The 53,884-nt window shown below is 44.4% G+C and carries 51 protein-coding genes and 3 pseudogenes; 41 read left to right on the top strand and 13 right to left on the bottom strand.

Annotation, left to right across the window (positions count from 1 at the left end):
* Nucleotides 1–38: 38 nt before the first annotated feature.
* Together DWV53_RS08975 and DWV53_RS08970 are read left to right on the top strand one after the other, a co-directional pair.
* Nucleotides 39–278 (top strand): annotated as a pseudogene (locus DWV53_RS08975) (tyrosine-type recombinase/integrase); the annotation flags it as partial.
* Nucleotides 275–670: a hypothetical protein gene (locus tag DWV53_RS08970; RefSeq protein ID WP_229035388.1), complete on the top strand. Its 396-nt coding sequence runs from the start codon at nt 275–277 to the stop codon at nt 668–670. The pseudogene DWV53_RS08975 and the gene DWV53_RS08970, both read left to right, overlap by 4 nt.
* 103 nt (nt 671–773) lie before the next feature.
* Here DWV53_RS08970 and DWV53_RS08965 read toward each other — a convergent pair whose 3' ends face one another.
* Nucleotides 774–1,109, bottom strand: coding sequence for a helix-turn-helix domain-containing protein (locus DWV53_RS08965; protein ID WP_117695451.1), 336 nt, complete (start codon nt 1,107–1,109; stop codon nt 774–776).
* A gap of 93 nt (nt 1,110–1,202) precedes the next feature.
* Complete coding sequence (locus DWV53_RS08960) at nt 1,203–1,490, bottom strand: helix-turn-helix domain-containing protein (RefSeq protein ID WP_071122342.1); 288 nt, start codon at nt 1,488–1,490, stop codon at nt 1,203–1,205.
* A gap of 241 nt (nt 1,491–1,731) precedes the next feature.
* On the opposite strand from DWV53_RS08960, the gene DWV53_RS08955 reads away from it, so the two are divergent.
* The 7 genes from DWV53_RS08955 to DWV53_RS08925 all read left to right on the top strand — a co-directional run bounded on the left by DWV53_RS08955 (nt 1,732) and on the right by DWV53_RS08925 (nt 14,152).
* On the top strand, nt 1,732–2,031 hold the full coding sequence (locus DWV53_RS08955; protein WP_117695450.1) for a helix-turn-helix domain-containing protein: 300 nt from the start codon (nt 1,732–1,734) through the stop codon (nt 2,029–2,031).
* A 77-nt stretch (nt 2,032–2,108) separates the two neighbouring features.
* On the top strand, nt 2,109–2,387 hold the full coding sequence (locus DWV53_RS08950) for a helix-turn-helix domain-containing protein (protein WP_117695470.1): 279 nt from the start codon (nt 2,109–2,111) through the stop codon (nt 2,385–2,387).
* A gap of 31 nt (nt 2,388–2,418) precedes the next feature.
* Nucleotides 2,419–4,077: a DUF4099 domain-containing protein gene (locus DWV53_RS08945; RefSeq protein ID WP_117695449.1), complete on the top strand. Its 1,659-nt coding sequence runs from the start codon at nt 2,419–2,421 to the stop codon at nt 4,075–4,077.
* Between the two features lie 98 nt (nt 4,078–4,175).
* Nucleotides 4,176–6,332, top strand: a complete 2,157-nt coding sequence (locus tag DWV53_RS08940) for a type IA DNA topoisomerase (RefSeq protein ID WP_117695448.1) — start codon at nt 4,176–4,178, stop codon at nt 6,330–6,332.
* A gap of 179 nt (nt 6,333–6,511) precedes the next feature.
* Nucleotides 6,512–6,961, top strand: a complete 450-nt coding sequence (locus DWV53_RS08935) for a DUF1896 domain-containing protein (protein ID WP_117695447.1) — start codon at nt 6,512–6,514, stop codon at nt 6,959–6,961.
* On the top strand, nt 6,948–12,740 hold the full coding sequence (locus DWV53_RS08930; RefSeq protein ID WP_118153018.1) for a helicase-related protein: 5,793 nt from the start codon (nt 6,948–6,950) through the stop codon (nt 12,738–12,740). Before DWV53_RS08935 ends, DWV53_RS08930 begins: the two co-directional genes overlap by 14 nt.
* Nucleotides 12,741–13,420: 680 nt before the next feature.
* On the top strand, nt 13,421–14,152 hold the full coding sequence (locus DWV53_RS08925; protein ID WP_117695445.1) for a UpxY family transcription antiterminator: 732 nt from the start codon (nt 13,421–13,423) through the stop codon (nt 14,150–14,152).
* A 212-nt stretch (nt 14,153–14,364) separates the two neighbouring features.
* On the opposite strand, the gene DWV53_RS08920 is transcribed toward DWV53_RS08925, so the two are convergent.
* A complete protein-coding gene (locus DWV53_RS08920; protein ID WP_118153016.1) occupies nt 14,365–15,654 on the bottom strand; it encodes an IS1380-like element IS612 family transposase in 1,290 nt (429 codons plus the stop codon).
* A 140-nt stretch (nt 15,655–15,794) separates the two neighbouring features.
* Between DWV53_RS08920 and erm(G) the strand changes: the two genes are divergently transcribed.
* The 8 genes and pseudogenes from erm(G) to DWV53_RS08880 all read left to right on the top strand — a co-directional run.
* Nucleotides 15,795–16,529, top strand: coding sequence for a 23S rRNA (adenine(2058)-N(6))-methyltransferase Erm(G) (gene erm(G), locus DWV53_RS08915; protein ID WP_008144450.1), 735 nt, complete (start codon nt 15,795–15,797; stop codon nt 16,527–16,529).
* A gap of 533 nt (nt 16,530–17,062) precedes the next feature.
* Nucleotides 17,063–17,248, top strand: a complete 186-nt coding sequence (locus tag DWV53_RS08910) for a hypothetical protein (protein WP_007897431.1) — start codon at nt 17,063–17,065, stop codon at nt 17,246–17,248.
* Nucleotides 17,241–17,495 (top strand): DNA cytosine methyltransferase, encoded by a 255-nt coding sequence (locus tag DWV53_RS08905; RefSeq protein ID WP_007897429.1) that lies wholly within the window; start codon nt 17,241–17,243, stop codon nt 17,493–17,495. The genes DWV53_RS08910 and DWV53_RS08905 overlap by 8 nt, the downstream gene beginning before the upstream one ends.
* 22 nt (nt 17,496–17,517) lie before the next feature.
* Nucleotides 17,518–18,387 (top strand): nucleotidyltransferase domain-containing protein, encoded by an 870-nt coding sequence (locus DWV53_RS08900; RefSeq protein WP_117695717.1) that lies wholly within the window; start codon nt 17,518–17,520, stop codon nt 18,385–18,387.
* A complete protein-coding gene (locus DWV53_RS08895) occupies nt 18,368–19,108 on the top strand; it encodes a class I SAM-dependent methyltransferase (protein WP_117695716.1) in 741 nt (246 codons plus the stop codon). Before DWV53_RS08900 ends, DWV53_RS08895 begins: the two co-directional genes overlap by 20 nt.
* Nucleotides 19,109–19,145: 37 nt before the next feature.
* A complete protein-coding gene (locus tag DWV53_RS08890) occupies nt 19,146–19,640 on the top strand; it encodes an HD domain-containing protein (RefSeq protein WP_117695715.1) in 495 nt (164 codons plus the stop codon).
* Between the two features lie 197 nt (nt 19,641–19,837).
* Entirely contained in the window at nt 19,838–20,986 is a 1,149-nt protein-coding gene (locus DWV53_RS08885) for a transposase (RefSeq protein ID WP_117695714.1), read from the top strand.
* Nucleotides 20,987–21,163: 177 nt separating this feature from the next.
* Nucleotides 21,164–21,412 (top strand): annotated as a pseudogene (locus tag DWV53_RS08880) (DUF1016 N-terminal domain-containing protein); the annotation flags it as partial.
* Here DWV53_RS08880 and DWV53_RS08875 read toward each other — a convergent pair.
* Nucleotides 21,389–22,546: pseudogene (locus tag DWV53_RS08875) on the bottom strand (IS1380 family transposase); the annotation flags it as partial. The pseudogenes DWV53_RS08880 and DWV53_RS08875 overlap by 24 nt on opposite strands.
* A gap of 455 nt (nt 22,547–23,001) precedes the next feature.
* Here DWV53_RS08875 and DWV53_RS08870 point away from each other — a divergent pair.
* The 7 genes from DWV53_RS08870 (at nt 23,002) to DWV53_RS08840 (ending at nt 32,158) form a co-directional block, all read left to right on the top strand.
* On the top strand, nt 23,002–24,471 hold the full coding sequence (locus DWV53_RS08870) for a serine/threonine protein kinase (RefSeq protein WP_181976521.1): 1,470 nt from the start codon (nt 23,002–23,004) through the stop codon (nt 24,469–24,471).
* Between the two features lie 13 nt (nt 24,472–24,484).
* Nucleotides 24,485–26,269, top strand: a complete 1,785-nt coding sequence (locus tag DWV53_RS08865; protein WP_117695712.1) for a WG repeat-containing protein — start codon at nt 24,485–24,487, stop codon at nt 26,267–26,269.
* Nucleotides 26,270–26,279: 10 nt separating this feature from the next.
* Nucleotides 26,280–27,152, top strand: coding sequence for a PP2C family protein-serine/threonine phosphatase (locus DWV53_RS08860; RefSeq protein ID WP_117695711.1), 873 nt, complete (start codon nt 26,280–26,282; stop codon nt 27,150–27,152).
* A 532-nt stretch (nt 27,153–27,684) separates the two neighbouring features.
* Complete coding sequence (locus DWV53_RS15750; RefSeq protein WP_181992457.1) at nt 27,685–27,843, top strand: hypothetical protein; 159 nt, start codon at nt 27,685–27,687, stop codon at nt 27,841–27,843.
* Nucleotides 27,844–27,897: 54 nt separating this feature from the next.
* Nucleotides 27,898–29,985: a hybrid sensor histidine kinase/response regulator gene (locus DWV53_RS08850; RefSeq protein ID WP_118153013.1), complete on the top strand. Its 2,088-nt coding sequence runs from the start codon at nt 27,898–27,900 to the stop codon at nt 29,983–29,985.
* A complete protein-coding gene (locus tag DWV53_RS08845) occupies nt 29,982–31,298 on the top strand; it encodes a sigma-54-dependent transcriptional regulator (protein ID WP_117695625.1) in 1,317 nt (438 codons plus the stop codon). Before DWV53_RS08850 ends, DWV53_RS08845 begins: the two co-directional genes overlap by 4 nt.
* 230 nt (nt 31,299–31,528) lie before the next feature.
* The gene (locus DWV53_RS08840; RefSeq protein ID WP_117695626.1) at nt 31,529–32,158 is read left to right on the top strand and encodes an RteC domain-containing protein; all 630 of its coding nucleotides are present in this window, start codon (nt 31,529–31,531) and stop codon (nt 32,156–32,158) included.
* Between the two features lie 55 nt (nt 32,159–32,213).
* Here DWV53_RS08840 and DWV53_RS08835 read toward each other — a convergent pair whose 3' ends face one another.
* From DWV53_RS08835 to DWV53_RS16150, 6 genes are all read right to left on the bottom strand, one after another.
* Complete coding sequence (locus DWV53_RS08835; protein WP_117695627.1) at nt 32,214–33,329, bottom strand: HigA family addiction module antitoxin; 1,116 nt, start codon at nt 33,327–33,329, stop codon at nt 32,214–32,216.
* Complete coding sequence (locus DWV53_RS08830) at nt 33,322–33,642, bottom strand: type II toxin-antitoxin system RelE/ParE family toxin (RefSeq protein WP_025867317.1); 321 nt, start codon at nt 33,640–33,642, stop codon at nt 33,322–33,324. The genes DWV53_RS08835 and DWV53_RS08830 overlap by 8 nt, the downstream gene beginning before the upstream one ends.
* A gap of 176 nt (nt 33,643–33,818) precedes the next feature.
* Nucleotides 33,819–35,825, bottom strand: coding sequence for a conjugal transfer protein MobC (mobC, locus tag DWV53_RS08825; RefSeq protein WP_117695628.1), 2,007 nt, complete (start codon nt 35,823–35,825; stop codon nt 33,819–33,821).
* A gap of 37 nt (nt 35,826–35,862) precedes the next feature.
* Nucleotides 35,863–37,116: a conjugal transfer protein MobB gene (gene mobB, locus DWV53_RS08820; RefSeq protein ID WP_117695629.1), complete on the bottom strand. Its 1,254-nt coding sequence runs from the start codon at nt 37,114–37,116 to the stop codon at nt 35,863–35,865.
* Complete coding sequence (gene mobA / locus DWV53_RS08815; RefSeq protein ID WP_032856281.1) at nt 37,101–37,520, bottom strand: conjugal transfer protein MobA; 420 nt, start codon at nt 37,518–37,520, stop codon at nt 37,101–37,103. Before mobA ends, mobB begins: the two co-directional genes overlap by 16 nt.
* 189 nt (nt 37,521–37,709) lie before the next feature.
* Nucleotides 37,710–37,838 carry a hypothetical protein gene (locus DWV53_RS16150; protein ID WP_254949451.1) on the bottom strand — a complete coding sequence of 43 codons (129 nt, stop codon included), beginning with the start codon at nt 37,836–37,838 and terminating at the stop codon, nt 37,710–37,712.
* Nucleotides 37,839–38,269: 431 nt separating this feature from the next.
* On the opposite strand from DWV53_RS16150, the gene DWV53_RS08810 reads away from it, so the two are divergent.
* The 17 genes from DWV53_RS08810 to DWV53_RS08730 all read left to right on the top strand — a co-directional run bounded on the left by DWV53_RS08810 (nt 38,270) and on the right by DWV53_RS08730 (nt 51,312).
* Nucleotides 38,270–39,028 (top strand): ParA family protein, encoded by a 759-nt coding sequence (locus DWV53_RS08810; RefSeq protein WP_118153011.1) that lies wholly within the window; start codon nt 38,270–38,272, stop codon nt 39,026–39,028.
* 5 nt (nt 39,029–39,033) lie between these two features.
* Nucleotides 39,034–39,480 carry a DUF3408 domain-containing protein gene (locus DWV53_RS08805; RefSeq protein ID WP_118153020.1) on the top strand — a complete coding sequence of 149 codons (447 nt, stop codon included), beginning with the start codon at nt 39,034–39,036 and terminating at the stop codon, nt 39,478–39,480.
* 25 nt (nt 39,481–39,505) lie between these two features.
* Nucleotides 39,506–40,150 carry a hypothetical protein gene (locus DWV53_RS08800; RefSeq protein ID WP_233339821.1) on the top strand — a complete coding sequence of 215 codons (645 nt, stop codon included), beginning with the start codon at nt 39,506–39,508 and terminating at the stop codon, nt 40,148–40,150.
* 19 nt (nt 40,151–40,169) lie between these two features.
* Nucleotides 40,170–40,502 (top strand): DUF3408 domain-containing protein, encoded by a 333-nt coding sequence (locus DWV53_RS08795; protein WP_118066950.1) that lies wholly within the window; start codon nt 40,170–40,172, stop codon nt 40,500–40,502.
* 158 nt (nt 40,503–40,660) lie between these two features.
* A complete protein-coding gene (locus tag DWV53_RS08790; protein ID WP_068856396.1) occupies nt 40,661–40,966 on the top strand; it encodes a DUF4134 domain-containing protein in 306 nt (101 codons plus the stop codon).
* A 20-nt stretch (nt 40,967–40,986) separates the two neighbouring features.
* The gene (locus DWV53_RS08785; RefSeq protein WP_118153007.1) at nt 40,987–41,313 is read left to right on the top strand and encodes a DUF4133 domain-containing protein; all 327 of its coding nucleotides are present in this window, start codon (nt 40,987–40,989) and stop codon (nt 41,311–41,313) included.
* The gene (locus DWV53_RS08780; RefSeq protein ID WP_118153005.1) at nt 41,310–43,811 is read left to right on the top strand and encodes a TraG family conjugative transposon ATPase; all 2,502 of its coding nucleotides are present in this window, start codon (nt 41,310–41,312) and stop codon (nt 43,809–43,811) included. Before DWV53_RS08785 ends, DWV53_RS08780 begins: the two co-directional genes overlap by 4 nt.
* A 47-nt stretch (nt 43,812–43,858) precedes the next feature.
* The gene (locus DWV53_RS08775; RefSeq protein WP_370867672.1) at nt 43,859–44,470 is read left to right on the top strand and encodes a DUF4141 domain-containing protein; all 612 of its coding nucleotides are present in this window, start codon (nt 43,859–43,861) and stop codon (nt 44,468–44,470) included.
* Nucleotides 44,471–44,473: 3 nt separating this feature from the next.
* The gene (gene traJ / locus DWV53_RS08770) at nt 44,474–45,487 is read left to right on the top strand and encodes a conjugative transposon protein TraJ (protein ID WP_068856391.1); all 1,014 of its coding nucleotides are present in this window, start codon (nt 44,474–44,476) and stop codon (nt 45,485–45,487) included.
* A gap of 30 nt (nt 45,488–45,517) precedes the next feature.
* Nucleotides 45,518–46,141, top strand: a complete 624-nt coding sequence (traK, locus tag DWV53_RS08765) for a conjugative transposon protein TraK (protein ID WP_068856390.1) — start codon at nt 45,518–45,520, stop codon at nt 46,139–46,141.
* An 11-nt stretch (nt 46,142–46,152) separates the two neighbouring features.
* Nucleotides 46,153–46,443, top strand: coding sequence for a TraL conjugative transposon family protein (locus tag DWV53_RS08760; protein ID WP_068856389.1), 291 nt, complete (start codon nt 46,153–46,155; stop codon nt 46,441–46,443).
* Nucleotides 46,424–47,767 (top strand): conjugative transposon protein TraM, encoded by a 1,344-nt coding sequence (gene traM, locus DWV53_RS08755; RefSeq protein WP_118153003.1) that lies wholly within the window; start codon nt 46,424–46,426, stop codon nt 47,765–47,767. Before DWV53_RS08760 ends, traM begins: the two co-directional genes overlap by 20 nt.
* A 59-nt stretch (nt 47,768–47,826) precedes the next feature.
* The gene (gene traN, locus DWV53_RS08750; RefSeq protein WP_118153001.1) at nt 47,827–48,855 is read left to right on the top strand and encodes a conjugative transposon protein TraN; all 1,029 of its coding nucleotides are present in this window, start codon (nt 47,827–47,829) and stop codon (nt 48,853–48,855) included.
* A 3-nt stretch (nt 48,856–48,858) separates the two neighbouring features.
* A complete protein-coding gene (locus tag DWV53_RS08745; protein WP_118153000.1) occupies nt 48,859–49,440 on the top strand; it encodes a conjugal transfer protein TraO in 582 nt (193 codons plus the stop codon).
* Nucleotides 49,441–49,452: 12 nt separating this feature from the next.
* Complete coding sequence (locus DWV53_RS08740; protein WP_118152998.1) at nt 49,453–50,322, top strand: toprim domain-containing protein; 870 nt, start codon at nt 49,453–49,455, stop codon at nt 50,320–50,322.
* A 25-nt stretch (nt 50,323–50,347) separates the two neighbouring features.
* Complete coding sequence (locus tag DWV53_RS08735) at nt 50,348–50,830, top strand: DUF3872 domain-containing protein (protein WP_118152996.1); 483 nt, start codon at nt 50,348–50,350, stop codon at nt 50,828–50,830.
* On the top strand, nt 50,827–51,312 hold the full coding sequence (locus DWV53_RS08730; RefSeq protein ID WP_118152994.1) for a lysozyme: 486 nt from the start codon (nt 50,827–50,829) through the stop codon (nt 51,310–51,312). Before DWV53_RS08735 ends, DWV53_RS08730 begins: the two co-directional genes overlap by 4 nt.
* 168 nt (nt 51,313–51,480) lie before the next feature.
* Here DWV53_RS08730 and DWV53_RS08725 read toward each other — a convergent pair whose 3' ends face one another.
* From DWV53_RS08725 to DWV53_RS08715, 3 genes are read right to left on the bottom strand one after another with little or no spacing between them, the layout of a single operon-like run.
* Nucleotides 51,481–52,758, bottom strand: coding sequence for a PcfJ domain-containing protein (locus DWV53_RS08725; RefSeq protein ID WP_118152992.1), 1,278 nt, complete (start codon nt 52,756–52,758; stop codon nt 51,481–51,483).
* Complete coding sequence (locus tag DWV53_RS08720; protein WP_118152990.1) at nt 52,755–53,180, bottom strand: PcfK-like family protein; 426 nt, start codon at nt 53,178–53,180, stop codon at nt 52,755–52,757. The genes DWV53_RS08725 and DWV53_RS08720 overlap by 4 nt, the downstream gene beginning before the upstream one ends.
* A 23-nt stretch (nt 53,181–53,203) precedes the next feature.
* On the bottom strand, nt 53,204–53,443 hold the full coding sequence (locus tag DWV53_RS08715) for a DUF6926 domain-containing protein (protein ID WP_089544682.1): 240 nt from the start codon (nt 53,441–53,443) through the stop codon (nt 53,204–53,206).
* Nucleotides 53,444–53,884 lie beyond the last annotated feature (441 nt).

Raw genomic sequence — 53,884 nt, 5'->3', positions numbered from 1 at the left:
TCTCATCTTCACTTTCCGTTGCTTTTGCTTAAATTGTGCACATGAGCCGTCATTCGTTCGCAACCTCGGTTTGCCTCTCCAACGGAGTCCCAATAGAAACCGTGAGTTCAATGCTTGGTCACAAGAACATAAAGACAACCCAGGTGTATGCCAAGATTACCAAGGAAAAATTGAGCAAAGACGTGGAAAAGTTGTCTCAGCAGATTAATAACATTGAGGAATTCACGTTTGGAAATGTTTGCAACGATAATACTAACACTATAAATGGCAGAGTATGAAACGACAAGTGATAACAATACAAGAAGATATGGTCATCTACGCCCCACATCATGGTGAGGTATGGATGACAGTTTGGGAGATTGCCGAACTGTTGAATGTAACAGGGACAGCAGTGAAGAATACCATCAAGCGCATTTGGAAACAAAGTGTGCTGAAAGATTTCCAGCATTCTCAATACATCAAACTTGAAAATGGATATTCTGCGCATGTCTATGATATGGAAGTGATTATCGCCATAGCACTTCAAATGGATACATACCAAGCCTTGTTGTTCAGACAATGGTTTATCAGTAAGGTTGTGAACCGCAAGGATTGCCAAGCAGAGCAAGTAAAACACGAGTATCCGATGATTATTGTGATGAACGGAACGATGCCAAGAGGTGCAAGTTAGAATCTCTCATCTTTTAATAAGATTCCTACACCTTTATAATATAATAGCGTACAGAGGAAACGATTTTTGTCGTTGTACCCTGTACGCTATTTTTGTTTCGCTATTATGAAGCAGTACCCTCCCCTTGTGAAACAGTGCCGTCGATTATCGGCTTGCGGTAATTACCAGTGAGAAGTGCTTGTATCTCGGATTCCGGATAGAGGGTTTTGCCACATAATATAATGTAGGGCAAAATGCCTTGTTTGCGATATTCCTGCAAGGTGCGGCGACTAAGCTTCAAATGCTCGGAGAGTTCCTTGTCGGTGAGGTATCGCTCCCCGTCCAAAGGTGGGTTGTAGGACTCGATGAATGAGGATAGCCAGTTGTTGGCTTTCTTCAAGGATTGCATGGCGGTGTCTATCGACTTGCTCTCATGCGTAAGAAGTTGGTTCATGTTCATTGTTTACAATTTGGATTAAGTGGTGAATATAAAATGTGTTGGCTCGCCCAGGGTGAAGTTTTCGGCTTTGCCTTGGGCGAGTTTGGCTTTATGCTATACCGATTTGATTCTGGCGATAAGCGGAACGATGGCTTTGACCTCTTCGGGGCAGTAATAGAATTGGCGACCTATCTGGGTATGCCCCAAGAAACGGCGGTCACGAAGTTTTTGTAAGGTGCGCTGGCTGATGCGAAGTTGCTGGCAGACCTCATGACCTGTAAGCCATTTGTTCAGACGCTTGCCGTTAGCCTTATGCTTCAGCAACTCAACTTTCTTTACCAAGGCATCGTATCTTGCCATCATCAAGTCGAATGCCTTCTTTTCCATTGTTACTACTTCCATATTCTCTGTTTTATTGGTTCAACAAATTCGGATGCAAAGTTAATGTGTGTATGTAGAAAAACAATGAAAATGAATAACTGTGGCAGTGCTTTTCTGGGGTTTGCCGACCGCTTGGCAAGAAAAATCAAGAAAATTACACGTGGGTCATTAATGAGTTGTTAAACGGGTATTTCTCAAATGGTTAATTTTGCCGCCGAGAAATAAAAACAACGAATTATATAACATTTCAAACGGAATTAGAATGGAAGTAATAACAATGGAAAGTGCAGCCTTCAAAAAGCTGACAGAACAGTTGACAGAAATAGTCCAGTACGTGCGATTGGCAAAAATGGCATTTCAAGAGAACTTGACGGGTAAGGGATTGAAGCCGATGTTGACCAATGACGATGCAGCTAAGATGCTTGGTGTGAGCAAGCGCACCTTGCAGCGAATGCGTTCAGAGAACCGCATTGATTTTATTAAAATTGGTAATCAATGCCGATACCAAGTTGAAGCCATTGAAAGAATGGTTGAGGAACTAACAATAGCAAAGGAAACATGAGCATGGAAGATGGAACATTGAGAAAACTGGAGTTATATCTCCATGACCTACACAAAAAGATAGACGGCATCTACGACATGCTGATGTTGAGACACGAACGAGAGACGGAGCAAAAAGGAGGTTCTGCCATCAATGAAAAATTGCTCGACAACCAGGACCTCTGCCTCTTATTTCAAATCTCCCCTCGTTCCCTTCAACGCTATCGCAGTCTGGGAGTGCTTCCCTACAAGCGTTTGGGGCAGAAAACATACTACACGGAAGAGGATGTGATGCAGTTTGTAGAGAATAATGTAAAAGAATTCAAGAAAGAGAATGTGGAGCATTACTTGACTCGCATTCATCAGAAATTCAAATAACAACAGTATTCACCATTAAAAATTTACAATTATGGTACAAAAGAAAAAGAGTGATGAACAGGACGTGCTGGTAGTCCGTGACGAGAAGACGGGCGAGATCAGCGTCGTCGCCGGACTCAGCAGGGACGGCACACCGAAGCGAGCACCCGCCAAGGCGGAGAACACGTCCGACTTCCTGCGTTTTGACCGCAACAGTGACCTGATGGACAGTTTCTTTAGAAACTTCTTCCGCCAGTGCAAGGAGCCAAGCCGATTCGGATTCTACCGCATAGCGGCAGACCAGGTGGAAAACCTGCTTGGTGTGATGAAGGAGTTGCTGAAAGATCCGGAGGCTAACAAGGAGATTCTTTCCGCCCACAAGGTTGACACCTCCAATTATGAGAAAGAGGCAAAGCAATCGGAAGGTCAGGCGAAAGAAAACGCATCATCGGACGATGCGTCCAAGACGCAAGCTAACACAGAAAAAGAGAATGTATCATCTGAACAAACCAACGAAAAAAAGAACGACATGGAACAGAAACCAGAACAGACCGCAACCGAACAGAAGGCACAGACCGCTTCGGGTGTAAAGCAGAACCTCATCAGTGGTAACGATGTGAACCTGCAGGAACTTGGTGCCAAATATGGCATAGACTTCAACAGTATGAATGAGAAGGATATGAAAGCCCTGCTCAACTACGGCAAGACGGGGCTTGTGATTGTGAAGCCGACCTTCGGCGGTGAACAGATAGAGATACAGGCCCGTCTGTCATTCCGCAAGGACGATAACGACCAGTTGCAACTCGTGCCGCATTTCGTGCGCAACGAGCCAAAACTCGATGTCGCTTACAAAGGCTATACCTTCACTCCAGAGGACAAAAAGAACCTGTTGCAGAACGGCAATCTCGGAAAGGTAGTGGATTTCCCCGACAAGAATACAGGTGAGCTGCGTCCTCATTTCATCAGTATCGACCGTCTCACCAATGAGATTGTTGACATCCCGACCAACAAGGTGCGCATACCCGATACCATCGGCAAGACACCTATTACCAAGGACGACAAGAGAGTGCTCTACTCAGGTATTCCGCTTCGCAAGGAGATTGAGCTTGCCAACGGGCGCAAGTTTACACCGCTGTTGCAGGTGAATGTGGAACAGCGTGGCGTGGAGTTCGTGCCTGGCAGCACAAGACAGGCGCAAGGTCAGAAACAGAATGGAGACAAGAAGCAGACCGCTGACAAGCAGGAGCAGAAGGCAGAAGGTGATGCGGGCGGTCAGAAGAAGCAGCAAGATCCCAACCACTGGCTCAATGAGGATGGGACCATCCGCCGACTCAACACCTATTTCAAGAAGGAACTGACCGAGCAGCAGAAGGACGACTATGTGGCAGGCAAGACCATCGAGATCAAGGAAGTGCCCAACAAGAACGGCAGCGGTACCTATACCGCCTATGTGAAGTTCGACTTCGACAAGATGCAGCCACGTTCCTACCGCAACAATCCAGACCTCAAACAGGCAAAGGAACAGATTCCGACCAACGAGAACAAGGTACAAGTCGCCGTCAACGAGCAGGGCAAGACCCATGAGGCGACCAAGCACACCAAGGAGCCGCTGAGTCCGGGACAGTCTGCGCCAAAGAACGAAAAGCAGCAGAAGGAACAGAACGCCGAGGAACAGAAGCCAAAGAGAAAAGCAAGAAGCGTGAAGATGTAGTTGCCGCCACTTGATCCACAGAGTTAATCATCCATCATAACAACCGACATCTGCGACCGTCTATCCCACGGTTGCGGATGTCACAAAAACAACAGACAATGAAGACAATCATCGCAGAGAAACCAAGCGTAGCCAAGGAAATCGCCCACATTGTAGGAGCTGACAAGCGTGAGGAAGGCTATATGCAGGGCAATGGCTATTATGTGACATGGGCATTCGGACATTTAGTGCAGCCAGCCATGCCGGAAACCTACGGCATGAAGGGATTCCATGCAGAGAATCTGCCTGTGATTCCCGACCCGTTCGTTCTTGTTCCCCGACAAGTCAAGACAGAGAACGGCTACAAACCAGATGCAGGTGTGCTTGCCCAGATTAAAATTATCGGCAAGCTGTTTGACAGCAGTGAGCGCATTATCGTAGCAACCGATGCCGGACGTGAGGGAGAGTTGATTTTCCGATACCTCTATGCGTATCTCTGTTGCCAGAAACCTTTCGACCGTCTCTGGATCAGTTCGCTTACGGACACCGCCATCCGTGAGGGACTCCAGAACCTCAGGGATGGCAAGGAGTATGACAATCTCTATCATGCAGCCAAGGCACGAAGTGAGGCAGACTGGCTCGTCGGCATCAACGGCACACAAGCCCTGACGATAGCCGCAGGACGTGGCACCTATTCCGTAGGTCGTGTGCAAACTCCGACCCTTGGCATGGTGTGCGAACGCTATTGGGAACACAAGCGTTTCGAGTCGAAACCGTTCTGGCAGGTACACTTCGGTGTGGTTGATACAGACAGTGGCAATATACTGAAGTTCACATCTGCCAACCGATGGACAGACAAAGCCACCGCAACCGACATATATAATAAGGTGAAAGATACCGGTTCTGCCATCATCACAAAGGTCGCAACCAAGCGAAAGGTGGAGAAGGCACCGCTCCTTTACGACCTCACCACCTTGCAGAAAGAAGCCAACTCCCAGCATGGCTTCACGGCAGAGCATACACTCTCCATCGCCCAGAAACTCTACGAGGCAAAGTTCATCACCTATCCAAGAACATCAAGCCGCTATATTTCGGATGATGTATTTGCCACCCTTCCCAAACTCTTTAAGAATCTGGAGAATCATTCGGAATATGGAGAAAAAGTGAAACTCTTGCCTGGCAGTGAGGACTACAGCAAGAACAGCGTGAATGCAGCCAAGGTGACCGACCACCATGCCCTGCTCATCACAGAAAATGCAGCCATTGGTCTTTTCAAGGACGAGAAGATCGTTTATGACATGATATTGTGCCGGATGATTGAAGCGTTCTCAGCAGACTGCATCAAGGACATCACATCAGTAACGGCGCAAGTGGATCATGAAGTTGAGTTTGGCATCAGTGGCTCCATCATCCGACAGACTGGCTGGCGAACGTTGTCGCTCAAGGATAAGAACAACAGGCAGGACAAGGATGCAGACGCAACAGACAATGAGGTCAAGGATCAAGTCATTCCCAACTGGCAAAAAGGACAGCATATCACTCTTTCAGGCTGCACCATCACGGAGGGCAAGACCAAACCAAAGCCATTGCATACGGAATCCACATTGCTTGCAGCAATGGAGACCGCAGGCAAAGAGATAGAAGATGATACGATGCGCCAGGCAATGAAGGACAGCGGTATTGGCACACCTGCCACACGTGCCGCCATCATCGAAACCCTGCTCAAACGAGAGTATATGGTGCGCCAGCAGAAGAAACTTGTGCCGACGGAAAAAGGACTCGCCCTGCATTCCGTGGTGAAGAACATGGCGATTGCCAATGTGGAGATGACGGGCAAATGGGAGGCGGAACTTGCCAAGATTGAACGAGGTGAAGCAAGTGCAGACGGGTTCACCCATAGTATCGAAGGTTATACCCGTGAAATCACTGCGGAATTGTTAGGTTGTGACAGACTTTTCAGCCACAAGGATTCCGGCTGCCAGTGTCCTAAATGCAAGCAAGGTACCATGCAGTTCTTCGGAAAGGTAGTAAGATGCAGCAACAAGGAGTGCGGTATGCCAGTGTTCAAGCAGGTAGCAGGAAAGTTGCTCACTGATGCCGACATCACCGACTTGCTCACCAAGGGCAAGACCAGAACGCTCAATGGTTTCACCAGCAAGCAAGGCAAACCATTCTCCGCAGCCATTGCCTTTGACGAGAAATTCAACACGAAATTCGTCTTTGCAGAGCGCAAAAAAGCAGAAAAGCGAGGAAATGTGAAGAGATACAAGAAATAGTTTGTACCTTTGCCACCGAAACATGGTTCATAAATGGTGTCTTGATTCAGGATGCTTTTATTTACTGTGGATTAAGTGGCGGCACTCGGAGGGATACCGAGTGCCTTTTTCTTGCTTTCAACTAACACCAACCGCCATCCACGGTTTATTATTCACCACTTAATCCATTCAACAGACAAATGAACAGAAAGAAACAGGCACAGACAGAGCTGTCCTATTACGGACTGTACCTCTTGAACCACCTCAGAGAGAACCGTTTTCCACAAGCCAGCGATGCGGACTTTATCCGCGAACGTGCAGACCATGCCGCAGAAGTATATGAGCAGGCACGGCGTGATGCCCTCTTTGCCGATGCTGCACAAGAACTTGCCATGTCAGCATTGCTGAAAGGTCTCCGCTTTTCCAAGTACAGCATCCTGTATGATGTTGTTGACAGTGAGTTTCCCCTGGAGGTAGCAGTAGAAGATCAGGAAGCGTTTGTCAAGAACCTCCTGCCTTTGGTTGATAACGTGTATTCCATTTACGACCTCACCGATGACGATTTTGCCCAGTCACCGGACTATGACCAGCTCTATACAGAGTTGACGGGAGCCGTAGCCCTTTTCATAGAGTCAAATGGCGTACAATAGAAAACAACGTCTGAACGACAACATCAAGGCGATAGAGACAGCATTCATCCTTGACAGGGAACAGCGCACGCCGACCGCCCGTGAGCGTCTCCTTCTGGAGCGTTACTGCGGATTCGGGGGATTGAAGTGCATCCTGAACCCTGCCAGGGAACTGGCGGATGCCGTCCATTGGGCAAAGTCAGACCTTGAATTGTTTGCTCCAACAGTGGAGCTGCATAGACTTATCCGTGAAAACAGCAAGAATGAAAGCGAGTACAAACAGTTGATGGACAGTCTGAAACAGTCTGTCCTCACGGCATTCTACACGCCGTCAGCCGTTACAGAGGCTCTGACGGATGTGTTGAAAGAGCATCAGATTATCCCCGAAAAGGTACTTGAACCCTCGGCAGGCATTGGTGCCTTTGTCGATTCCGTCTTGGATAACAATCCCAAGGCAGACATTATGGCGTTTGAAAAAGACCTGCTTACAGGAAAGATACTCCACCATCTGCACCCGGAGCAGAAAGTGCGCATAGAGGGATTCGAGAAGATAGAAAAGCCTTTCAATGATTACTTCGACCTCGCCATCTCAAATATTCCCTTTGGCGATGTTGCCGTATTTGATCCGTCCTATACAGCCATGAAAGGCATGAGGGCACTTGTTACCAGACGCATACACAACTACTTCTTTGTCAAGGCTCTTGATACGGTAAGGGACGGCGGATTGGTTGCCTTCATCACCTCACAAGGCGTATTGAATGCCAAAAACAACAGTGCCGCGCGTTTTATGATGCTCTATCATGCAGATCTCGTGTCAGCGATTCGTCTTCCCAACAACCTGTTCACGGAAAATGCCAATACGGAAGTGGGCAGTGACCTCATCATCCTCCAGAAAAACAGCCAAAAGGAGTCGCTGCGAGGAGACGACAACCTGCTTGATACCGTCTATAATGACGAGAACCGCATTCCGACAAACAACTACTTTCTGGAGCATCCGGAACGCATTATCCATACAACAGCAAAGTTGGATACTGACTCATTCGGCAAACCTGCAATGATATACACGCATGAGGATGGCGTGGAAGGCATTGCAGATGATTTGCGAAAGATGCTCCATGAAGACTTTAAGAAGAACCTCAATTTGAACCGATACTTGGGGATAGAGGAAACAAAAGCTGAGGAAGTTAAGGAGGTTGAAGAAACAGAAAAGATGAAGCCGTCTATTGAGGAAAAGCAGAACGATACGGTAGTATCCTTGCAAAAGCAGGAAAAGCCTACTGATGATGCTGAGCTATCCCCAAAGTCCAATCATCAGCAGCCGCCAGTCCAAATGACGCTGTTTGACCTTTGGGGAATGGAAGAAGGAAACCGTCAGACTGTCCATTTTACGAAGAAGAAAGCAGAGGTAACAGTGGGTGCTGCCGCCAAGAAAGTGTCAAGGAAGAAAGCAAGTCCGTTGGTAAAAAGCGTCAATCCGACGTTTGAAGTTGTGACAAAGCCTGTGGAAAAAGAAGAAAAGCCTTCGTTGACAGATACAAAAGAGCAGGAAACAGCACAGGAGACAAAACCAATCCTGCCTGGGGATGAGCCATACGCAAGCATCTCTTGGGAAGAGAATCCGCCAATCAACGGCTTTTACGAGATGATGATGACCATGGCTCCCGAAGACAGGGTGCTGCTGCGCCAAAAGGCGGAACTGCACCGTCAGGAACAACTCAAGGCTTTGGGCGTTGAAGATACGCTTGATCCGAAGTTCAAACCGCCGATGGAACCGATAGAAGTTCTCAAAGCTCAAATCGGGCATGGACATTCGAAAGGGAATGAGCCAAAAGAAGATTCCAAGACTCAGAACACATTGGAAGAAACAAATCATGAGCGGGAACAGCAAAAAGAGCAAGAAAGAAAGCGGGAAGAGCTGGCAAAGAAGAAAGAGGATGCTATGAAGCCCCGTCCATTTGATGAGAAACTGGAAAGTTTTCATCGTGAGGGTTCTATGGTGCTCGACTCTGCCAGAACCATCGGTGTATTGAAAGACCTTACCAAGTATGGTGCTACCTTCATGCCGTTGGATCTGAATATGGAGCAGAAAGAAAAGGCAGTCTTGTATATCGCCCTCCGTGATGCCTATCAGAAACTTTACACCTATGAAGCGGAAGAACAGACGGAAAACAAGCAGATGCGTGAGAGTCTGAATGTCTATTATGACGCTTTCTTCATCCGCTTCGGCAACCTCAATGCCAAGCAGAACGTGAAGTTCATCCTTATGGATGCCTCAGGGCGCGACATGCTGTCGTTGGAACGGGTGGAAAACGGACAGTTCACAAAGTCAGACATCTTCGACCACCCGGTCTCTTTTTCGCTTGACGAGGTCAGTCATGTGGATTCTCCAGAGGAAGCGCTCACCGCCTCGCTCAACAAGTTCGGCCGTATCGACTTGCCGTATATGACTGAATTATCGGATATGCCGGAACAGGAACTGACGGAAGCGCTTAAAGGACGCATCTATTACAATCCGCTCATAGATGGCTACGAGATTGCCGACCGCTTCATTGCTGGCAATGTAATAGAGAAAGCGGAGCGTATAGAAGAATGGCTGAAGGAAAATCCCGACTATGCAATCGTGAGGGAGTCGTTGGAAGCCTTGAAGGCAAGCATTCCCGAACCGATAGCCTTTGAGGACCTGGACTTCAACTTCGGTGAGCGTTGGATACCTACAGGTGTGTATTCCGCTTACATGAGTCACCTCTTCAATACACAGGTCAGCATCGTCTATTCCGACAGCATGGACGAATATTCGGCAAAATGCAGTATGAAGACCATGGCCATCACGGATGAGTATATGGTGAAGGGATATTACCGCCACTATGACGGCATGAGTCTTCTGAAACATGCCCTGCACAACACCTGTCCCGACATGATGAAGAGCATCGGTGAGGATGAACACGGCAACGACATCAAGGTGCGTGACAGCGAGGGCATACAGCTTGCCAATGCCAAGATTGACGAAATCCGCAACGGGTTCACTGAATGGCTGGAGGAGCAGTCTGACTCCTTTAAGGAACGCTTGACAACGATGTACAACCGGAAGTTCAACTGCTTCGTGCGTCCGAAGTATGACGGTTCTCACCAGACCTTCCCCGGTTTGGACTTGAAAGCCCTTGGCGGAAAGTATGGTGTCAAGAGTGTGTACCCAAGTCAGAAGGACTGTGTATGGATGCTTTTGCAGAACGGCGGCGGGATATGTGACCATGAGGTGGGAACTGGCAAGACCCTCATCATGTGCATGGCTGCGCATGAGATGAAACGTCTCGGTATGGCTCACAAGCCGATGATTATCGGGCTGAAAGCCAATGTCGCGGAGATAGCTGCCACCTATCAGACAGCTTACCCCCATGCGAGGATACTCTATGCCTCGGAGAAGGATTTTTCCACCAAGAACCGTGTCAGTTTCTTCAACAACATCAAGAACAACGACTATGACTGTGTAATCATGTCGCATGACCAGTTCGGGAAGATACCGCAATCGCCAGAACTCCAGCGGCAGATATTGCAGGCTGAGCTTGATACTGTGGAGGAGAATCTGGAAGTGATACGCACGCAGGGCAAAGACGTGTCGAGGGGAATGCTCAAAGGCTTGGAAAAGCGAAAGCAGAATCTGGAGGTGAAGTTGCAGAAGATAGCCTACAGCATCGAGCAGCGCACCGATGATGTGGTGGACTTCCGCATGATGGGCATCGACCACTTGTTTGTGGACGAGAGTCACCAGTTCAAGAACCTCATGTTCAACACCCGTCACGACCGTGTGGCAGGACTCGGCAACAGCGAGGGAAGCCAGAAGGCGCTCAACATGCTCTTTGCTATCCGTACCATACAGGAACGGACAGGCAGAGATCTGGGAGCGACATTCCTGTCGGGAACAACTATCAGTAACTCACTGACAGAGTTGTATCTGCTTTTCAAGTACCTGCGCCCCAAGGAACTGGAGCGTCAGGACATCCGCTGTTTCGATGCGTGGGCGGCAATCTTCGCCAAGAAGACTACCGACTTCGAGTTTAACGTCACCAACAACATCGTACAGAAGGAGCGTTTCCGATACTTCATCAAAGTACCGGAGCTTGCTGCTTTCTACAACGAGATAACCGACTATCGCACGGCGGAGGCAGTTGGTGTGGACAGACCGGAGAAGAACGAGATCCTTCATAACATACCGCCGACACCAGAGCAGGAAGATTTCATCCAAAAGCTGATGGAGTTTGCCAAGACAGGTGATGCCACCATCCTCGGCAGACTGCCACTGTCGGAAACGGAAGAGAAGGCAAAGATGCTCATAGCCACAGACTATGCCCGAAAGATGGCTCTCGATATGCGCATGATAGACCCGACTTGTGAGGATCATCCCGACAACAAGGCAAGCCATTGTGCCAAGATGATAGCGGACTATTACAAACGCTATGACAATTACAAGGGCACACAGTTCGTATTCTCAGATCTTGGCACATACAGACCTGGGGAATTCAACGTGTATTCTGAAATCAAGCGTAAGCTGATAGAGGATTATGGAATACCCTCGTCAGAGATTCGCTTCATTCAGGAATGCAAGAACGAGAGGGCAAGAAAGGCGGTGATAGCAGCCATGAACGAGGGTTCAGTGCGTGTATTATTCGGCTCCACATCCATGTTGGGCACAGGTGTAAACGCACAAAAAAGGTGTGTTGCTATTCATCATTTGGACACACCGTGGCGACCGTCAGACTTGGCACAGCGTGACGGTCGAGGTGTGCGTGCTGGTAACGAGATTGCCAAGCTGTATGCCGACAATAAGGTGGATGTCATCATCTATGCGGTGGAAAAGTCGCTTGACTCTTACAAGTTCAACCTCCTGCACTGCAAGCAGACTTTTATCTCGCAGTTGAAAAGCGGAGCCTTGGGAGCGAGAACCATTGACGAGGGAGCGATGGACGAGAAATCGGGCATGAATTTTTCAGAGTATATGGCTATTCTCTCCGGAAATACCGACTTGCTTGACAAGGCGAAGCTGGAGAAGAAGGTTGCTTCTCTGGAGGGTGAGCGCAAATCGTTTAACAGGGGCAAGCGTGATTCGGAACTGAAACTGAAGTCAAAGTCAGAAGAGCTGGACGGCAATCGGACTATACTCAAAGGCATGACAGCGGACTATGACAAGTTTATGAGTCAGGCAAAGAAGGATATGGACGGGAATATTCTCAATCTCATCACCCTTAACGGTCTCGAGTCCAATAATCTGGAAGTGATAGGCAAACAGCTTCAAAGGATGGCAAAAACAGAAAGGACAGATGGGGAATACAAGGAAATAGGTGCAATTTATGGATTTCCTATCAAGGTCGTAAGCGAGACAAACTTTGAGAGCGGTCTTCCCTTCGTTGATAACCGCTTTGTTGTTGAGGGCCATTACAAGTATCAGTACAACAACGGACATCTCGCCAAGTCGGACCCGATAGCTGCAGCAAACAACTTTGTGAATGCCCTGCAGAAGATACAAGGGTACATTGAACAGTATGATTCAAGATGCAAGGCTTTGGAAAAGGAAATACCGCAACTGGAAGAGATAGCTGGCAAGACTTGGAAGAAAGAGGATGAGCTGAAAGGTCTAAAAGCTGAGTTGGCGGCGTTGGACAGGAAAATACAGCTTGAACTTGCTCCATCTACTCCAGAGATAGATAAACCAGAAAAGTCTCATGAAATAGAGGAACAACATAAACCCAAAAACGACCATACAGAATCAACTGTTGCTCAAAACAGGATGTTTCGAGTAGGTCTTTAAAATATTATAATAGGTGACAGACATATATATAATATGTTTGCCACCTATTATGATGCAATTATTATATATAATTTCAGAGATATTCAAGCAAATAGATTTAAATTGTCTTAAATTTGCTGCAAAAGATAGACTTTTTCAATTGTTGTTGCTGTTTTCTCAATTATTTTTCGTACTTTTGCAATCGGACTGTATTTGCTTGACCGCAGTTGTCACTGTTAGACGTGTTCTTTCAAGATAACCGAGTCGGCAGCCTACGCCGTGCTGAGTGTAGTGAAGTCACTTATCTGACATATCTATACAAAAGCGGACATTGGGTGGGATGACAGTCCAGACATATTGAAGGCGTTTATCGACGCTTTGTTCTTGACACATCGAAATCTTGCAAACTTCCGATATTATAGTCATGAACATAGCCAACGGTAGATGTCCCGGGTGTGATTATATCTATCCGTGGAGTACTGTGTATACTCATATTGTATCTTATTGGGTGCGATGTTGATGTGTACATCTGTTTCTGCATGGAGTTTATATATTCATATCGGCGTGGGCTCTGACGTTGTCTGTTCAACTATAATAGGCAATGCAAGAGCCTCGATGTGTGGGATGGACAACAGGACGATCTCACGCTTTTTTATGTCGGAATTTAACGGATTTCTGTCTAGAAAAAAGTTAGCACCGATATGAAAGTCGATGAATGGACATCAACAGATGTACACACCCCAGGAGGCGGTGAACTCCCTCCTTGCGCTGGACTTACCTCCAACGCCCTCCCCGAAGCTCAAAGCACTATTTCCGCAGAGAGTTCACAAACAGGGGTGTCCACCAGAAATGCACATATAGCAAGTAAGTCAAAAGCTCAAAAAGAGATAGACGTTCCCCATTGGTATGCCTTACGCACCACTTATGGTAGAGAAAAAAAGGCATACGACTATATGACAGCCAAAGGCATTACGGCTTTCTATCCAACTACCAGTGTTGTAAAACTTATAAAAGGTAAGCGCAAAGTTGTTACCGTATCACGTTTGCCGAACATTTTCTTTGCATACGGTACAGAAGAAGAAGTCAAAACTTTTGTTTACGACAACGTAAATCTCCCATTCCTTCGTTTTTATTATCGGCACATCCATATTGGTCGCAAGATAGAAAAGACACCAATGATAGTTCCCAACTATCAGATGGATAGTCTTAAAATTATCTGTGCTGCTGATGTGGACAATACCATCGTGACATTAGATGAAGTACCAAAGTTTGAAAAAGGACAATTGGTGAGAGTTATTGATGGCGCATTCAAAGGAGTTATTGGGAGGGTCGCAAGATGGCAAGGGCAACAGAGAGTAGGTGTTGTGGTGGATGAATTGGTAACTGTTTGTACAGCTTATGTGCCAAGTGCCTTTTTGGAAATTGTAGAATGATTATTCATATTCAACGCAGAAATGATGAACAAAAAAATTGCACCTAAAATCCGCAACTATCATCCAATACACGATTAAGGGTAGATTTATGAGTCGTTAGTAGCAGCTTTCAGTAAAAAGCAACAGCACAACATCAATATGTAGCCACCATCCCCTTACCCCACGATGCGACTTGAGGTAATACGCAGATTCAAACCGGAAAGAAAGGATTCTTATCCGAATTCTGTTTTGAAGGGTTTTGCATAAGCGCGGTTCTCTGTGTAGATATTCAGCACGTATTGCCTTGCAGTCATGATCCACTTGGCAGGTACGGAGATGAATCTGAAGACAAAAGCCTTTATGCGACTCGTTTTCTTGAGCCCAAAAGCCTTGGTGTCAAGCCTGCTCATGATGGTCTTGTAGAAATTGTGTATCAATGCAGTAAGCAGAAGAAAGACAGTATTCTCCGCCATGAATGACTTGGGGAGCCTGCTCCAACCGAATCCGTTGTTCATGTCGTCAAAGATACGTTCCTTGCCGCCACGCAGATTGTAGAATTCAACAATGTCCCTTGTCGATGACTTGTAATCGTTGGTCAGAATACAACGGTAAGTGTATTCGCCTTCCCATAGGTCAAGGTCGCCACTGTTGCGTCTTTGTCTCTGGATGACAAGACGATAGCACTTGCCTTCCCATTTCTCAACGAGAATGGAATTGAGTTCGAACTGGATGCCGTTAATCTCCTCCGTCTTCCATCCTCTCAGAGCAAAGATGTCATTGTAGAGCGAACTGCATCGGTTGGCACGGATGTAGAAATGTTTGCAATGCTTCTCTATCTCACTGACGATTTCCTTCGAGCAGGAACCGCAGTCTGCCCTGAAGCGATTTACACGGATGTTCTGGGATTCCAGAAGAGCGAAGAATCTCTTATGGGTGTCTGCCTGATGAAAACGCACATTCGTGTTGCCATCGCTGTTCTCGATATAGACTATCTTGTCACCGATAACATATACGCCAGGCCTGTAGCCGAGGAACTTTTTGTAGGTCGGTTTTGCATCATACTTCTCCGTTTCAAGAAACTGATGGTCAAAGTCAACATCGTATTCCTCAATTTCCTTCAACTCGCCTGTAGAAACCAAAGCGTTTATAAGCAATGTGTTGAGTTTGTCTGCAGTATTGAAATCATAGGTCTTGCCTTGGTCGGAAGTATAGGAGATGTTTTCCTGTGTTAGTTCCTTGATGGCTCTGAGGATGGTATCAGAGCTGCATGTACGAAGGGTAGGATGATACGAGAGATGGCGCATCAGTTGTGACGTTACGTCTTCCACGCATGAGCCGCCACAGAAATAAACGCTCATCAGCGAACGGACTATCTCGCTGAACTGATATCCGATGATACTGCGGCATCTCTGACCCAGTGTTGAGTCGATAACGGGTGAAAGCATGGAGTCAAATTTCTCCATGATTGAAAAAAATCCTCCAAAAGGTGTGAGTTTCTCAGATTTTATTTGTGCCTTTGCCATGCCTTGTTACGATTTTCGCTTGTTTTCTAATTGCAACACTAAGATAAGTGAAAAATCTGACACGGCAAAATCCTGGGCAACTTTTTGTTGCTCAGGAACTTATAAATTAATTTAAATCAAAGTGTTGCGGAATTAAGGTAATGAACAAAGTAAATATAAAAGATAGTCAAAATTTTATTACTTCAAAATATCACATAGAAAAAATAATGAATTGCATAAGTTTAGATGAAAAAGATAACATCTTTGAAATAGGTGCAGGGAAAGGTCATTTTACTGCTGAATTGGTAAAGAGATGTAATTTTGTTACGGCGATAGAAATTGATTCTAAATTATGTGAGGTAACTCGTAATAAGCTCTTAAATTATCCTAACTATCAAATAGTAAATGATGATATACTGAAATTTACATTTCCTAGCCACAATCCATATAAAATATTTGGCAGCATACCTTACAACATAAGCACAAATATAATTCGAAAAATTGTTTTTGAAAGTTCAGCCACAATAAGTTATTTAATAGTGGAATATGGTTTTGCTAAAGGGTTATTAGATACAAACAGATCACTAGCATTGCTGTTAATGGCAGAGGTAGATATTTCTATATTAGCAAAAATTCCTAGGTATTATTTCCATCCAAAACCTAAAGTGGATAGCGCATTAATTGTATTAAAAAGAAAGCCAGCAAAAATGGCATTTAAAGAGAGAAAAAAATATGAAACTTTTGTAATGAAATGGGTTAACAAAGAGTATGAAAAACTGTTTACAAAAAATCAATTTAATAAAGCTTTAAAACATGCGAGAATATATGATATAAACAATATTAGTTTCGAACAATTTGTATCGCTATTTAATAGTTATAAAATATTTAACGGCTAAAAACAATAGGCCACATGCAACTGTAAATGTTTAGTTATAGGTAGGGTAGCATAAGTTAAAATGCTATTCTGCCTTTTAAAAGTATGGTATACATTCCAGAGAGAGATTGGATATGTTCCCGTATACCGATAGTGCCAAAAGCGAAGTGGATATGTTTCCGAGAACGGACGTACTCAAATGACATTCATTCTGTCCTCTCAAGCCATGTGGAGACGGTATGTCTACTGTCACGGAACAAGTAAAAAAGTACAGAAATAGGCTTAAAATAAGGGATTCCGAGAGATTTGCCGATTTTGGCAGTCTCCTGGGATCCCTTTTTTCGTGTTTTGACAATAGCGTCATAGTCTGCCTTTTGATAGGTTGAGACAAGAAACTACTTTTTTGACGATTGAGACAATAGGACTATTGTCAGGTTAAAGTCCGTTTTTTGGTACAGATGGCTTGATATTATTATACTGTCCAGAGTAGCAAACCGATTGACCTTAGACTAAAAATAGGGTAAAATTAGTCCATCACTAGAAGGAGAATGGAATATGGATGAGAGAATATACTTAGACACCTATCTTTTGCAGCAGGACATGCGAGTTCGCTTGCCGAAGTCGGTAATCTCCAATTTAGGGGTCGAAAAAGGAAAAACAAAGTTTGATATTTATTTGGACTCAAAAGAGCATTGCTTAATATTTAAAATCCACGATGAGGAGAAGTCTGAAAATGAGTAAAAAACTTATAGCCGTTTCCCTGTTTACCGGAGCCGGTGGCATGGATGTAGGCTTTGAACGACCCGGGATTAAGGTTGTATTTGCAAATGAGGTTATGAAAGAAGCAGCTCAGACTTATATACTGATTGATTTCCGTGCCTTCTATGGCTTGGATAAATTTAGCTTGAAGCAAATCGACCAGTATGTTTGGCAGATCGGGAAGGATTACTTCCCGAAGAACTACGGAAAGAAAGTATTTTGTCTTTAATCGATAAAAGGAGTGTGTTCGTATGGTAGATAATGTAATTCAAATAGTAACAGAGAAATTATCTTCTTTGCCTTGCATAGAAGGAATTGTATTAGGGGGCTCACGTGCAAGAGGCACCCATACAGAGGATTCTGATATAGATATCGGAATCTATTACAATTCAGAATCATTTGACCTGACAGCGATTAATCAAATTGCTACAGAATTGGATGATGAGCATAGAAACGACCTTGTTGTACCTCCCGGAGCGTGGGGTGATTGGGTTAATGGCGGCGGATGGTTAGTTATAAACGGGTATCATGTTGACTTGATTTTACGTGATATAAAACGGGTGGAACAAATAATCAAAGATACGGAGCAAGGAATTGTTACTGCCAATTATCAGACTGGGCATCCCCATGGTTATATAAGTGCTATGTATCGTGGAGAATTGGCGATCAGCAAGATACAATATGCTAAGAATGAAAGCTTATGCGAATTAAAAAAACAGGCAGAAACTTATCCCAATGCTTTGCAGAAAAGTTTAGTTAACTTTTTTATGTTTGAAGCAGGGTTCTCTTTAATGTTTGTAAAAGCAAATTCGGGAACAGACGATAAATATTATATTGCGGGTCATGTTTTTCGTATAGTTTCATGTTTAAATCAAGTGTTATTTGCATGTAATAATGCTTATTGTATCAACGAAAAGAAAGCTATAAAACTGCTTGAAACTTTTGAACATAAACCTGAAAAATATACCGAGAAGGTAAATCATATTTTTGAAGTACTCGGTATCTCACTTTTTGAATGCTACGACATGACCGAGAAGCTTTATAAAGAAGTGAAAAAAATTGCAACGGAGATAAATAACTTTTTAAACGAGGGGAATTCAGATGAAAGAAAACAAATATGATGATAATATATTTTTTCAAAAATACAGTCAAATGAGTCGCTCGCAGAAAGGACTGGCTGGTGCGGGAGAATGGGAGACTTTGAAAAAGATGCTACCTGATTTTAAGGGTAAGCGTGTGCTTGATTTAGGATGCGGCTATGGATGGCACTGTATTTATGCGATGGAAAACGGTGCTTCCTCTGTTGTAGGTGTTGATATTTCTCATAAAATGCTCGAGGTAGCCAAAGAAAAAACACATTTTCCACAGGTTGAATATAAATGCTGTGCTATAGAAGATGTGGAATTCCCAGAGGAGAGTTTTGATGTAATATTAAGTTCACTTGCGTTTCACTATGTAGCAGATTATGAGATTTTAGTAAAAAAGATATATAGAATACTGAAGTCTGGTGGTAAGCTAGTTTTTACGGTTGAACATCCTGTTTTTACTGCTCATGGAACACAAGACTGGTATTATAACGAAAAAGGAGAAATACTGCATTTTCCGGTGGATAATTATTATTATGAGGGCAAACGGACAGCTGTGTTTTTGGGAGAAAAGGTTACAAAATATCATAGAACACTGACCACATATCTAAATACACTGCTTTCAAATGGTTTTATAATAAATCAGATTGTGGAGCCGCAGCCGCCGGAAAACATGATGGATATTCCGGGGATGCAGGATGAAATGCGCCGTCCCATGATGCTGATTGTATCGGCCAACAAAAAAATGGATAGATAAAACGAAAACACCTATAAGGTATAAATGGAGGTAATTTATGTTTAAAGAAAAAATTATTATAGAGATGAAAGAAGTATTCAAAGAAATTCCTTTTGGCATAGATCATACTCTTAAAGTTTTGAAAAATGCAGAAGATATAATGAACGGAGAAAATATCGGAGAGGAAGAAAAAGAATTCATCAGTATTATTGCTATACTACATGATATTGGTGCGGTTGAAGCACAAAAAAAATACGGTTCTATTGATGGTGTCTATCAAGAAAAGGAAGGACCAGCAGTAGCGAAAGAAATATTAAAAAAGGTAGGCTATAACAAAAATATTGATAGAATATGCTTTATAATAGGCAACCATCATACTCCATCTAAAATTGATGGACTTGATTTTCAAATACAATGGGAAGCTGATTTGCTTGAAAATTTAACGGTTATGGATAAAGAAAAAGAACAGGAAAAGATAAAAAAGTGTATAGGTGAAAACTTTAAAACAAACACAGGAAAAAGGATAGCTTATAATCGCTTTATTTTAGATTAGTAGTAGATTATTACAGTTATGTATTTTCAATACTTCGGAAAACTTTTATAGAAAAGAGTCCGGACAGATACTTTGAGTTCGTATAGTATAGGATATGATATGGTGTAATGGAAGGCAAATGGGTTGATTTATAAAGGAGAATTGGCCGACGCAGCCTGTGCTTATAGTTTTATGGTGACAAACAAATACAAAACCATATGGCACAGGACATTATCGACCAACTCAGTTCCCTTGTAAGCGAGTTTATCACCCGCACCACCGCAAAAGTACGAAAAGATTTTCGAGAAATCCTAATCACCATCTTAATTCTACACATTTCGCTCCCTGGGCGAATCAACTTTACTCAGATGGGACGGTTCTCAAATAAATCAGAGCGCACCTATCGAAATAGATTCGAGTGTGAGTACGACTGGGGAAAAATGAACATGGAATTGGCAAAGAATATGATTAATCGTTCGAAACAGAAGAGGTTAGCGGTCGTTGTAGACGCCTCGTTCTTGGGCAAGGCCGGTAAAAAGACACCGCATGTAGGCTTGTTTTGGAGTGGGGTCAACCAAGCTGTTAAGCATGGCATAGAACTTCATTCCTGGGCCATCGTGGATGCGGATTCAAGGGAGTGCGTAACCATAAAGGCCTATCAGAGCCCATCACCGGAGGAGATGAAAAAGAAGGAACAGACACGTAACGAGATGTTTCTTGAACAGTTGGATGACTTGGATAAAGAATTCAAGGAGCTGCAAACAGATGTCCTTATCGGAGATGCCGCCTACGCTAACAGCAGCTTTGTCATAGGCTGTATCAAACGAGGCTACAAGGTGGTAAGCCGTCTCAAGAAGAACACGAGACTGTTCTCGCTTCCTGAAGCCCCGGAGAAGCCGAAACGGGGAAGACCACGTGTGAAAGGCGACAAGTTAGACATAGCGAACCTACCTGATAAAGAGTTTATTAAGTTTGATACAGGTTATGAGGATATGGAGGCGTTTGAGGGTCTGGCTTATTGCCAATCGCTCAAACGAGTCATCAAGCTCGTTGTTGCAGTCATTAGCAAAAAAGAGCGCAAGCTGTTTTTCTCTACCGACGTGAATATGTCTGGAAAAGACGTAGTTGATTTTTACCGATCTCGTTTCCAAATTGAATTTACGTTTCGCGATGCGCACATGTACACTGGTCTCGGTCACTGCGAGGCTCGGAGCGCCGCAAAACTGAATTTCGCCATCAACGCATCCCTGTGCACTGTCAACGTCATGAGAGAATACATCGCACAAGAGAATCTTGATATCTCCATCGGTCAGTTAAAGGAGATAATCACCCGATTATCAATGTTTAAACTATTTTCTGATAGGTAGGGTATGGACTATAAAGAGATAATAAATAGGGTCGGCTTAAGCTCAATTATTGATCCACAAGGGCTTGTTGCATGACCTATTTGACTATATTTTCCGAAGTATTGAACTATAAAAGTATCAATTAGTCTCATAGATTACCACCATTGAAGTATATTTGTATTCTGAAAATATCATAAGATGATTAACAACGGACATAACATAGAAAAGACGAACTTTGACGCATTTATAAATGCTGTCGGTTCGGAAATACAACAGGCACAAGTACGGCTGATTACCGCAGCCAATGCACAAATGTTGTTCCACTATTGGAAAATGGGCAACTATATTCTCTATCACCAGCAACTGCACGGATGGGGAAGCAAAACCATCAAACAGTTGGCAAAGGCTATCCGGCTGAATTTTCCTGAAAAGAAAGGCTATTCGGAACTTCTTTACGTCAAGCCTCTGGATGATGGCCTTGTAGAAATTGCGGATAAGTGCTGTAAGAAGAAGGAACACGGTGTTCTCTGCCATGAAGGATTTGGGCAATCTGGACCATCCGAAACCATTGTTCATGTCATCGAAGATGCGCTCCTTTCCTCCGCGGAGGTTATAGAACTCGACAATCTCTCTTACGGAAGGCTCGTAGTCGTTGGTCAGGATGCAGCGGTATGTGTATTCTCCTTCCCAGAGGTCAAGCTCACCGTCCATCCGTTTCCGCCTTTGAATCACAAGCCGGTATGTCTTGCCTTTCCACTTCTCTACAAGAATGGAATTCCGCTCAAACTCAATGCCGTTGATTTCTCCCCTCTTCCAGCCTCTGAGAGCGAAGAGGTCATTGTAGAGCGAACTACAGCGGTTGGCACGGATATAGAAGGCCTTGCAGTGGGTGGCAACCTCTTCCACGATCTCTTCAGAGCACGAGCCGCAATCAGCTCTGAAACGATTGATAACAAGATTGTTCTGTTCAAACCTTTCGAAGAATCTCTTCAGCGTGTCCTTCTGATGGAAACGGACGTTTGTGTTGCCGTCGCTGTTCTCAATGCCGACAATCAAATCTCCAATAACCGCCACACCTGGTCGATAACCAAGGAACTTCTTGTATGTATGCTTTGCATCATATTTCTCTGTTTCTATGAACTGGTGGTCGAAATCAACATCATACATCTCACCCTCTTTCAGCTGACCAGATGCAAACATACAATTGAGCAGTAAGGTATTGAGGGTGTCAGCCGTATTGAAATCGTAGTTCTTACCCGTATCTGACGTGTATGAAATGTTCTCCTGCGTCAGTTCCTTTATCGCTCTGAGGATAGTGTCAGAGCTGCAGGTACGAAGTGTCGGATGAAGCGAGAGATGGGGCATCAAATGAGTTGTGACATCCTCAATACATGAGCCGCCACAGAAGTAGATGCTCATGAGAGAACGGATGATTTCGCTGTATTGATAACCATACAGCCTGCATCTTAGACCGAGGGTTGTGTCAATTACATATGACAATGTGGAGTCAAATTGCTCCATCATTGCAAATATTCCTCCAAAAGGAGTGAGTTTCTCAGATTTTATTGCTTTCTTTGCCATGTCTGTCGGGTTTGATACATATTTTGATTTGCAACACTAAGATAGGTGAAAAATCTGACATGACAAAATCCTGAGCAACTTTTTGTTGCTCAGGTACTTAAAAAGTTATATTTATAATAGTGTTGCGGAATTAAGGTAAATGAGAACTATTGGAGTAATGTGAATAATATTCTTACATGGCTGAAGTCTAAATATATTTTAAACAAGCAAGAAAGTAGCAGTACTCAAATGGTGTTCTATGATAAATTGAACCGAATGAAAATTGTTTTTGATGCATCTGGCTTTGTTTCTTATACCGATAGTGAGCAAAGTCCATTTACTCCAGCAAGTTCTTCGTATAATGCTATTGGAGTAAAAGCAAAAAAGTTCCAAGTAAAATTTGGGTATTAAATGATCTGTGATTGATTATGAGGGTGTGTCGTAAATCCATGACACACTCCCATTATAATAAAAATATGATTGATATAGAAAACTTTTCAAAATCAAATAAACTTTTCGATGGACACTACCAATTATTACGTCCATTAAGTACCGATGGCGGTACTGCTGATGTATGGTTGGCAATAGATGTAAACACAGTAGATGTATCTGTTGAGGAGGACGAAAAATCGATAGACCAAGACACAGGAATGCTTGTGGCGATAAAGATTTATCGTCCAAAGAACGCCTTGGATATTGATGGTGAGCAACGATTTCGAGACGAATATAAAATAGTCTATGAGTGTCGCCATGAGAATCTACTTCAGCCAACAAACTTCTCGATATTTGAGGGAATTCCTTATTTGGTTTTACCTTACTGTAAATATGGATCGTCAGAGCAGCTAATAGGCAAAAAACTCTCTTTAGATGATATTTGGAAATTCATCTTTGATGTTTCATCAGGATTAAACAGATTACATACAAACGAGCCAAGCATCATCCATCAAGACATAAAACCTGCGAATATCCTTATAGATAATTCGAAGGATTACGCCATCACGGATTTTGGTATCAGTTCAAAACACAACGGTACTCACAACTACTATTATGACGACGGTAATAGCGGAACGATGGCTTACATGGCACCTGAAAGATTTCAAGAGGGTGCAGAGCCAATGTGTCAAAGCGATATATGGGCATTCGGTGCTACATTATATGAAATTCTGACTGGCAATGTCCCATTTGGAGAAGAAGGAGGCAGGTTTCAAATGGAAAATCATGCTCAACCTCCACAGAACAATAACATACCATCGGATATACAACGTTTGATAACCGATTGTTTATCACTTGAACCAGGAAATCGTCCTTCTGCTAATTCCATAAAAGAAGCAGCATTAGCGAAACATTACCCAATAAAATCAAAACGTAAACTCATTTGGTTTTTAGGAGGCATTGGAGTTTTTATAATTTGCATGTTGTTTTTTATACTTCCCTCAAAGCCAACAGAAACACCTCAAATACCTGTTGAAAAAGTGTATGATGACGCTTTAGCTGATCTGAAAAGTGATAATGCTACTATTGTAAAACGTGGCATATCATTGATGGACAGTTTAAGTAATCAGCGATATATACCAGCAATTTACCAAATGGCATACACTTATGGATGGTACATTGAGGATGAATCGCTAAAAAGAAAGAAAGTGTTGGGCATAGAAGTCTTTAACAACGAGAAAGACGGCTTATACTTACCAAAGATTGACAGATATAGCAATGAAGCATTAGCTTTGTTCTCTAAAATATTAGAATTGAATGATTCAACTTTTGCAGAAATAAATGCACAAGCGGCATATAGACTTGCTTGCTATTATGTAAATCCTAATCAAATAATCAAGCCTAACATGGCTAAAGGGAAAAAATATTTGGAACAATCAAAAGAATGGGCAGAGCTGTCAAATGACACTACCCTTCTTTTCAAGATAAAACAATCACTTGAGACTTTTAAATAATAAATCCAGAAATATGAAAAGAATATTACTTGTTTTTATGCTTTTTTGTGGCTATATCAGCTCAGATGCACAAATAGCAAAATGGTTAATACCTCCTTTATATGATAAAATCTCATTGGTCAGCGGAATTGATGCGATAATGACAGATTCTACCGACATAAAAACAGTTTGGACATATTCAGGTAAGAGACTTATAACCTCAAAAGACGATTTATTCCCTTTTAAGGAAGGATTATCATTGGCTTTAAAACGTGGTACAGCTTCTATCACCACTATATATAAAGAAAATGGAGAGTCTGTAAATGTCAGTGGATGCAGTGTTGCTCATGCCTTCCCATATTACTCTAATGGGAAACTTCTTGTCTTGCAGGGGTATGATTATAAATATATAGACTCAAATGGAGTAATCCTGTCTGGAAGTTATGCAAATGCTTATCCTTATTATAATGGCTATGCAGCTTGTGACACATATTTGAATATGGAAAAGAAAAAGGATATTGTGCATTTGCTTATAGACAACAATGGAAAACCTTGTAAATTTTCTTTCCAAGGGAAAGAATTTGATACAGATGACGTACAATTTGTTTCGTCTGTTAACGACGAGGATATTGCCATAACTGTAATAAAACAGAGAGTTTATTTCTATAATGCCAAAGAAAAGAAGTTGACTCCCGTCATGATAAAAGATGTACAATCTCCTAACCTTAAAGAACAGGCTAAGATAACATCCGATATTAGTCAATGCTTTTTGCAGAATGTAGACTCCACATATACTTTAACTGCAAAATGTGGGAAAAGCGATGTCGTGTCTATCGTATTTGACATAATGAAACGTCCTCAGTACATTAAGAGAAATGATGTGGAACACTATTATAAGAATATAAAGGAAGAAACAAAATTACGAAATTCCGAATTGAAAATAACCAAGGAAGGTGGTTTGATAGGTCTATATTGGAATAATGGAAAAGAAATTCTACCACCACAATTTGAAGAGGTCATTTCTTGCTTTGACAACAAGGCATTAGTAAGGATAAAAGGAAAGGTGGGAATGTTGGAAATTCTAAAGGATGAGACTTTTAAATTGAAAATGAACAAAGGCGATGATTTAGCCTTCAGACATCAAAAATTTGAAACTAATATTCGTGCTGACTTCCCAACATTTCTAAATGCAAATAAGGTAAATATAGAAATCAATAATCAAACAGGATGTGATATTGATAAGACATCTAAGGAAAGTAAGAATACAGAAAGTGGAAATTATGTTCAATACAACTGTGTTCTTAACATTCCGGCAGATTTGCCTGATGAACTAACAACGATAGAATATCCTGTTACGATATTATATGAAGGGATAAAATCTTCCACAATACCATTTAAAGTAAACGCATGGCATTATAAGTATTTTGTTGTGGATATAGATGATTCACAAACAGCGTTGGAGAATGGAGCGGTTTCTTTTGTTTTCAATATTAATGCAGAAAGAATAGCAAGTGACGGTGTATATCCAACGACGGTGAACATACTTACAGATTCGCTTACTTATGAGTATGAAAAAATGTCAGAGGTTCGCCATAAATGCAAGGTTCATTCATTAAGGGAAGGTGTCAACAATATTGTTGTTCAAATTGTGGAACAAGGATGTCCACCAGCATCTTTCCCATTTGAAGTTGAATATCATAAACCTGTTGCAAGAAGTAAAAACAAGCCAGCAGAAAAGGAGAAAGTTACTATCAAGAAAAAGGAAAGAACTCCGAAACGTGTCATTGAAAACGAAAGCAGACCACGAGTCATTATGTAATAAACTTGCTATGAAGATAAATGTTAGTTCTGTATGCGATATAGGTATAGAGCGTACAAACAATGAAGATGCTGTGGGCTTTTGCTTTGATTTGAAAAATCATTTGTGGAATCAAAGTTCCACAAATGATTATATTCCACTACCTACCGAAGGAGCTGTATTCGTAGTTGCAGATGGTATGGGAGGAGCCAATGCCGGTGAAATAGCATCAAATTTGGCAATACAAAGTATTAAAGATTCACTTGGAAAAGATGGATATGAAATGCATAATATGACAAAAGAGAGCATATACTCTTTTCTAAAAAAAAGCATTGTGAAAGCAAATCAAGCTATACTTGAATATGTAACCCATTCGCCTGATTCTATAGGTCTTGGAACGACAATAGTGCTGGCATGGATATTAAATGGATATGTATATATAGCGTGGTGTGGTGATAGCAGATGTTATTGTTTTAATCCTAATAGTGGACTTCGATTGCTAACCAAGGATCATTCGTTGGTGCAAGAGTTGATTGACAAAGGTGAGATTAAATGTGAAGAAGCATTTAACCATCCAGACAATAATATAATCACCAGATGCTTGGGAGATGTTGATGCAGATCCAGAGCCTGAAATTCTCACTTATAAGATTTGCGAGGGGGATATTTTCTTGCTCTGTTCTGACGGTTTGTGTGGGTATTGTAAAGACTCCTTGATTGAGAAAACGATGTATAGAAACTATAAGAATATGGAACTGTGCCAAAAAGCATTATTGAAAAATGCACTTGATACAGGTGGACAAGATAATATTAGTATTGTATTGTGTGCAACACTACCTTTGAATAGTACAAAATGTAGGGTTGGGTTAAAGGGTAAAATCAAAAAGTTTTTAGCAAAATTATAAAACATTCAATTGACACATTTTATGAAGGATGGCAAGAGTTTAATGCTTGCCATCCTTTTTTCGTTTTGGCACGGACTTGTCTGAACAGCGACATGAGGTAATATGCCATTACAATAAAATTCCCACAAGCCTCTGTTGCCAAGAAGTTTTTTGTGACAAAATCATCTGAAAATATCACTCCAATGGTACCGTTGTAGCGGTCGGATGGTACCGATACCAAATATCCGCTACACACGCTGTCAAAGGACGCCATGGTGAGTGCGCTACAAGGTTCCCTAAGTTAGCGTGATTTTCCTCCTACTCGATTTGAGTTCCATAATCTACACTTTGTCTGCTTTTGACTTTGTTGTCAACAATTATTATTCAACAACGGTTCTTTTCTGACAATATGCTATTTCTACCAAGAATTTACATAAAAGTTGTTATAATATATATAAATATTCGTCTTTGATACTTCCTGCCATTATCTTTGCCGATTAAAATGTTAGTGCAAAGCAATAATGAAGTAATAGAAACGTAAAAAGTAAACAACATGGAACGCAAAGAACAGACCGGGCATATCTGTAGATGGATGGCTTTAGGCATCATGACTGCCATCGTCATCGTAGGATGTACCATTGTAATCGGCCTATTTGAATGGCGCGACAGAAAGGAGATTGAGTGTAGAAATGCAGAACTGCATCAGTGGTGAAAGAATGTGCATGACTTAAACTTGCACATAACGGAATTGTCACTGCTTGGTGAAATGGTTGCGGATTGGGACTCAACAGATGTAAATGAGTATCATTCGCTTCGATTGGAAGTGGACAGTATGCTTGAAGGCATCGCAGGTATCTGTCCGAAAGAAGATTCTGATACGATCTGCCGTCTTCTTGCAGAAAAGGAACAGCTCCTTCGGGATATAAAGGATGCCATGCAGGATCTGAATGCCACTCAAGAAAAGCTGACCGCCGAAGTTCCAAGAATTGTAGAGCAGAATAAAACTGAAAGCAAAAGACTTTCAGCTATGCCACAGCAGGCAAAGCCAAAGAAGCGAGGTTTCTTCAGCAGATTGTTCGGCAAGAAAGAAAATGCAGTAACAACAGGCAACCGTTTAACCCAAACTGAAAAGATGCTCACCAACCTAAACCAAACGGTTGTTGCTAAACATCACCAGCAAAGCCGTAAGGTAGTGGAGATATTGGATAGTCTTGGAAACAGAAATGAAGGTATCAATAAGCAGTTGCAAAAAGTTATCAGCATAGCTGATGAGAATGTGGATAAAGGCATCAAAGTTCGTGAGCGACAAATCGCAGACTTGGAAGGCAATTATACCTATTATTATATAGGGATGATAGGATTGTTGATATTGGTATTTTTCGTATTATTCCTATTGGTGTGGCGATTCGCATTCAAGACACGTAAGAGCAAGGAAGAAACAAGAAAGGTGATGCTGACAGTAACGCATGAGATGCGCAGTCCTTTGTCTGCCATCAAGGATTATGCTCGCAAGATTAGCGGACTTGATGATGCTACGGATGAAAGCAAACGATATGCCGACTTGATTGTTGACACATCGAAAGGCTTGACTTCTATGATTGACAGTTTCCTGGTTTACTCCAAATTAGCGAATGGAAAGGCGACCGTCAAGGAACGCCCTTTCCGTATGATGGACATTGCCGAGCAATTAAAGATGGAGTATGAACCCTTTGCTGCGAAGAAGCAACTGGAATTGAGCGTCAACAATAAGGCAGATGGTGTTGTCAATGGAGACAAGGAAAAGGTGCTTACAATAGGACGCAATCTGCTTTCCAATGCCATCAAATATACGGGAAAGGGTGAGATAGTATTGTCCACAACCTATAAGAATGGTGTATTCATGCTAATGGTTAAGGATACAGGAACAGGATTGGACGACAAGCAACAAAAACAAATCTTCAAGGAATTTGCAAGATTGGGAAATGCGGTCACCCAACCGGGATTTGGCTTGGGGCTTTCCATTGTCAAGAACCTCGTTTCACTGATGAAAGGAAAAATCGATGTGTCCAGTCACCAAGGGCTTGGAAGTATCTTTACCATTAGTCTTCCTATGGCTGCAGCCGAAAAGCAGAATGTGGAACCAACTCAGTATAGAACGAAACGACAAGATTCGTTTACTGTCATTGCCATTGATGATAGCCATGTGCAACTGAGTACCATCCGTGAGGCGTTTACATCAAACGGCATTGTATGTGACACTTGTAATAATGCCACGGATTTATTGGATATGATGCGCAAAAAATCTTATGATCTGCTGATAACGGATTTGAAGATGGCTGAAGTGAATGGTATCGAGATTCTGGAAATGATGCGTATGGTGAACGTGCGTAACTCCAAGACCATTCCTGTTGTCGTTATGACAGCAGCACCAAATGTGAGTGAGCAAGAACTGCTTGACGCAGGATTTGTCGCTTGTCTGTTCAAGCCGATGTCTGACAAGGATTTGATAAACACTGCAAGGAAGTGTGTGAATGGCAAGATAGCAGAAAAACAAATAGACTTCTCTATGTTGCTGACCTACGGCACTGAAAAAGAGACTTTGGAGAATTTCGTAAAGGAAATGACTGACACATTGGGCAGTATCCGTAATGCAGCCAAAGAGGAGAACCGCAAGAAAATGTCCGATGCCATTCACCACGCAAGAAGCTCGTGGATGATGGTACAATCTGACGAGTCTTTGAACCATCTCTTTGACCTGATTGAAGATTCTACATCATCAGACGACGTTATCAACCAAGCGGTTGAGGATGTTTTCGCACATGGTGAGGCAATCATCAAAGCCGCACAAAAGAAAATTGAGGAGGTAACAGTATGAAGAAAGTAATAATCATTGAAGACAGCCCTACATTTTGCAATATGTTGGGCAAGAAGTTGGAAGCGAAGGGATGGAAAACAATCTTATGCTACAATTACAGAGATGGTCTGAAAGCTGTGAAGGAATCCTCTGAATGGGATGTTGTCATTTCGGATATGCGCTTGGGGAATGATAACGGTATCGACCTGTTGGAATGGATGCGTAGTAACGGCTACCAGAATCCATTTATCATCATGACATCTTACGATGAAAGCATGAGTGCCGTGAGGACTATGAAATTAGGAGCGGAAGACTATATACCGAAGAAATTGTTGCTTGATGTAGTTTATGAACGTTTGGAAGAAATCATAGACAAGCAGAAACGACTCGTAGAATTGAATAACAAGATTGTTTACCGCAAAAGTGAGAAGTTTCGCCGTATATACAAAATGGCAGAATTGTTTGCCAAAAGCGACATGGCTGTTATGATATTGGGCGACAACGGTACTGGCAAAGAACATATAGCGGAAAAGATACATCTGCAAAGCAAAAGAGCCGACAAGCCTTTTGAAGTAGTAGATTGCGGTACGCTTTCTGCGGAACTTGCCGTTTCCGCTCTCTTCGGGCATGAGAAAGGGGCATTCACAAGTGCAGACGCAGCAAGAAAAGGTTACTTTGAATTGGCTGCTGGAGGTACGCTGTTCTTGGACGAGATAGGCAACCTGCCGAAAGACGTACAGGCGATGCTGCTGCGTGTGTTGCAATCCAAGAGCTACCGACCATTGGGAGCTATAAAAGACAAAGTGGCTGACGTGCGCATTATTGCCGCCACCAACGAAAACCTGCAAGAGGCAGTTCGGGAAGGACGATTCAGAAGCGATCTGTATTATCGACTTCACGAAGCGGTTATTGAGATTCCACGGTTGCGGGATTGCAAGGAAGATATTATGCCATTAGCTAACTTCTTCCTGAAACTATATGATAGGCATACTGACAAAGAAATAAAATGTATCAGTAAGGAAGCGCAAAGGGCACTTGTAAGCCATACATGGCCAGGTAATGTGCGTGAGTTGAAATCATGTATCATGCGAGCCATGCTGTTATGCGAGAATGGGATAATAGATATCGAGGACTTGCAGCTGTCACAATCGACATTGACAGAAGAGGCTTTGGAGTTTGATGAACAAGAACGCAAGATCAATCGAGAGCGTATCTTGTGGGCTTTGAAGCAATGCAATGGCATCAAGCGTGATGCGGCAAAAATGTTGGAAATGAGCCATACTACATTCTATGCCCGTATGAAAGAGTATGGTATTCCAACTAACAAGTTGTAACGGTATAAGAACCGTGTAAGGAAGATTGGACGAGTGTCCGGTTTTCCTTACACTATTTCTGCTTGCAATTTCCTTGTGAAAATCTTATTCTCTTGATAAAGTTGCTGATTATCAGGAAATATCATCATCCTATTGTTTTGTCTGTCTTGGAATGGCATAGGTATTGGACTAATAAATGGTGTGCGCACAGAAACATCAAATTAGTACAAACCCATAAAAGAGACAGCAACATGGAATACAACATATTGATAGAGACTGATTTTTTCAACTTGCTGAATGCAGGTCATAAGAACAAAGGTGGTAACGCTTTGGAGAACTCATATCGTGAGTTTATCAAGGTTGTGGTTGATTTATGCAGCACTAACGTGAAGCAAGCGGTCTTTGCACTGTCATACGCAGAGACCGAGCTTGACTTTCATCTGTCAATGCCCCATATAAAGGATTGTTTGGGAACCGTAGGCTTGTATGTGCGCAAAGCAATTGCATTTGTCCGAAGGATGCAAGAGCATGTAACAGCAACATATCATCTTCATGTGACTACATCCACTTCAGAAGCCTCCCCACCAGTATCATCAGAATCAAAGCCATTAGTGAAATGGACTGGCAATGCCGTTGACCTTGTAGAAATGGTATATGGCATCTGCGTCATGGGAAGCGTGAACGATGGCAATGTGAAGTTCAAGGACTTGGCGCAAGCCATGTACCAGTTCTTCGGCATCAAAGCCAAGGACTGCTATCGTTTCTACACCGACATCAGAAGACGCAAGAACTATAGTCGCACCTATTTTCTGGACAAGATGCAGGAGAAGTTGAATGAGAAAATGCGGAGGGATGATGAATTGGAGAGAATGAGGAGATGAAAATGCAAAGCACCATTGGCTATGAAATGTGTAACCAATGGTGCTTTGTGAATCGTTATAGAATTTTCGTTTCAAAGAAATTCTTTATCTTGTATATACCTATATCATGCTTATAGCGTCCGAACAGAAGTTGCGGATTGACATTGTGTTTGTCTGCTTCTGTCAGAATATATGGTGCTATTTTATAAGGTACAACATCACGAGTCCTTGCCATGAACTTTTTCCAGTCCGCATTTGGTAGGGTCGCATTTAAAGCAAACTCGTCAGCCTCAGACTCCTCGATGTTCTTCTTGTCCTCCATGAGATTAATCATTGCCTTACCATTTTGGGTAAGGTGCTTGAATACATGACCGACCTCATGTAAAGTGGTGAAAGCAAAATTGTCAATGGAAGCTATTCTCTCAGTGATGACAATCGTTGGTGTATCTCCTATCCAAAAGGACATTCCATCAACAGGAACTTGCCCAACCTTATTGACTACAAGAAAACGAATGCCATACTTGTTAAGAACCTCTTGGGTTTTGTTCACCGTATTCTTGTTTTCTTTAAACACATTGTTCAGCTCTCTTGCCAGCATCTCTGTATCTGCCCTCTTGTCAAATGTGCATAAAGTTGAATCATCATTTTTAGAGAGATGATAGCAATAATATTTCCAAGACAGAATGTCCACGGGATTGGTTTTCACCTTTTCTGACTTGCGGTAATAAGAAAGTTCCATTTCTTCTGCCTTCAAACCAAAGAAATCATCCAAGTTATCCACGGAAAAGACCTCGAAGATGCGTTTTACATCCTCGATGATATTTCCTCTAACGATACCGACTTTTCTGAAAAAGGGAATTGATACTTGGTCTTTGAGTACATTCCAAATCTCAAGCATTTTAGTCTGCAACACAACCCTTTCGCTCTGTTTGGCGCAATCCAATTCGTATTGCGTCTGGATGTTCATGAGATATGTCGCAGAAATGCCGAGAGCGTTTTCCAACAACAATGCCATTTCAGGTGTCAGAGAACGTTTACCTTTTATGACATCATTCAGAATGGATTTCTGTATGCCAGTGAGTTCGGACAATTCGCTCTGCTTCATATTACGAGCAGACAATTCGTCCTTAATCACCTCGCCCACATGAGTTGCCTCAAATGGGACTGCCTGATTGAAACTAAACTTAGTCATAATGATGTGATATTTCAATTAATTCTATTTCGGTAATGATAATACTGCCATCGGCAGGAGAGCTTTGGAAAATCAATCGCCAGACATCATTGCATCTTACGGATTCTTGATCTTTTCTGTCTCCGTGCAATCTTTCGTAGCGCAAGCCATGATCACGCATAATGTCCTCAATTCTTGTTGCAGCTCTCATTTTGTTGACAGCCTTAACATAACCCTTGATTGCGGCTATAGGAAGTCTTTTATACTTCTTGTCAGATGTCTTTCCATTTTCGAACAGTTCCAACAAAGCCTCGTCTTCACTTGTTATGTTCATATATTATTCAGCCATGTTATTTTTATCTGTGTGCAAAATTACGATAAATATTTTAATTATCAAAATTGATAACTAATTATTAGCTATATTATAATCATTTTTAACTATTATCCTTGACGCTCGCGGAAAAAAAGCAATAGGACAAATCTATTTATATTCAACTGTGAAAAGCGCATTTATGCCTTCTGTATCAAGTGCTTCAAGTTCTCATCGTTGGCGATACGCCCCAGTTCATCCTTGACTATCTGCTTGACATCTTCCTTGATTTGGTTGTAGTTGTCCTGTATGGTCTGCTTCATGCAGTCGTTGCCATCGGTATCCTTGAAATCGTTAATGATAGGGATAGGCTGATAATGGCTTTCCTCTCGCTTTACTTTGTCGGTGTCAACGACAATCTCGGCATGGAAGATCTTCTGCTCTATGCGCTCGGTGAAGTTGTCGGAAACAGAGCCGACAAACATACCTTGGGTGAGTCCGCTAATCTTGCTCGGCGGAATGAGACTGTCCATCTGGGTATTGATAGATGTAGAGACATCCTGTCGGTTGATGGAAATGGACTGGCGCTTTTGGAGCACTTTTCCAAAACGCTCGGATAAAGTCTTGGCGGTCTCGCCAACGACCTGTCCGCTGAAGATATTACCAACGGTATTGATAACCACCTTTGCCTCCTTGTCTCCATAATCACGGACCAATTGCGAGAAGTCCTGGAAGCCCAAGCAGACGGCAACCTTGTTGCTTCGTGCCGTAGCAATCAGGTTATCCAATCCCTTGAAATAGATGGTCGGCAACTCGTCAATGATAACGGATGATTTGAGTTGTCCCTTCTTGTTGATGAGTTTCACGATGCGGCTGTTGTACAAACCAAGTGCCGCACCATAAATGTTCTGACGGTCGGGATTGTTGCCGACACATAGAATCTTCGGTTCTTCGGGATTGTTGATGTCGAGTGTAAACTCGCTTGCGGACATCACCCAGTAGAGTTGTGGTGAAATCATTCGTGACAGCGGAATCTTTGCGCTTGCAATCTGTCCTGCCAACTGCTCCATCGCCCCACCTTGCCAGGCGTCCATGAATGGTGAAAGATAGTTCTCTAATTCGGGATAGCTCGTCAGTATCGGAAAGACATCCTCGTATCTGCGGTTGAGCAATTCTATGGCATGGGGAAAGGTACAAAACTTTCCGTTCTTGTAGATTCTTAGGTACCATATGATGGCAGCAAAGAGGATTATCGGACTCTCCACAAAGAAGTCGCCCTGCTTCTGTACCCACGTCTTGTTGAGATTGAGCATGATGGTGTATGCACTCTCATAAGCATCAGAAATGTCACTCATAAAATCTGGGTGAATAGGATTGCAGCGATGACTTCTGCGAGGATCGTCAAAGTTGATGACATAGAACTGGGGCTTGACCTTATATCCATTCTGATGGTTCATCATGTGGTTGTAGGCAATCGTCGAAAGGTCGGAAAACTTGAAATCATAGATATACATTGAATACCCCTTCTCTATCTGCTGTTTGATGTAGTTGTTCACTACAGCAAAGGACTTACCACTACCCGGTGTACCTAACACGATGGTCGCTCGGAACGGATTGACCACGTTGATCCATCCTCTCTGCCATTTCTTCTTGTAATAGAATCGTGTGGGCAGATTGACGGAATACTCGTTCTCCATGAGTTTGGTCTCCTGCATGAAACTCTCGTTCTCATTATTGAACACATCCTCCATAAGATTATGCTTCAAGAGTCTGCTCATCCAGAGTCCTCCCATCAACAGGCAGATATAACCCGCTGTCATTGTAAAGATGTATAGCGTAGCATTGCCCAAATGTGATATAGGCAACAATAATATCCACCAGTTGAGGAAGAACAGACAGAAGCCTACGGCAAGAACCGTCCAAATCTTGCTCCAACTCATCTTTTCTGCTTTCACGCCCTTGGTTCCCAGACATGAGAGAGCCAAGAGTAAAAGCGAGAACAACTTTGTGTAGAGGATAGAATGAAACAAGCCACCTGTTCTGTTGAAGTTGATCAGGATTCTGTCAACAACCCCGATTGTCACTCCCCACATGCGCATTGCCTCATAGCAATACCAATATACATTCATAATTGCGAGTATTATACTCACAGCACGGAGAAAATCCATTATTTTTCCCAATGCTCTCAAATCGTCTTCTTGTGCCATTGTTTTTCTGTTTTGAAGTTATACCTTGATAATACGATTAAAGGTTTCTCCCTTTTCGCTTCTTTTTCTTTCTGCGTAACTCTCTATCGAATGCTGCTTCCTGTGCCTCGTTGGAAGAACCATTCCCTGCCATAAGTCCAAGACCGCTGCCGTATTCATCGAACAAGCCAGAATCGTGACGCTCTTGTTCTGAGATTGCACCATCTTCCTTTGGAATGGTAAGTGGTATCGGCTGCTCATTCTCGTAAGGTAAGGTGAAATGCTCCTGCATGGCATTGGCAGAAAGATTCTTTCCAAGCCGTGAACCATTGAACACGCTTTGAGTGCGGTGGTCAATAAATGTTGCTCCGTAGATACGGCCGTCAGCTGTATGGCGGAAAACAACATCAATGCCCTTTGCTTTCAGCAGTTCAACAAACTTATCCTTATTGTACGTCTGCTTCAAGACTGCTTCCACGCTATGTTTGGTCATCTCGGAGAGTTTCTTGTCCTCCTTAAACTTCTTGGCCGAATAAGCGAACCGCTTTTCTATCGCCTCCGCACCGACAGACCTGTCAATCTTGGAAGCCTTAAAAGGATTTCCCACCTTGTTGCCCTGTCCGTCCGTGGCAGAATAGACAAAACCATGATACTCACGACCGCCAACTTCGCCTCTGACTTCCTCCAAGGATATATTATATAAGGAGAGAAGCGCACGATATTCGCCCAATGACTGGAACCTGTAGGTAGCGCAGAGAGATTTTACTGTGTTGGCAACCTGCTTCTTCACATTGCCTTGGCTTACATCCACCTTGCGAAGTGGATTGTCTGCCTGGCGTTGCTTGCGGTCTGCCTTGTTGAGATTGTACTTCATCTCCAAGTCACGAGTGATAGCCTTGCTCTTATGGTAGTTGTATCGGCTATCCAAGCACTTGCCGTTTTCATCCACTCGGATGGTCACGATGTGCATGTGATGACGGTCGATGTCCTCATGCTTGTAAACCATGTATGGCTGGTTGCCATATCCCATGCGTTCCAAGTATTCCCGTGCGATGTTCTCCATCTCCATATCCGTCAGCACATCATCGGGATGCGGATTCAAGGATATATGCACGACAGGCTTTTCCGTTCTGATGTGCGGAGAAAGGTATCGCTGGAAATCACGTAAGGCATAGGCGATGCTCGTCTTTCCCGAACAATCATCGAAGATCTTGTTCGTTGCCAAGAGCCTTCCCTCTTCCTTGTTAATCTTTTCACCATTGTATGCCAGTGCGCCATACAATGAACTTCCGAAACTTATCTTTGCGACCATCTTTCCTCAAACTTACGGGTTAGTTCAACAATCTCACGGGTAAGAGAGACCAGTTCCCTGGTGCAGTTCTCCAGCTTATAGAGCAAAGCCATCGCCTTTTTCTCAGAGAAATGACAACGGAGTTCCTTGACAACCTGGTTGTAGTTGTTGCCAATCATTCGGTACTGCGAGTGAAAAGAGGAAAGCTTGGTGTAATATTCCACCAGTGTCTTGTCCTCGCGCAGCACCTTGAACGGCTCGCCGAAGATGCGTGCCTTGGCAAAGACAGCCTTTGCTTTCACATCAGTCTGCTCATACATGACGAGGAATTTCATCCACTCGTCATCGTCGAACCGAAGCATCACATGGTGCGACTTCGGGTTCAGCTTGGGGATTCGTCCCCCTCGTTTTCTTTCTGTGTTCATATTAAAATGGATTAAGTGGTACATGCAGCAATAATGGAATTGCACAAACTATCGTCAGATTGGAACATGGGGAGCCCGACTTCGGAGAGGCTACCAACCCGGCAGGGCAAGGTCTTTGGAGAGTAACTCCAAAGGTTTTGAGTAACTCAAAACATACCTTGCTATGTCTTTGAGGACATAAAAATCCGCTTAGGGTGGATTGAAGTTAGCCTTCGTAAGAAGCTGTCCCCATCCCGAATGGAAGCTGTTCGGGAAATCCAGTCCTTTGCGGAATATCAAGCCTTGTTCTTCTCGGAACGATATGGATGCGCTATCCATCGCTTTGCCTTTCGGGTGCAAAATTACGGCTAAAATAGCACCCTTGGAACAGATGCACCCCAGACAACCACTGCAACTATCGGCAACATGCTGCCACAGGATTTGAAAACCATTGTTTTTCGGAAAAAGCGTTGTTACTTTGCAGCCGTAAACATCGAACTAATGATTTGAAAATATGATGAAACAAGCATTTGTAGAAATGAATAAACCTGCCATTATTGCAGTATCGCCTTGCATCAATGATGCGCTACTGACGTACAGACTTAATGATTCACTGTCGTACTGTCGTATGGAAATGATGAAGCACTGCAATGGTTCAAGGTCTCCATAATGGAGCAATGACTTATAGACATGGACACTTATGTGTGCATATCATTAAATTGGCAGAAAATCATGGAAGTGAGTTATCAACAAATTAAAAAGTTAAAGATATGAGTAAAACAAGATTTGTAGCTTTTGCGACACAGAAAGGTGGAATCGGAAAATCCACCATCACGGCTCTTGTAGCCAACTACATTCACAATGTTAAAGGTTTCAATGTAGCGGTCATTGACTGTGACGAACCACAGCACAATATCGCAGACCTGCGTGATGAGGAAATGGAACTCATCAAGGACAGCGTTTATTTCAAGGCACAAGCCTGTGAGCATTTCAAGAAGTTGGGCAAGAAATCCTACAGTGTTACGAGAAGCAATGCACTCAACGCACTTGATGACGCAGAGAAAGTGTTGGAGGAATCTGAGGTTGAACCCGACTTTATTTTCTTTGACATGCCGGGAACAATCAAAAGCGAAGGTGTCATGAAGACCTTGTCACAGATGGATTACATCTTTGTTCCTGTCAGCGCTGACCGCTTTGTGATAGAAAGCGCATTGAGTTTTGTCCAGTTGTTCTACGACAACCTTGTGACTCCGGGCTTGTCTGTCACCAAGGAACTTGCATTCTTCTGGACGATGGTTGACAAACGAGAACGCACGAATTTATATGAAGTGTATGAAGGAATGTTTGCTTCTCTCGGCTATTCACTTCTCAACACACGACTTCCAGACAGCAAGCGTTTCAGAAGAGAACTGTCGGAGAATCGAAAGGCAGTGTTCCGTTCCACCATCTTCCCTGCAGACCCGAATCTGTTGCGAGGGAGTGGCATCAAGGAATTGTCTGACGAAATTTGTGAAATTATAAAAACATAATGCCTATGGTAAGCAGAAAAATCAACACCGATGCAATAGATGAAAGTCTGCTCATTGCCTCTGTTGGCAAGAGCAAGATAGGCACGACAACGGCATCCATCCTTAATGGAGCCTCTCAAAACCAAGTGAGGGATACCGAAGAGAAAGAAGAGGGTGAAAAGAAAAATCCACGTTCACAGATGGATAAGCCTGCAGCCCCACGCAAGCCATCCAAGGTTTCTTCTGAAAGTTATGATGCTGCATTTTTCAAACGAAACGAGATAAAGACTCGTCAATGCGTTTATATCAGTCGTGAGATACACAAGAGAATTTCGAGGATTGTCAGTGTGCTCGCAAAGCATGAGTTGACAGTTGGTGGTTATATCGACCTTATTCTTGAGAGACATCTTGAAGAGAACCAGGAAGAAATCAACGGCTTGCTGAGAAAAGAGATAGATGACTGGAATGTATGACACATAAAAAGGAATAAGCATGACAATGGAAAGTATATTCATGATAGTTTTGGTTGCATTCAATGTCTGGACTATCTATTTTTACAACAAGTTGCTCCTTGAAGTAGCGAACAATAAGGAAGAAGAGGAAAAGCCCTCCATCGACCCTATGGCACTCGTTGGCAAAAGCCTTTTCAAGGTGTCCCAACTGCGAAAGAAAGAAGAAACGGAACAGAAACAAACTGAGTCTGAGCCAGTATTAGAGAATGATGTGACATTCGAGGATTCTCCAAAGAACACAGCAAGGATTCCTGACGAACAGCTTGACGATGTGTTTACGAATGTTCGCATAGAGGACGTTGATGTGAAATATTCTGACGATGAGGGTGATGCCGATGTGCCGCAAGCCAAAGGGTCAAGTTTTGAAGACATTGACACAGCCGTAAAAACGGTCAAGGCTTCAAAAGCTACGGACAAGGAAAAACGACATGCAGGAAAAGTCTTCCATGAGATGGATGGCAACCAATTCTATGAGAAATTCATGGAGAACAGCAAGGAGTGCAAGAAGAACATCCATGATTTCGTCACCTTTTACCTGCAAGGACATAAGATAGAACAAACGTCCAAGCCAAAGAAGGAGTTTAAAGTGCCAGATAGCATAGAGGACTTCAATATCCTTGATTTTGTATAACAATAAAATTTAGAGAACAATGGAAAGAAACAGAAAAAGAAAGAATGGTGCGACAAAGGAATACATCAGTATTCAGTCCACAGTAAATGTAACAGTGTCATCCCAAGCTGAAAAGAAAGTTGGGTATATAGACAAGTTTATGTCCAAAGCTGATTTTACCGCAAGAAATGGTAAACAGGTATGCATCAAAGAAGAGACACATGAGCGCATTATGAAGTTTGTGAATGTGGTTGGTAAAGGACAGGCTACTGTAGCAAGTTTCATTGACAACATCATCAACGAGCATTTTGCTATCCATGCTGCCGAAATCAAGGCTGCATTTGATGAGGGACTCAAGGCATATCGCCTCTAACAATAATTTTAAAGTACACCAATGAAAAAGAAAGACTACGGCTAAAATCTCAGCTCGCCACTGAATCCACAAGTCGGCATCATGCCGCATGAGTAAACAAAAGTATCAACCGCCAGACGGGACAATCCAATCCCCAAGGCACAGACAAAAAACGATTTATGAACAAGAAAAACAGAATCATTCTTCTCGCTGCGATGATTGTCGCAGCCGTATCACAGACATTCGCGCAAGGCAACGGACTTGCAGGTATCAACGAGGCAACAAGCATGGTGACCTCCTACTTTGATCCGGGCACGAAGCTCATCTACGCCATCGGTGCCGTGGTGGGTCTCATCGGAGGCATCAAGGTGTATGGCAAGTTCTCGTCTGGCGACCCCGACACGAGCAAGACTGCCGCAAGCTGGTTCGGAGCCTGCATCTTCCTCATCGTGAGCGCAACCATCCTCCGCTCGTTCTTCCTATAATATAATAAGGTATAAGACTTATGGCTGACTACCCAATCAACAAGGGCATCGGTCATTCGGTTGAGTTCAAGGGACTGAAGGCACAGTACCTCTTCATCTTCGCAGGTGGACTGCTTGTCGTCTTCTTCCTTGTGGTAGTCCTCTATATGGCAGGTGCGGATCAATTGGTCTGCATCGGCTTGGGTCTCACGCTCGGATCATTGCTTGTATGGGGAACATTCCATCTGAACAACAAGTACGGCGAGCATGGACTGATGAAGCTTCTTGCCGCCAAGAGCCATCCACGCTATATCCTCAACCGAAGGAAAACAAACCGAATGTTCAAACATAAAAAGAAAGAAGAATGAGAAATATCAGAAAATCAAGCACCCTTGAAAGCAAATTCCCGTTGCTTGCCGTGGAGCAAGGCTGCATCATCTCCAAGGATGGCGACATCACGGTCGCCTACGAGGTGACACTCCCCGAAATCTTCACGGTGACATCGCAGGAGTATGAGTCGGTACATGCCGCATGGTGCAAGGCTATCAAGGTGCTGCCCGACTACAGCATTGTCCACAAGCAGGACTGGTTCGTGAAAGAGAATTATTCGCCGGACTTGCAGAATAGTGACATGAGCTTTCTGTCAAGAAGCTATGAGCGACACTTCAATGAGCGTCCTTACCTGCATCACCAGTGTTACCTGTTCCTCACCAAGACCACCAAGGAGCGTATGGCACACCAAAGCAATTTCTCCACCTTGTGCCGTGGGCATATCATCCCCAAGGAAATCAAGGACAAGGAAACGGTCGCAAGATTCCTCGATGCCGTGGAGCAGTTCGCCAGAATCATCAACGACTCCGGCTATATCTCCTTACGCAGACTGACGGATGAGGAAATCACAGGCACGGAACGGACAACCGGACTTGTAGGCAAGTACCTCTCGCTCTCCACTGAGAACGTGCAATGTTTGGAGGACATGGAATTGTCTGCAAGTGGTATGCGTATAGGAAACAAACATCTTTGTCTGCATACCTTGTCACAAACGGAAGACCTGCCAACGGAAGTATCTACGGACAACCGCTTTGAGCGATTGTCAACTGACCGAAGTGACTGCCGACTTTCCTTTGCCGCTCCAGTTGGCTTGCTGTTGTCCTGCAACCATATCTATAACCAGTATGTATTCATAGACAACAGTGACGAGACCTTGCAGAAGTTCGAGAAGACCGCACGTAACATGCACTCGCTGTCAAGGTACAGCCGACAGAACGCCATCAACAAGGAATGGATTGACGAGTATCTGAACGAGGCTCACTCACAAGGCTTGCAGTCTGTCCGTGCCCATTTCAATGTCTTGGCATGGGGCGAGGATATGGAAGAGTTGAAGCATCTTCGCAATGATGTGGGCAGTCAGTTGGCAAGCATGGAATGTGTGCCACGCCACAATACGGTGGATTGTCCGACACTTTTCTGGGCAGCGATACCCGGCAACGAGGGGGATTTTCCGTCAGAGGAGAGTTTCCATACCTTCATCGAACAGGCAACCTGCCTCTTCACGGAGGAAACCAACTATATGGATTCTCCCTCGCCGTTCGGAATCAAGATGGCAGACCGCATCAGTGGCAAGCCGCTGCACATTGACATCTCTGACCTGCCGATGAGAAAAGGCGTAACAACCAACCGCAACAAGTTCGTGCTCGGACCCTCGGGAAGCGGGAAGTCCTTCTTCATGAACCACCTCGTCAGACAGTATTACGAGCAAGGCACGCATGTGGTCTTGGTCGATACGGGAAACTCCTACCAGGGACTCTGCGAGATGATCAACAGAAAGACAGGCGGAAAGGACGGTATCTACTATACCTATACGGACGAGAGTCCCATCTCGTTCAATCCGTTCTTCACCGAGGATAAGGTCTTTGACATCGAGAAGCGTGAGAGCATCAAGACTTTGCTCCTGACACTTTGGAAGAAGGACAACGAGCCTGCCACAAGAGCAGAAGAGGTCGCCTTGTCAAATGCCGTGTCGCTCTACATCGGTAAACTGAAAGAGGAAAGCGACATCGTGCCGTGCTTCAATACCTTCTATGAGTTTGTGGGAACGGAATACCGCAAGGTACTGGAAGAAAAGAAAGTCCGTGAGAAAGATTTTGATATAGACGGATTTCTCAACGTGCTGGAACCTTACTACAAGGGTGGCGAATATGACTATCTGCTTAACTCCGACAAGGAGCTTGACCTGCTGCACAAGCGGTTCATCGTTTTCGAGATTGATTCCATCAAGGACCATCCAATCCTGTTCCCGGTCACGACCATCATCATCATGGAGCTGTTCATCAACAAGATGCGCCGCCTGAAAGGCATCCGCAAGATGATAGTGATAGAAGAAGCATGGAAAGCGATAGCTTCGGCAAATATGGCTTCCTATATCAAGTATCTCTATAAGACGGTCAGAAAGTTCTTCGGTGAGGCGGTTGTGGTGACGCAGGAAGTAGAGGACATCATATCCTCCGCTATCGTGAAGGACAGTATCATCAACAACTCAGACTGCAAGATACTCCTTGACCAGAGGAAGTTCATGAACAAGTTCGAGCAGATACAGTCATTGCTCGGATTGACGGAAAAGGAGAAGTCGCAGATTCTCTCCATCAACCTGTCCAACGACCCGTCACGTCTCTACAAGGAAGTATGGATAGGACTCGGAGGAACGCAGTCGGCAGTATATGCCACAGAAGTGTCCACGCAGGAATATCTCGCCTATACGACAGAGGAAAGTGAGAAACTGGAGGTGAGGGCATTGGCGGAGAAACTCGGTGTTGACGTGGAAGCCGCCATCCGGCAGCTTGCAGAGGACAAACAAGAGAACAAGTAAATTCATTATCCACTTAATCCAAAAGTAAAATGAGAACAAAAGTAATCATGACAATCTGCCTGTTCCTGCTGATGGTGGGAAAGGCAAGCGCACAGTGGTCTGTCATAGATCCTACCAATATTGCGCAGAGTATCATCAACTCGTCCAACAACATTGTCCACACGTCTTCGACGGCTCAGAACATGATCAACAACTTCAAGGAGACCGTGAAGATTTACGAGCAGGGCAAGAAGTACTACGATGCGCTGAAGTCGGTGAACAACCTCGTCAAGGACGCACGCAAGGTGCAGCAGACCATCCTCATGGTGGGCGACATCACGGACATCTACATCAACAACTATCAGAAGATGATGCACGATGACAATTTCTCCGTGGAGGAACTCTCCGCCATCGGCTTCGGCTACACCAAACTGCTGGAGGAAAGCAACGATGTGCTGACAGAACTGAAGAACGTGGTGAACATCACGACCCTTTCCATGACGGACAAGGAGCGAATGGATGTGGTGGAACGCTGCTACTCGAAGATGAAGCGTTACCGCAATCTCGTGAGCTATTATACCAACAAGAATATTTCCGTGAGTTATCTGCGTGCCAAGAAAAAAAACGACCTCGACCGCATCATGGGACTCTACGGCAAGTCGAACGAGAAATACTGGTAGCCTATGGATTTCGAGAATCTTCACCAGATACTGCGTTCCCTGTATGACGAGATGATGCCGCTGTGCTCCGACATGACGGACATCGCCAAGGGACTTGCAGGACTTGGGGCGCTGTTCTATGTCGCCCTGAGGGTTTGGCAGTCACTGTCAAGGGCAGAGCCGATAGACGTATTTCCGCTGCTCCGTCCGTTTGCCATCGGACTTGCCATCATGTTCTTCCCGACCATCGTGCTCGGTACGCTCAACAGCGTGATGAGTCCCATCGTGCAAGGTACACATTCCATGTTGGAGACACAGACCTTCGACATGAATGAATACCGGGCGCAGAAAGACAAGTTGGAGTATGAGGCGATGAAACGCAATCCGGAAACCGCATACCTTGTGAGCAACGAGGAGTTTGACAAGCAGCTTGACGAACTCGGCTGGTCACCCGGCGACGTGGTGACAATGGCGGGAATGTATGTGGAGCGTGGCATGTACAGCATGAAGAAAAGCATCCGTGATTTCTTCCGTGAACTGCTGGAGCTGCTGTTCCAAGCCGCTGCACTGGTCATAGACGTGCTGAGGACATTCTTCCTCATCGTCCTGTCCATCCTCGGACCGCTTTGTTTCGCCATATCGGTATGGGACGGATTCCAGTCCACGCTGACGCAATGGTTCTGCAGGTACATACAGATTTATCTCTGGCTACCCGTTTCGGACTTGTTCAGTACCATCCTTGCCAAGATACAGGTGCTGATGCTGCAAAACGACATCGAGGCATTGCAGAACGACCCGAACTTTTCCATTGAGGCAAGCAACGGTGTTTACATCGTTTTCCTCATCATCGGAATCATCGGTTACTTCACCATACCGACCGTGGCAGGATGGATCATACAGGCAGGTGGTGGCATCGGCAACTACAACCGGAATGTGAACACGGCAGGCTCACTGGGCGGAAGCATCGCAGGAGCAACGGCTGGAAATGTGGCAGGACGTGCCGGAAGGCTCATCAAGAGCGGATTTAAGAAAATATAGTCATTCATGAACAATACAACGAAAAGAAAAATGGAATTCAAGTCATTGAAGAATATCGAGACCTCGTTCAGGCAGATACGCCTGTTCTGCATCGTCCTCGTCATCGGTTGCGCTGTTGTTGCAATATGTTCGGTGGTGTTTGCATTCAGATTTGCGGAGAAGCAGCGCGAGAAGATATACGTCCTTGATGGAGGCAAGTCGCTGATGCTCGCCCTCTCGCAAGACCTGTCACAGAACAGACCAGCCGAGGCAAGGGAACACGTGAGACGCTTTCATGAGCTGTTCTTTACGCTATCTCCCGAAAAGAGCGCCATCGAGCACAACGTGAAACGAGCCTTGCTGCTGGCGGACAAGAGCGCATACAACTATTACCAGGACTTTGCGGAGAAAGGTTTTTACAACCGACTCATTGCAGGAAACATCAACCAGTCGCTGCAAGTTGACAGCGTGGTCTGTAACTTTGATAACTACCCTTATCAAGCCAAGACCTACGCACGGCAGGTGATACTCCGAGAGAGCAACGTGACGGAGAGAAGTCTTGTCACCGTATGCAGGTTAGTGAATGCCACACGCTCCGACGACAACCCGAATGGTTTTACCATTGAAGGTTTCACCATTGTGGAGAACAGGGACATCAGTACAGTAGAACGATAAAAATAGCAAGAATGGAAAATCCGATTAAGACAATCCAAGAAAAGGTGAATGGTATGAAGGGAAGACTGCGTGACAGGCTGGATTCCCTTCCGCCAAGGGTGAGACTGAAAGTCGTGCTCGTCATGTTCGGCTTGTTTGCCCTCTGTAGCCTTTACATGATAGGTTCAGCTATCATCAACTTCGGAAACGGCAAGACCTCAAATATAGAGGTTGAGCATATTGAGAGTGTAAAGTTGCCTACCGACAAGGGGCAGCAAGTGACCAATCAAAATGAATTGATACATGGAGAAGGAGAAGAATGACAAGGTGGAGCCAGATAAGGCTCCAAAGGAAAAGAAGCCTTTGACAGAGGAACAGCGTATCAAGCGCAACAAGATGATTGCCATACCATGCATGTGCCTCGTCTGCGGTCTGGTGCTATGGCTTATCTTCAAGCCGTCTGCATCAGAGGGTGAGAAAGGCAGCAAGGGATTCAACATGGAAATGCCCGATGCGGAGAAGACAGATGTGGAGGCGGACAAGCGCAAGGCATACTCCAAGGAGGATCTTGCCAACAAGCAAAAGGAAAAAAGCAGAGCAATGAACTCTCTTGGTGAGTACATGCCAGGCATTGATTCGACTGCTACACGGCAAGAAAAGGACTTTGACCTGATGCAGTCTGGGCAGCAGCCAACAAAAGCGGAAAGACAGGAGGCGGATGCCATCCGCTCGTCTGCCGAGGCATACCAAACCTTGAACACAACCTTGGGCGGTTTCTATGAACAGCCACAGCAAGGGGGAAGCAGCGAAGATGCTGAGTTGAGGAAACGTCTTGACGAGCTGGAGGCAAGCATGATGCAGCAGGAAAACAAGCGTTCCAATATGGACGAGCAAGTTGCCCTTATGGAGAAGTCCTATCAACTTGCGGCAAAGTACATGCCTGGTGGAAATGTCAATGCGGCAAGTCCTTCATCGACTGAAACAGTAACAGAGGAAAACAAGGAAGCTGTCACCAAGGGCAAGAAAGCCAAGATTACACCTGTAAGGCAAGTGCAAAGGCGTGTAGTTTCGTCCTTGAACCGCTCCATGAGTAACGAGGAGTTTGTCGCCTCTTACTCGGAAAAGGCTTCGGCAAGGTTCAATACCGCCATCGGAAGAGGTGGTGTTTACGACAAAAACACGATTTCTGCCTGCATCCACGGCAACCAGACCATAACGGACGGACAGGCAGTAAGGTTGAGATTGTTGGAATCTATGCGTGTCGGCAATAGGGAGATACCACGAAATTCTGTCATTTTCGGAGTGGCACGATTGCAAGGCGAAAGGCTTTCCATAGCCTTGAAGTCCATTGAGCACAACGGCATGATTATCCCGATTGAGCTTGCCGTCTATGACAATGACGGTCAGGAGGGCATCTTCATTCCGAAGTCGATGGAGGTTGACGCAGCCAAGGAAGTCGGTGCCAACATGGGAAGCTCGCTGAACAGCAGCATCAACATTTCCTCCAATGCCGGGGCACAACTTGCCTCCGACTTGGGAAAAGGTGTCATACAAGGCGTGTCGCAGTATATCTCCAAGAAGATGCGTACCGTCAAGATACACCTGAAGGCTGGCTACAGGGTCATGCTCTACCAAGAGGAAGATTAGCCGAAAGGCAACAACATTTATACCACTTAATCCAAAAGTTTAATTAAAAGCAAACTAAAATGAAGAAGACAACAATCATGTTCGCCCTTATGCTGGGTGTAGCCTGCACTGCATCAGCGCAGAAGACAGGCAAGAAAAAAGCGCAGAAGTCTGTAAAGACTGAGCAAGTAAGCAATGTTTCTTCCGACCAGGAAGAGAAACTGACCTTGACCAAGGAGGTGTATCCGCAGAAGGAAGAGAACAGCAACCTCTATCACGGCTTGACCAAGAAGCTGACCTTCGACCGCATGATTCCACCTCATGGTTTGGAAGTGACTTATGACAAGACGGTTCATATTCTCTTTCCTGCCTCTGTCAAGTACGTTGACTTGGGTTCAGAGGATTTGATAGCTGGCAAGGCGGACGGTGCGGAGAATGTTATCCGTGTAAAAGCAGCCGTGAAGAACTTCAAGAAAGAGACCAATATGAGCGTCATCACGGAGGATGGCTCATTCTACACATTCAATGTGAAGTATGCCAAGGAACCGCTCATGCTCAATATCGAGATGGCGGACTTCATCCATGACGGTGAGGCGGTGAACCGTCCGAACAATGCGCAGGAGATTTATCTCAAGGAGTTGGGCAAGGAAAGCCCCATGTTGGTACACCTCATCATGAAGTCAATTCATAAGGAGAACAAGCGCAAGGTGAAGCACATCGGCAGCAAGCGTTTCGGAATCCAGTACCTTTTGAAGGGCATCTATGTACACAGCGACTTGCTGTATTTCCACACAGAAATCAAGAACCAGAGCAACGTGCCGTTTGACGTGGACTATATCACGTTCAAGGTTGTTGACAAGAAGGTGGTGAAGCGAACCGCCATTCAGGAGCAGGTGCTTCTTCCTGTCCGTGCCTACAACTATGTGGTGCGTGTGGCTGGCAAGAAAACGGAGCAGACGGTGTTCTGCTTACCGAAATTTACCATTCCTGACGACAAGGAGCTTGTCGTGGAGATGAACGAGAAGGAAGGCGGTCGCCATCAGTCGTTTGTAGTGGAGAACAGCGACTTGGTGCGAGCTTTGACAATCAACGAACTTAGCGTGAAGTAACGGATGAAAAGAAGAAACATTGCAATCATGGCAATGCTTGCCCTCACCGCAGGGCAGGCATTCGCCCAAAGATGTCTTCCTCAGATGAAAGGCATCGAGGTGAAGGTCGGCATGGCTGACGGTGTATATAACGGCAAGAAGTCCTGCAAGGCAGGCTATTATGCAGGTCTCGGACTTTCAAGCTATACCAAGGGTGGTGACAAGTGGATATATGGGGCGGAATATCTGCAAGTAAATCTGCCTTACCGTGAAACTTCCGTTCCAATAGCACAAATTACGGGCGAGTTCGGTTATTCCTACAACTTCCTTTCCGACAACAGTAAGACGGTGCTGTTCTATATCGGAGGTACGGCACTGGCTGGCTATGAGTCCGTAAACTGGGGCAAGAGAACCATGTCAGACGGAGCGACCTTGCAGAACAAGGGAGCACTTATATATGGTGGTGCCGTGGCATTTGAAACGGAAATATACCTGTCCGATGCAATAGCTTTGACCGCTTCCGTTAAGGAAAGGCTTGTTTGGGGCAACAGCACGGGACATTTCCACACGCAGTTTGGTATTGGCATGAAGTTCATCATCAACTAAAACAGTGAGCCTATGGACATCAATGAAATCAAACAAGTGCCTATTGTGGACTTTCTCTATGTTCTCGGCATTGAGCCTGTCAAGCACAAGGCTTCGGGACTTTGGTATCATGCGCCATACCGCAATGACCGCAATCCTTCGCTTCGGGTATCAACGGACAAGAATGTCTGGTATGATTATGGCATCGCCAGAGGTGGTGACATCTTCAACCTCGCAGGGGAGTTCATCAACAGCAATGAGTTTGTGGCACAAGCCAAGTTCATATCTGAAACGCTTGGTGGCAGTTTCCCGACATCGTTTCCGCATTATCAAAGGATAGCGGAAAAGGCTGTTAAGGTAAAAGGCAATCCTTTTAGTGATATTGTGGAAAAGCCTTTGAGTCATCCTGCTCTCAGGCAGTACTTGCGTGAGCGTGGCATATCGGCTGACGTGGCGAGCCGTTTCTGCTGTCAGGTGGAATACCGATACAATGGCAAACAGTTTTTTGCTGTCGGTTTCAAGAACAACAGCTATGGCTACGAGATACGAAACCGCTTCTTCAAAGGTTGCGTGTCGCCAAAGGACATCACTCTCATTGGCAGGAACAGCAACGTCTGCCATCTGTACGAGGGTTTTATGGATTTCCTCTCTGCCGTAATTCTCGGCATAGGTCGTGGTGAGGATCATATTATCCTCAATTCGGTGGCTAATATGCAAAAGGTGCATCATCTTTTAGATGGCTATGCACAAGTGTACTGTCACTTGGACAATGACGAGGCAGGCGAGAATGCCTGTGTCGAACTGCAAAAGCGATATGGCGATAAGGTCATTGACCATTCGCATCTATACACTGGCTACAAGGACTTGAACGAGTACCTGATGAGCCATAAGACAAGAAAGTAACAATCATTCAAAAAGCAACAAGACAATGAAGAAGAACAATAAAATCAAGAAATCAGTGAGCATGTTGGCATTCCTTTTCGTGTGTGCCTTGTCGGTAATCCTTTCATCGTGCAGCGATGAGCTGGACATTCAGCAGTCGTATCCATTCAAGGTGGAGACGATGCCTGTACCAAAGGACATTGTGCGTGGACAGACTGTTGAAATCCGCTGCGAGTTGAAGGCGGAGGGAAAGTTTGACGGCACCATCTACACCATCCGCTATTTTCAGCATGACGGAAAAGGCTCGTTGAGAATGGAGAACGGAACGGTGTTCCAGCCAAACGACCGCTATCTGTTGGAGAACGAGAAGTTCCGTCTTTACTATACCTCGGCAAGTACGGAGACACAGACGCTGACTGTGGTGGTAGAGGACAACTTCGGCAAGTCATACGAAATGGAGTTCAGTTTCAACGACACAGACGAGGAGGAAGAGTTTGCGAGAAGTGCCAACAAACTCGGTAGCGTATGAGGTTGATGATATTGTTAGCCTTGCTTCTTGTGTCGGGCAGCTTGTCTGCCCAGACGCAAGGGGCGATAAAGCGAGTTCGTCATGTGTCACGTTTTGAGTTGGCTGTCGCCTGCATCAAGAAGTACGAGGGTCTGCATGGACCGAAGCACCATCCTTATGTCGGATATGGACACAAGCTGTTGCCTGGAGAGAAGTTTTCTCCAAGAATGACGGAGCGGCAAGCCGATGCCTTGCTGCGCTCTGACCTCAGAAAACTCTGCGCCATGTTTCGTGGTTTCGGTCGTGACTCGCTGCTCTTGGCTACACTTGCCTACAATGTGGGGTGTGGAAAGGTGATGAAAAGCCGGATGTATGCAAAGATGCGAAGTGGCAACAGAAACATCTATCGTGACTATGTGGACTTCAAAAGGTGGAACGGAAAGATAGTGCCTTCCATCGAGCGAAGAAGAAAAATGGAGTATCTGCTCTTGTTTACTCCATAGAATAAGGTTTTATAAAATAGGACAGTCCTTTTGATTGGGGGCTGTCCTTTGTTCTTTGCAAGCATCGCAGATAAGGAAAAGACGGTTTCTTTGCCACTTTCTTTTCCGCTCCTCGGCTCATGAAAGAAAGTGGCGGAACGAATTTTCATCGCTCCGCCGATATGGATTTCATGTCGTTGCAACCATACGTTGCTCTATAAGTCTTGCATTGCTGTTCACCAAGTTGATGATGTCGGCATGGTGCTCGGTGTCCTTGTTCTGTAGTCCGTGGCATTGTACGACTTTCATCTGTTCGAGTGAAAACTCCACTGTTTCAACTCTTTGTTCGGCTATTCTTGCAGAGAAGATGATGCAGTCGGGATTGAGTGAGTAGTTTGTACCGCTGCCTACGCAATGGTGCATCGCCTTGCCCTCAAGAACGTGCTCCCTGACGCTTTCAAGCATTCTCACCACGATATTGCCGTCCGTGAACATCAAACCGAAGAAACGGCTCTTCATTTCCTTGAACTTGTCCTCGTTCTTCAATGCCTTGCGTATCTCCTCCTCGGTGCGCTCCTTTTCTTTCTTGGCTCTGATTTTCTCGGATATTCTGTCGTGCTCGGCTTCAAGATTGTCGGGACAAATGTAATGTGGACTTCTGATGTCTTTGCCCATTTCTACCAACATACAGATGTAGTCCGCCCATTTGCCGATGTCTGTAATAAGGTAATGGTTGCGGTTGGCTATCTTGTAGGCATTCCAACAAGTTTCCAAGTGCCGTGGGTGGTCTATGAAGTGGCGGACGTGTCCGTAACTACATTGTTTCATCATCGTTTCGATGCGGTGGTCTGTCAGCATCGCCTTGAACAATGTAAGCGGTTCGATGCCGTGAAACGCTCCTTCAAAGCCGTTGCGCCATATCTGAGGAATGACTTTCATATCGGGGCAGACCGGAAATGAAGCAATATGCTGATAGGTGGTGTTGTCCCTGCGCAGTTCAATGTCGGAGTCGTAGCAGAACGTGTCCATATAGATACCCATTGTGCGCTTGCGTGCCATAACCTCCACCTTGCCTTTCTCGTTCATCCAATAACGTGCCACCTCCCAACAATTGATTTCTGCCTTTTGTCCCTTGCGGTAATAGGCTTTCATCTGAAATGCTCGCATAAGTTGCAGTCCCTTGCGCTCGGAGAGTACACTGAAATAGGTAGAAGACATTGCCTTCTGTCGCTTGGTGCGCTGCACTTCCAACTTTGCCTTACACTTCGGGCAGACACATTTGTCCGCATTCTCGTCCGTAGTCCAAGTGTGTCCGCAGTCCATGCAAGTGGTCTGTCCGTGCTTCAACTGAAAGGCATAGTGGTCAAGACATTCACGGAATGCCCATTGCATTTGCGCTCCCTTGATAGGTCGTAACCCCTTGTTTGAGGTTACGACTTGCTTCTGATATTTCGTTCTTGGTTTCATAACGTGTCGAATAATGATGGTTGGTGTACTTCTGATTCCGTTCTCTGTGAGGTGCGTTTGGCGGTATCTCTGTTACGCATCTTGTTCATCTGCTCTTGCTGATATTGGCGGATGGCTTCCTGTCTTGCCTGTGCCTTCTCCTCTTCTGTGAGTTCGATGTGGTGGTTAACAGACACTTGGCAGTTCAATGGTTTTCCTACCTCGATGTCCTTCTCCTCGTAGTAGTGGATGGCTTGCCCATATATCTCGTCATCGCAAAAGCCGTTGCAACCGCTCTTCTGTACCCAATTAAGTATGTAGGTGACGCAATCGTCTATGTTCTTGTCGGGGTTGTCATACTTGGCTGCAAAGAGTTCGTCCTCCATTGCACGCTCCTCCAAATAGGCTTGTATGGTTCTCTTGAAATATTCTGTAGTGTTCATATCTGATGTTGTTAAAGGGTTCGTTACTCGTGATAGATGATGTCGCAGTCCTCAACTTCTGTAGGCAGTCCGAAGAACGGATAATGGCTGAAGTAAGGTTCTGTGCACATGTCCTCGTTGTATCTTGGACTTACTATCTCAATATTGTTCTTGCGTATGGCTTCGTCCACCATACGGATTTCCTCGTCTGTCAGTCCGCTTGCATCGCCATTGATGATGTAGCAGAGTGCCCATGTAGGTATCGCTTCAATGCTTCTGTTCATATCGCTTGTACTTTAAAGTGTTAATAACCAAATGAATGTTCCAATCAGTACCACCATAGAAAGAATGGAAATGATGATGCCGAAGATGAACTTCACAATTCCCAATATGACTTCACCGACTATGCAGAGAGCCATATATCCCAACCAAGCCACCAAAGTGATGAGGGTTGAGCCGACTGCGGAGAATAATCTCCACCAAGTCTGTGTTATGTTGATGTTTGTTGTCATATAGCCTTGAATTAAACTTATTTGCGGTTCCAGGAGCAGAAGGGAAGTTCTCGTTTCTTCACCTTTTTGTCGCTCCCTTTTCCGACATTTTTTTTGCGTCTTCCTGTCGCATCGGTCGTTTCGTTTCAGGTGCCTTTCAAGGGCGGCGAGGCTGGAAATACAAGGTTTTCAAGAAAAAGAATGACTAAAAAAGCAAAAAATAGCAGATTTGGG

Source organism: Segatella copri (assembly GCF_003465495.1).
GTDB lineage: Bacteria > Bacteroidota > Bacteroidia > Bacteroidales > Bacteroidaceae > Prevotella > Prevotella copri_G.
The sequence above is the reverse complement of the archived record's forward strand: the minus strand, read 5'-3'. Positions and strand labels throughout refer to the sequence as shown.

Excerpts from the sequence above, each read along its gene's own strand:
- DWV53_RS08970 (WP_229035388.1), top strand. The coding sequence starts at position 275 with ATGAAACGACAAGTGATAACAATACAAGAAGATATGGTCATCTACGCC.
- DWV53_RS08965 (WP_117695451.1), bottom strand. The coding sequence starts at position 1,109 with ATGAACATGAACCAACTTCTTACGCATGAGAGCAAGTCGATAGACACC.
- DWV53_RS08960 (WP_071122342.1), bottom strand. The coding sequence starts at position 1,490 with ATGGAAGTAGTAACAATGGAAAAGAAGGCATTCGACTTGATGATGGCA.
- DWV53_RS08955 (WP_117695450.1), top strand. The coding sequence starts at position 1,732 with ATGGAAGTAATAACAATGGAAAGTGCAGCCTTCAAAAAGCTGACAGAA.
- DWV53_RS08950 (WP_117695470.1), top strand. The coding sequence starts at position 2,109 with ATGCTGATGTTGAGACACGAACGAGAGACGGAGCAAAAAGGAGGTTCT.
- DWV53_RS08945 (WP_117695449.1), top strand. The coding sequence starts at position 2,419 with ATGGTACAAAAGAAAAAGAGTGATGAACAGGACGTGCTGGTAGTCCGT.
- DWV53_RS08940 (WP_117695448.1), top strand. The coding sequence starts at position 4,176 with ATGAAGACAATCATCGCAGAGAAACCAAGCGTAGCCAAGGAAATCGCC.
- DWV53_RS08935 (WP_117695447.1), top strand. The coding sequence starts at position 6,512 with ATGAACAGAAAGAAACAGGCACAGACAGAGCTGTCCTATTACGGACTG.
- DWV53_RS08930 (WP_118153018.1), top strand. The coding sequence starts at position 6,948 with ATGGCGTACAATAGAAAACAACGTCTGAACGACAACATCAAGGCGATA.
- DWV53_RS08925 (WP_117695445.1), top strand. The coding sequence starts at position 13,421 with ATGAAAGTCGATGAATGGACATCAACAGATGTACACACCCCAGGAGGC.
- DWV53_RS08920 (WP_118153016.1), bottom strand. The coding sequence starts at position 15,654 with ATGGCAAAGGCACAAATAAAATCTGAGAAACTCACACCTTTTGGAGGA.
- DWV53_RS08910 (WP_007897431.1), top strand. The coding sequence starts at position 17,063 with ATGGATGAGAGAATATACTTAGACACCTATCTTTTGCAGCAGGACATG.
- DWV53_RS08905 (WP_007897429.1), top strand. The coding sequence starts at position 17,241 with ATGAGTAAAAAACTTATAGCCGTTTCCCTGTTTACCGGAGCCGGTGGC.
- DWV53_RS08900 (WP_117695717.1), top strand. The coding sequence starts at position 17,518 with ATGGTAGATAATGTAATTCAAATAGTAACAGAGAAATTATCTTCTTTG.
- DWV53_RS08895 (WP_117695716.1), top strand. The coding sequence starts at position 18,368 with ATGAAAGAAAACAAATATGATGATAATATATTTTTTCAAAAATACAGT.
- DWV53_RS08890 (WP_117695715.1), top strand. The coding sequence starts at position 19,146 with ATGTTTAAAGAAAAAATTATTATAGAGATGAAAGAAGTATTCAAAGAA.
- DWV53_RS08885 (WP_117695714.1), top strand. The coding sequence starts at position 19,838 with ATGGCACAGGACATTATCGACCAACTCAGTTCCCTTGTAAGCGAGTTT.
- DWV53_RS08870 (WP_181976521.1), top strand. The coding sequence starts at position 23,002 with ATGATTGATATAGAAAACTTTTCAAAATCAAATAAACTTTTCGATGGA.
- DWV53_RS08865 (WP_117695712.1), top strand. The coding sequence starts at position 24,485 with ATGAAAAGAATATTACTTGTTTTTATGCTTTTTTGTGGCTATATCAGC.
- DWV53_RS08860 (WP_117695711.1), top strand. The coding sequence starts at position 26,280 with ATGAAGATAAATGTTAGTTCTGTATGCGATATAGGTATAGAGCGTACA.
- DWV53_RS15750 (WP_181992457.1), top strand. The coding sequence starts at position 27,685 with ATGGAACGCAAAGAACAGACCGGGCATATCTGTAGATGGATGGCTTTA.
- DWV53_RS08850 (WP_118153013.1), top strand. The coding sequence starts at position 27,898 with ATGGTTGCGGATTGGGACTCAACAGATGTAAATGAGTATCATTCGCTT.
- DWV53_RS08845 (WP_117695625.1), top strand. The coding sequence starts at position 29,982 with ATGAAGAAAGTAATAATCATTGAAGACAGCCCTACATTTTGCAATATG.
- DWV53_RS08840 (WP_117695626.1), top strand. The coding sequence starts at position 31,529 with ATGGAATACAACATATTGATAGAGACTGATTTTTTCAACTTGCTGAAT.
- DWV53_RS08835 (WP_117695627.1), bottom strand. The coding sequence starts at position 33,329 with ATGACTAAGTTTAGTTTCAATCAGGCAGTCCCATTTGAGGCAACTCAT.
- DWV53_RS08830 (WP_025867317.1), bottom strand. The coding sequence starts at position 33,642 with ATGAACATAACAAGTGAAGACGAGGCTTTGTTGGAACTGTTCGAAAAT.
- mobC (WP_117695628.1), bottom strand. The coding sequence starts at position 35,825 with ATGGCACAAGAAGACGATTTGAGAGCATTGGGAAAAATAATGGATTTT.
- mobB (WP_117695629.1), bottom strand. The coding sequence starts at position 37,116 with ATGGTCGCAAAGATAAGTTTCGGAAGTTCATTGTATGGCGCACTGGCA.
- mobA (WP_032856281.1), bottom strand. The coding sequence starts at position 37,520 with ATGAACACAGAAAGAAAACGAGGGGGACGAATCCCCAAGCTGAACCCG.
- DWV53_RS16150 (WP_254949451.1), bottom strand. The coding sequence starts at position 37,838 with ATGGATAGCGCATCCATATCGTTCCGAGAAGAACAAGGCTTGATATTC.
- DWV53_RS08810 (WP_118153011.1), top strand. The coding sequence starts at position 38,270 with ATGAGTAAAACAAGATTTGTAGCTTTTGCGACACAGAAAGGTGGAATC.
- DWV53_RS08805 (WP_118153020.1), top strand. The coding sequence starts at position 39,034 with ATGGTAAGCAGAAAAATCAACACCGATGCAATAGATGAAAGTCTGCTC.
- DWV53_RS08800 (WP_233339821.1), top strand. The coding sequence starts at position 39,506 with ATGGAAAGTATATTCATGATAGTTTTGGTTGCATTCAATGTCTGGACT.
- DWV53_RS08795 (WP_118066950.1), top strand. The coding sequence starts at position 40,170 with ATGGAAAGAAACAGAAAAAGAAAGAATGGTGCGACAAAGGAATACATC.
- DWV53_RS08790 (WP_068856396.1), top strand. The coding sequence starts at position 40,661 with ATGAACAAGAAAAACAGAATCATTCTTCTCGCTGCGATGATTGTCGCA.
- DWV53_RS08785 (WP_118153007.1), top strand. The coding sequence starts at position 40,987 with ATGGCTGACTACCCAATCAACAAGGGCATCGGTCATTCGGTTGAGTTC.
- DWV53_RS08780 (WP_118153005.1), top strand. The coding sequence starts at position 41,310 with ATGAGAAATATCAGAAAATCAAGCACCCTTGAAAGCAAATTCCCGTTG.
- DWV53_RS08775 (WP_370867672.1), top strand. The coding sequence starts at position 43,859 with ATGACAATCTGCCTGTTCCTGCTGATGGTGGGAAAGGCAAGCGCACAG.
- traJ (WP_068856391.1), top strand. The coding sequence starts at position 44,474 with ATGGATTTCGAGAATCTTCACCAGATACTGCGTTCCCTGTATGACGAG.
- traK (WP_068856390.1), top strand. The coding sequence starts at position 45,518 with ATGGAATTCAAGTCATTGAAGAATATCGAGACCTCGTTCAGGCAGATA.
- DWV53_RS08760 (WP_068856389.1), top strand. The coding sequence starts at position 46,153 with ATGGAAAATCCGATTAAGACAATCCAAGAAAAGGTGAATGGTATGAAG.
- traM (WP_118153003.1), top strand. The coding sequence starts at position 46,424 with ATGGAGAAGGAGAAGAATGACAAGGTGGAGCCAGATAAGGCTCCAAAG.
- traN (WP_118153001.1), top strand. The coding sequence starts at position 47,827 with ATGAAGAAGACAACAATCATGTTCGCCCTTATGCTGGGTGTAGCCTGC.
- DWV53_RS08745 (WP_118153000.1), top strand. The coding sequence starts at position 48,859 with ATGAAAAGAAGAAACATTGCAATCATGGCAATGCTTGCCCTCACCGCA.
- DWV53_RS08740 (WP_118152998.1), top strand. The coding sequence starts at position 49,453 with ATGGACATCAATGAAATCAAACAAGTGCCTATTGTGGACTTTCTCTAT.
- DWV53_RS08735 (WP_118152996.1), top strand. The coding sequence starts at position 50,348 with ATGAAGAAGAACAATAAAATCAAGAAATCAGTGAGCATGTTGGCATTC.
- DWV53_RS08730 (WP_118152994.1), top strand. The coding sequence starts at position 50,827 with ATGAGGTTGATGATATTGTTAGCCTTGCTTCTTGTGTCGGGCAGCTTG.
- DWV53_RS08725 (WP_118152992.1), bottom strand. The coding sequence starts at position 52,758 with ATGAAACCAAGAACGAAATATCAGAAGCAAGTCGTAACCTCAAACAAG.
- DWV53_RS08720 (WP_118152990.1), bottom strand. The coding sequence starts at position 53,180 with ATGAACACTACAGAATATTTCAAGAGAACCATACAAGCCTATTTGGAG.
- DWV53_RS08715 (WP_089544682.1), bottom strand. The coding sequence starts at position 53,443 with ATGAACAGAAGCATTGAAGCGATACCTACATGGGCACTCTGCTACATC.